48 protein-coding genes and 2 pseudogenes (1 of these 50 running past the window's edge) are annotated in these 57,671 nt (G+C 59.6%); 21 read left to right on the forward strand and 29 right to left on the reverse strand.

Annotated features, from left to right (window positions below; genetic code table 11):
- Window positions 1-91: 91 nt before the first annotated feature.
- Window positions 92-691, reverse strand: a pseudogene (locus tag FHX06_RS32710) (amino acid permease); the annotation flags it as partial.
- Window positions 692-869: 178 nt separating this feature from the next.
- Here FHX06_RS32710 and FHX06_RS32715 point away from each other — a divergent pair.
- The 8 genes from FHX06_RS32715 to FHX06_RS32750 all read left to right on the forward strand — a co-directional run bounded on the left by FHX06_RS32715 (window position 870) and on the right by FHX06_RS32750 (window position 10,900).
- Entirely contained in the window at window positions 870-1,796 is a 927-nt protein-coding gene (locus tag FHX06_RS32715; protein ID WP_183882390.1) for a cation diffusion facilitator family transporter, read from the forward strand.
- A 159-nt stretch (window positions 1,797-1,955) separates the two neighbouring features.
- Window positions 1,956-4,217, forward strand: coding sequence for an arginine/lysine/ornithine decarboxylase (locus FHX06_RS32720; protein ID WP_183882392.1), 2,262 nt, complete (start codon window positions 1,956-1,958; stop codon window positions 4,215-4,217).
- Complete coding sequence (gene speC / locus FHX06_RS32725; RefSeq protein ID WP_183882394.1) at window positions 4,214-6,577, forward strand: ornithine decarboxylase; 2,364 nt, start codon at window positions 4,214-4,216, stop codon at window positions 6,575-6,577. The genes FHX06_RS32720 and speC overlap by 4 nt, the downstream gene beginning before the upstream one ends.
- Before the next feature lie 20 nt (window positions 6,578-6,597).
- On the forward strand, window positions 6,598-7,956 hold the full coding sequence (potE, locus tag FHX06_RS32730) for a putrescine-ornithine antiporter (protein ID WP_112545367.1): 1,359 nt from the start codon (window positions 6,598-6,600) through the stop codon (window positions 7,954-7,956).
- A 17-nt stretch (window positions 7,957-7,973) separates the two neighbouring features.
- Window positions 7,974-8,900 (forward strand): amino acid ABC transporter substrate-binding protein, encoded by a 927-nt coding sequence (locus FHX06_RS32735; RefSeq protein ID WP_183882396.1) that lies wholly within the window; start codon window positions 7,974-7,976, stop codon window positions 8,898-8,900.
- A gap of 132 nt (window positions 8,901-9,032) precedes the next feature.
- Entirely contained in the window at window positions 9,033-10,130 is a 1,098-nt protein-coding gene (cax, locus tag FHX06_RS32740; RefSeq protein WP_112545369.1) for a calcium/proton exchanger, read from the forward strand.
- Between the two features lie 21 nt (window positions 10,131-10,151).
- Complete coding sequence (locus tag FHX06_RS32745) at window positions 10,152-10,496, forward strand: potassium channel family protein (RefSeq protein ID WP_112545370.1); 345 nt, start codon at window positions 10,152-10,154, stop codon at window positions 10,494-10,496.
- Between the two features lie 167 nt (window positions 10,497-10,663).
- Complete coding sequence (locus FHX06_RS32750; protein WP_112545371.1) at window positions 10,664-10,900, forward strand: hypothetical protein; 237 nt, start codon at window positions 10,664-10,666, stop codon at window positions 10,898-10,900.
- On the opposite strand, the gene FHX06_RS32755 is transcribed toward FHX06_RS32750, so the two are convergent.
- The 5 genes from FHX06_RS32755 to FHX06_RS32775 form a co-directional block, all read right to left on the reverse strand.
- Window positions 10,882-12,033: an AI-2E family transporter gene (locus FHX06_RS32755; protein ID WP_183882398.1), complete on the reverse strand. Its 1,152-nt coding sequence runs from the start codon at window positions 12,031-12,033 to the stop codon at window positions 10,882-10,884. The two genes, FHX06_RS32750 and FHX06_RS32755, sit on opposite strands and share 19 nt — an antisense overlap.
- A 39-nt stretch (window positions 12,034-12,072) precedes the next feature.
- Window positions 12,073-12,915 (reverse strand): polyphosphate kinase 2, encoded by an 843-nt coding sequence (gene ppk2 / locus FHX06_RS32760; protein ID WP_112545373.1) that lies wholly within the window; start codon window positions 12,913-12,915, stop codon window positions 12,073-12,075.
- 20 nt (window positions 12,916-12,935) lie between these two features.
- Window positions 12,936-14,636, reverse strand: coding sequence for a SulP family inorganic anion transporter (locus FHX06_RS32765; protein WP_183882401.1), 1,701 nt, complete (start codon window positions 14,634-14,636; stop codon window positions 12,936-12,938).
- A 99-nt stretch (window positions 14,637-14,735) separates the two neighbouring features.
- Complete coding sequence (locus tag FHX06_RS32770; protein WP_112545375.1) at window positions 14,736-15,893, reverse strand: HlyD family secretion protein; 1,158 nt, start codon at window positions 15,891-15,893, stop codon at window positions 14,736-14,738.
- Window positions 15,893-16,234, reverse strand: a complete 342-nt coding sequence (locus tag FHX06_RS32775) for a DUF3302 domain-containing protein (RefSeq protein ID WP_112545493.1) — start codon at window positions 16,232-16,234, stop codon at window positions 15,893-15,895. Before FHX06_RS32775 ends, FHX06_RS32770 begins: the two co-directional genes overlap by 1 nt.
- Before the next feature lie 323 nt (window positions 16,235-16,557).
- On the opposite strand from FHX06_RS32775, the gene FHX06_RS32780 reads away from it, so the two are divergent.
- The 3 genes from FHX06_RS32780 to FHX06_RS32790 are packed head-to-tail and all read left to right on the forward strand — an operon-like array spanning window position 16,558 to window position 19,318.
- Window positions 16,558-16,872 (forward strand): hypothetical protein, encoded by a 315-nt coding sequence (locus FHX06_RS32780; RefSeq protein WP_112545494.1) that lies wholly within the window; start codon window positions 16,558-16,560, stop codon window positions 16,870-16,872.
- A gap of 41 nt (window positions 16,873-16,913) precedes the next feature.
- A complete protein-coding gene (locus tag FHX06_RS32785) occupies window positions 16,914-18,350 on the forward strand; it encodes a DUF3300 domain-containing protein (protein WP_183882465.1) in 1,437 nt (478 codons plus the stop codon).
- Window positions 18,351-18,379: 29 nt separating this feature from the next.
- Entirely contained in the window at window positions 18,380-19,318 is a 939-nt protein-coding gene (locus tag FHX06_RS32790; RefSeq protein WP_112545377.1) for a DUF2950 family protein, read from the forward strand.
- Between the two features lie 4 nt (window positions 19,319-19,322).
- On the opposite strand, the gene FHX06_RS32795 is transcribed toward FHX06_RS32790, so the two are convergent.
- Together FHX06_RS32795 and FHX06_RS32800 are read right to left on the reverse strand one after the other, a co-directional pair.
- The gene (locus FHX06_RS32795; RefSeq protein WP_113210310.1) at window positions 19,323-19,814 is read right to left on the reverse strand and encodes a CYTH domain-containing protein; all 492 of its coding nucleotides are present in this window, start codon (window positions 19,812-19,814) and stop codon (window positions 19,323-19,325) included.
- Between the two features lie 35 nt (window positions 19,815-19,849).
- Window positions 19,850-20,317, reverse strand: a complete 468-nt coding sequence (locus FHX06_RS32800; protein ID WP_112545379.1) for a hypothetical protein — start codon at window positions 20,315-20,317, stop codon at window positions 19,850-19,852.
- Window positions 20,318-20,578: 261 nt separating this feature from the next.
- Here FHX06_RS32800 and FHX06_RS32805 point away from each other — a divergent pair, with 261 nt between their 5' ends.
- On the forward strand, window positions 20,579-22,381 hold the full coding sequence (locus FHX06_RS32805; protein ID WP_183882403.1) for a hypothetical protein: 1,803 nt from the start codon (window positions 20,579-20,581) through the stop codon (window positions 22,379-22,381).
- 94 nt (window positions 22,382-22,475) lie between these two features.
- Here the strand turns inward: FHX06_RS32805 and FHX06_RS32810 are convergent, their stop codons facing one another.
- The 5 genes from FHX06_RS32810 to FHX06_RS32830 all read right to left on the reverse strand — a co-directional run bounded on the left by FHX06_RS32810 (window position 22,476) and on the right by FHX06_RS32830 (window position 27,225).
- Window positions 22,476-22,979, reverse strand: a complete 504-nt coding sequence (locus tag FHX06_RS32810; protein ID WP_183882405.1) for a GNAT family N-acetyltransferase — start codon at window positions 22,977-22,979, stop codon at window positions 22,476-22,478.
- Window positions 22,980-22,993: 14 nt separating this feature from the next.
- Complete coding sequence (locus FHX06_RS32815) at window positions 22,994-23,872, reverse strand: carbohydrate ABC transporter permease (RefSeq protein ID WP_112545382.1); 879 nt, start codon at window positions 23,870-23,872, stop codon at window positions 22,994-22,996.
- 5 nt (window positions 23,873-23,877) lie between these two features.
- Window positions 23,878-24,768, reverse strand: coding sequence for a carbohydrate ABC transporter permease (locus tag FHX06_RS32820; protein WP_112545383.1), 891 nt, complete (start codon window positions 24,766-24,768; stop codon window positions 23,878-23,880).
- Entirely contained in the window at window positions 24,765-25,859 is a 1,095-nt protein-coding gene (locus tag FHX06_RS32825; protein ID WP_183882407.1) for an ABC transporter ATP-binding protein, read from the reverse strand. Before FHX06_RS32825 ends, FHX06_RS32820 begins: the two co-directional genes overlap by 4 nt.
- Window positions 25,860-25,968: 109 nt before the next feature.
- Window positions 25,969-27,225 (reverse strand): ABC transporter substrate-binding protein, encoded by a 1,257-nt coding sequence (locus FHX06_RS32830; RefSeq protein ID WP_183882409.1) that lies wholly within the window; start codon window positions 27,223-27,225, stop codon window positions 25,969-25,971.
- A gap of 168 nt (window positions 27,226-27,393) precedes the next feature.
- Between FHX06_RS32830 and FHX06_RS32835 the strand changes: the two genes are divergently transcribed.
- The 3 genes from FHX06_RS32835 to FHX06_RS32845 all read left to right on the forward strand — a co-directional run bounded on the left by FHX06_RS32835 (window position 27,394) and on the right by FHX06_RS32845 (window position 31,585).
- Window positions 27,394-28,185 (forward strand): GntR family transcriptional regulator, encoded by a 792-nt coding sequence (locus FHX06_RS32835; protein WP_112545386.1) that lies wholly within the window; start codon window positions 27,394-27,396, stop codon window positions 28,183-28,185.
- Window positions 28,186-28,494: 309 nt separating this feature from the next.
- On the forward strand, window positions 28,495-29,424 hold the full coding sequence (locus FHX06_RS32840) for a substrate-binding domain-containing protein (RefSeq protein WP_112545387.1): 930 nt from the start codon (window positions 28,495-28,497) through the stop codon (window positions 29,422-29,424).
- A gap of 16 nt (window positions 29,425-29,440) precedes the next feature.
- Window positions 29,441-31,585, forward strand: a complete 2,145-nt coding sequence (locus FHX06_RS32845) for a methyl-accepting chemotaxis protein (RefSeq protein WP_113210305.1) — start codon at window positions 29,441-29,443, stop codon at window positions 31,583-31,585.
- Here the strand turns inward: FHX06_RS32845 and FHX06_RS32850 are convergent.
- Window positions 31,567-31,803, reverse strand: a complete 237-nt coding sequence (locus FHX06_RS32850) for a hypothetical protein (protein WP_183882411.1) — start codon at window positions 31,801-31,803, stop codon at window positions 31,567-31,569. The genes FHX06_RS32845 and FHX06_RS32850 overlap by 19 nt on opposite strands.
- A gap of 185 nt (window positions 31,804-31,988) precedes the next feature.
- Here FHX06_RS32850 and FHX06_RS32855 point away from each other — a divergent pair, with 185 nt between their 5' ends.
- On the forward strand, window positions 31,989-33,314 hold the full coding sequence (locus FHX06_RS32855; RefSeq protein WP_113210304.1) for an acetyl-CoA hydrolase/transferase family protein: 1,326 nt from the start codon (window positions 31,989-31,991) through the stop codon (window positions 33,312-33,314).
- Window positions 33,315-33,374: 60 nt separating this feature from the next.
- Here FHX06_RS32855 and FHX06_RS32860 read toward each other — a convergent pair whose 3' ends face one another.
- The 13 genes and pseudogenes from FHX06_RS32860 to FHX06_RS32920 all read right to left on the reverse strand — a co-directional run bounded on the left by FHX06_RS32860 (window position 33,375) and on the right by FHX06_RS32920 (window position 47,442).
- Complete coding sequence (locus tag FHX06_RS32860; RefSeq protein ID WP_113210303.1) at window positions 33,375-34,361, reverse strand: beta-ketoacyl-ACP synthase III; 987 nt, start codon at window positions 34,359-34,361, stop codon at window positions 33,375-33,377.
- Complete coding sequence (locus FHX06_RS32865; protein WP_113210302.1) at window positions 34,358-35,629, reverse strand: adenosylmethionine--8-amino-7-oxononanoate transaminase; 1,272 nt, start codon at window positions 35,627-35,629, stop codon at window positions 34,358-34,360. The genes FHX06_RS32860 and FHX06_RS32865 overlap by 4 nt, the downstream gene beginning before the upstream one ends.
- Window positions 35,626-36,264: a dethiobiotin synthase gene (gene bioD, locus FHX06_RS32870; RefSeq protein ID WP_183882413.1), complete on the reverse strand. Its 639-nt coding sequence runs from the start codon at window positions 36,262-36,264 to the stop codon at window positions 35,626-35,628. Before bioD ends, FHX06_RS32865 begins: the two co-directional genes overlap by 4 nt.
- A complete protein-coding gene (locus FHX06_RS32875) occupies window positions 36,261-37,403 on the reverse strand; it encodes an 8-amino-7-oxononanoate synthase (protein WP_183882415.1) in 1,143 nt (380 codons plus the stop codon). The genes bioD and FHX06_RS32875 overlap by 4 nt, the downstream gene beginning before the upstream one ends.
- Complete coding sequence (gene bioB, locus FHX06_RS32880) at window positions 37,400-38,368, reverse strand: biotin synthase BioB (protein WP_113210299.1); 969 nt, start codon at window positions 38,366-38,368, stop codon at window positions 37,400-37,402. Before bioB ends, FHX06_RS32875 begins: the two co-directional genes overlap by 4 nt.
- 459 nt (window positions 38,369-38,827) lie before the next feature.
- Window positions 38,828-39,052: a hypothetical protein gene (locus tag FHX06_RS32885; RefSeq protein WP_112545395.1), complete on the reverse strand. Its 225-nt coding sequence runs from the start codon at window positions 39,050-39,052 to the stop codon at window positions 38,828-38,830.
- Between the two features lie 116 nt (window positions 39,053-39,168).
- A complete protein-coding gene (locus FHX06_RS32890) occupies window positions 39,169-39,618 on the reverse strand; it encodes a DUF982 domain-containing protein (protein WP_113210298.1) in 450 nt (149 codons plus the stop codon).
- Window positions 39,619-39,726: 108 nt separating this feature from the next.
- Entirely contained in the window at window positions 39,727-39,966 is a 240-nt protein-coding gene (locus FHX06_RS36355; protein WP_113210376.1) for a hypothetical protein, read from the reverse strand.
- Window positions 39,967-40,386: 420 nt separating this feature from the next.
- Window positions 40,387-41,007 (reverse strand): annotated as a pseudogene (locus FHX06_RS36360) (ThiF family adenylyltransferase); the annotation flags it as partial.
- Window positions 41,007-42,452, reverse strand: coding sequence for an aKG-HExxH-type peptide beta-hydroxylase (locus FHX06_RS32905; RefSeq protein WP_113210297.1), 1,446 nt, complete (start codon window positions 42,450-42,452; stop codon window positions 41,007-41,009). The pseudogene FHX06_RS36360 and the gene FHX06_RS32905, both read right to left, overlap by 1 nt.
- 239 nt (window positions 42,453-42,691) lie before the next feature.
- Window positions 42,692-44,386, reverse strand: coding sequence for a S8 family serine peptidase (locus tag FHX06_RS32910; RefSeq protein ID WP_113210296.1), 1,695 nt, complete (start codon window positions 44,384-44,386; stop codon window positions 42,692-42,694).
- Between the two features lie 30 nt (window positions 44,387-44,416).
- Complete coding sequence (locus FHX06_RS32915) at window positions 44,417-45,445, reverse strand: phosphatase PAP2 family protein (protein WP_183882417.1); 1,029 nt, start codon at window positions 45,443-45,445, stop codon at window positions 44,417-44,419.
- A 41-nt stretch (window positions 45,446-45,486) separates the two neighbouring features.
- Complete coding sequence (locus FHX06_RS32920; RefSeq protein WP_113208752.1) at window positions 45,487-47,442, reverse strand: SARP family transcriptional regulator; 1,956 nt, start codon at window positions 47,440-47,442, stop codon at window positions 45,487-45,489.
- Window positions 47,443-48,258: 816 nt separating this feature from the next.
- On the opposite strand from FHX06_RS32920, the gene FHX06_RS32925 reads away from it, so the two are divergent.
- Complete coding sequence (locus tag FHX06_RS32925) at window positions 48,259-49,281, forward strand: class I SAM-dependent methyltransferase (RefSeq protein WP_113210294.1); 1,023 nt, start codon at window positions 48,259-48,261, stop codon at window positions 49,279-49,281.
- Between the two features lie 178 nt (window positions 49,282-49,459).
- Here the strand turns inward: FHX06_RS32925 and FHX06_RS32930 are convergent, their stop codons facing one another.
- Both FHX06_RS32930 and FHX06_RS32935 read right to left on the reverse strand, forming a co-directional pair.
- Entirely contained in the window at window positions 49,460-50,473 is a 1,014-nt protein-coding gene (locus tag FHX06_RS32930; protein ID WP_113146455.1) for an aldo/keto reductase, read from the reverse strand.
- A 428-nt stretch (window positions 50,474-50,901) separates the two neighbouring features.
- Window positions 50,902-53,142: a CDC48 family AAA ATPase gene (locus FHX06_RS32935; protein WP_029868930.1), complete on the reverse strand. Its 2,241-nt coding sequence runs from the start codon at window positions 53,140-53,142 to the stop codon at window positions 50,902-50,904.
- A 411-nt stretch (window positions 53,143-53,553) separates the two neighbouring features.
- Between FHX06_RS32935 and FHX06_RS32940 the strand changes: the two genes are divergently transcribed.
- From FHX06_RS32940 to FHX06_RS32955, 4 genes are all read left to right on the forward strand, one after another.
- The gene (locus FHX06_RS32940; RefSeq protein WP_113146456.1) at window positions 53,554-54,711 is read left to right on the forward strand and encodes a Gfo/Idh/MocA family protein; all 1,158 of its coding nucleotides are present in this window, start codon (window positions 53,554-53,556) and stop codon (window positions 54,709-54,711) included.
- A gap of 13 nt (window positions 54,712-54,724) precedes the next feature.
- Window positions 54,725-55,609: a carbohydrate ABC transporter permease gene (locus FHX06_RS32945; protein ID WP_112545401.1), complete on the forward strand. Its 885-nt coding sequence runs from the start codon at window positions 54,725-54,727 to the stop codon at window positions 55,607-55,609.
- Entirely contained in the window at window positions 55,606-56,463 is an 858-nt protein-coding gene (locus FHX06_RS32950; RefSeq protein ID WP_112545402.1) for a carbohydrate ABC transporter permease, read from the forward strand. Before FHX06_RS32945 ends, FHX06_RS32950 begins: the two co-directional genes overlap by 4 nt.
- Window positions 56,464-56,539: 76 nt before the next feature.
- Window positions 56,540-57,671, forward strand: partial view of an ABC transporter substrate-binding protein gene (locus FHX06_RS32955; protein ID WP_112545497.1) — the 5' portion only. It continues 74 nt past the right edge of the window; 1,132 of the gene's 1,206 nt are visible here — the first part of the coding sequence; its start codon is at window positions 56,540-56,542; its stop codon lies beyond the right edge, outside the window.

A 57,671-nucleotide genomic window follows, 5' to 3' on the forward strand; every position in this document is an offset into this window, starting at 1 on the left:
GCAGGAACTTGACCACAACGACCGACACGAACAATACCTAAAGGCGGGTCACTTCTCAGTGCAAATCCCGGGTCAACTCTCAGCGCAAATCAACAGTGAGAGGCGCCAGCGTTGCAAATGACTGCAGCAGCGGCTGGCCGCTCGGGTTGAATTCGGCGAAATGCGATGTGTCGATATAAAGAAGGCCGATAATGGCAACGGCGCCGAAGGGGAGCAGCTTGGCATAGGTCGTGACCTGCGCGAAGAGGCCAGCGGCGTGGACGCCGCGAAGATTGACGAGCACGATCGCCCAGATGACGCCGAGCGTCAGTACCGTCGCGGTGAAGCGGTTACTGAGGGCAGGGAAGAGATCGACCATCACGCCGGTAAAGGCAATCGCGATCACGGGCAGCGATGTCCAGATGGAAATCCAATAACCCCAGGCGATGAGGAAGCCTGCGAAATCGCCGTAACCGAGCCGCGTATAGGCATAGGGACCGCCAACGGCGGGCACGAGCCTCGCCAGGCGCGCGAAAGTAAGGCCGAGGCAGATCGCCCCGGCACCCATGAGGATCCAGACGATGATCGCAAGGTTGCCGTAGGGCGCAACAGCGGCCGGCGAAAGGTAAAATCCGGACCCGACCATGTTTCCAACAACGATGGCTGTGCAGGCGCCAAGTCCAAGGCTCTTGCCATTCGACGAGGTTGTCATCAAATCCCTCCCGTGAGCCGGCTTCCGGAAGCCGATGGCTCTTCGGACTGCCTTCGAGCCGCGATTGTCGTTGCAAAAACGGGCTCCCGCAATCCGGATCAATGCGTAGTCTGACGGTCTGGTTTAGCCTTCAACATCGGGGTAAAGCAGCTAAATCACAGTGCTGGAGGTGACGTTGATGTTGGGCGAGCAGGGGGTTCTCAGGATCTCGATTGCAGCCACCGTTGTGGTCGCAGTGCTCGGAGTTGTCTTCGGCATTCTATCCGGCTCATTCTCCATCGCCTTCGACGGCGTCTATTCGCTGGCCGATGCGGCGATGACCGGGCTTGCACTCTGGGTTTCCACCCTGATCATCAAGTCGACGCAGAGCGATGCCCAGTCGGGCAGGATCCGAAACCGCTTCACCATGGGGTTCTGGCATCTGGAGCCGATCGTATTGATGCTCAATGGCTGCCTGCTGATGACGGTCGGTGTCTATGCATTGATCAGCGCGATCATCAGCATTCTGAACGGCGGCCATGAACTACGTTTTGGCATGGCGATCGCCTATTCCGCGGCAACCGTGCTCGTCTGCGCCATCATGGCTGTCCTCGGCATCCGGTTCAACCGCCGCATCAAATCCGATTTCATCTCGCTCGACATCAAGGCCTGGATCATGTCGGGCGGCATCGCGCTTGCACTGCTTATCGCATTTCTCATCGGCATGGCCGTCCAGGCGACACCTGTTGCCTGGGTCGCCAGCTATATGGACCCTGCGGTCCTGATCCTCGTCTGTCTTGTCATGATCCCACTCCCGATCGGCACGATCTGGAAAGCGCTGAGCGAAATCCTGCTGATCGCCCCTGTCGATCTGCAAGAGCACGTGGATCGCATCGCATCCGACACGGTGCGCCGCCTCGGCTTCGTCTCGCACCGCGCCTATGTCGCCCAGGTCGGCCGCGCCAAGCAGATCGAACTCTACTTCATCGTGCCCGAAGGGCTTCCCGCGAAAACTATTGAGGAGTGGGACGCGCTGCGCGACGAGATCGGCAATGCGATCGGTGATGAAAGCGCCAATCGCTGGCTGACGATAGCCTTCACCGCCGATCACGAATGGGCGGAATAGGCCCGGCACGAGGCTTCCCCCTTCGCCGCGAAATGCTTCCCGTCACGTTGATTGCAATCAACGACGCTGCACTACCCGTCATGTACCATCCTTCAACCTGAGATGCAGGCGGCTGCATGGCGGCCGCAGCGTTTGACCCCTCGGTTTCTGGAGGAACGCATGGAATTCCAGACGGCATTTCCTATCGCTGTTATCGACGAGGATTTTGATGGCAAGAGTGCTGCCGGGCGCGGCATGCGCGATCTGGCCGCCGCCATCGAGAAGGAAGGATTCCGGATCGTCTCCGGCGTTTCCTACGAAGACGCCCGTCGTCTGGTCCATGTCTTCAACACCGAATCCTGCTGGCTGGTCTCCGTCGACGGCACGGAGGACAAGGCGACACGCTGGCAAGTGCTGGGCGAGGTTCTCGCCGCAAAGCGACAGAGAAACGACCGTCTGCCGATCTTCCTCTTCGGCGACGACACGACCGCGGAAGATGTACCTGCCGCAGTGTTGCGGCACGCCAATGCCTTCTTCCGGCTGTTCGAAGATTCAGCGGAATTCATGGCCCGCGCCATCGCGCAGGCCGCCCGCAACTATCTCGACCGGCTGCCGCCGCCGATGTTCAAGGCGCTGATGGATTATACGCTGGAGGGTGCCTATTCCTGGCACACACCGGGCCATGGCGGCGGCGTCGCCTTCCGCAAGAGCCCCGTCGGTCAACTCTTCTATACGTTCTTCGGCGAAAACACGCTGCGATCGGATATTTCGGTATCGGTCGGCAGCGTCGGTTCGCTTCTCGATCATGTCGGGCCGATCGCCGAGGGCGAGCGCAATGCGGCGCGCATCTTCGGCACGGATGAGACCCTTTTCGTCGTCGGCGGCACGTCGACCGCCAACAAGATCGTCTGGCACGGCATGGTCGGGCGCGGCGATCTCGTGCTCTGCGACCGAAACTGCCACAAGTCGATCCTGCACTCGCTCATCATGACGGGCGCGACACCCATCTATCTGACGCCGTCCCGCAATGGGCTCGGCATTATCGGCCCGATCTCGAAGGATCAGTTCACGCCGGAATCGATCGCCGGCAAGATTGCCGCCAGCCCCTTTGCGGGGCAGACCAGCGGCAAGGTCCGGCTGATGGTCATCACCAATTCGACCTATGACGGGCTCTGCTACAATGTCGATGCCATCAAGGCGTCACTGGGAGATGCAGTCGAGGTGCTGCATTTCGACGAGGCCTGGTACGCCTACGCGAATTTCCACGAGTTCTACGACGGCTTCCACGGCATCTCGTCGAACCAGCCCGCGCGGTCGCAGAACGCCATTACCTTCGCCACGCACTCGACGCACAAGCTGCTGGCTGCACTTTCGCAAGCATCGATGATCCATATCCAGCATGCCGAGAACAAGCGCCTCGATGTCACGCGCTTCAACGAAGCCTTCATGATGCACACATCCACCTCGCCGCAATATGGTATCATCGCCTCCTGCGATGTCGCGGCTGCGATGATGGAGCAGCCGGCGGGTCGCGCGCTGGTGCAGGAAACGGTCGACGAGGCGATCAGCTTCCGACGGGCGATGAATGCCGTCAGGAAACAGAGTGACGGAAGCTGGTGGTTCGACGTCTGGGAGCCGACGGTTGCCGAACAGACGCCGAGTGACACCCATGCCGACTGGGTGCTGAAGCCCGATGACGCCTGGCATGGTTTTGCCGGCCTTGCCGAAAACCACGTCATGGTCGACCCGATCAAGGTCACCATCCTGTCGCCGGGCCTGTCGGCGAGCGGAGTGATGGACGAGCACGGGATACCGGCTGCCGTCATCACCAAGTTCCTGTCGTCGCGGCGCATTGAGATCGAAAAGACCGGTCTCTACTCGTTCCTCGTCCTTTTCTCGATGGGCATCACCCGCGGCAAGTGGAGCACGCTCGTCACGGAACTCCTCAATTTCAAGGATCTTTATGATGCCAATGCGCCATTGACCCGGGCGCTGCCGGCGCTCGCCGCAGCTCATCCGGAGGCCTATGCCGGCATGGGCCTGAAAGATCTCTGCGAGCAGATCCACGCAATCTATCGCAAGGACGATGTTCCGAAGGCGCAGCGCGAGATGTACACGGTCCTGCCGGAAATGGCCCTGCGTCCCGCCGATGCCTACGACCGGCTGGTCAAGGGCAAGATCGAGAGCGTAGAGATCGACAATCTCATGAACCGCATCCTCGCGGTGATGATCGTTCCCTATCCACCGGGAATTCCCTTGATCATGCCGGGCGAGCGGATCACCCAGTCGACCAAATCGATCCAGGATTACCTGCTCTACGCCCGTGACTTCGACAGCAAGTTCCCAGGTTTCGAAACCGATATTCACGGCCTTCGCTTCGCGCCCGGTGATGGCGGACGTCGCTACCTTGTCGATTGCATTGCAGGGGAGGGCCAGGAATGATCCCGCGTGATGTGAAGTCTCCGACGGTCGCCATACCCTTCCACAAGATGCTGAAGATCGTGGCGATCATCGACCGCGACAATTCTCAGGCACAGGCGCTGGTGTCGCAGATCACCGCTGACGGATTCGAGGTGGAGTTGCGCGACGACTATTCCGCCGATGTCTCCGAGGATGCTGATGTCGGCGCCTATATCGGCTCGGTCGAGGGCGGCAAGCTGCTGGCGGCGCGCAGCTTCCTTCGTTCCGTCAGGGAGATCGGTTTTCGCACGCCGATCTGGGCGATGGCCGATACGCTGACGATTGCCGACATGGATGTCGTGGAAATGGCCGGTGAGGTGGATGGTTTCGTCTATCTCGGCCAGCAGACACCGACCTTCTATGCCAAGCAGATCGTCTCCAGCGCGGTCAATTACGGCAAGTCGCTGCTGCCGCCCTTCTTCGGCGGCATGATGGCCTATGACGGCGAGGCCAATATCGCCTTCGATTGCCCGGGGCATCAGGGCGGCCAGTTCTATCGGAAATCGCCGGCTGGGCAGCTTTTCTTCAAATATTTCGGCGAGAGCATTTTTCGAAACGACCTCTGCAACGCAGACGTCGATCTCGGCGACCTGCTGATCCATGAAGGCCCTGCCGTCGAAGCCCAGAAACAGGCGGCGCGCATCTTTGGCGCCGACCGCACTTATTTCATTCTCAACGGCACGAGCACCTCCAACAAGGTAGTTGCCAATGCCGTATTACGCAGCGGCGATCTCGTGCTCTTCGACCGCAACAATCACAAGTCCCTGCATCAGGGCGCTCTCGTGCAGGCCGGTGCTATTCCGATCTATCTGCCGACCGCCCGCAATTCCTTCGGCATGATCGGTGCTGTCGATTGGGCGGCCTGGGACGAGGGCTGGCTGCGGCAGAAGATCGAGGAGCACCCGCTGGTCACCGACAAGAGCCGGGCGAAGGGTGAGAGGCCTTTCCGTCTCGCCTGTATCCAGCTCGCGACCTATGACGGCACGATCTACAATGTCCAGCAGGTCATGGAGAAGATCGGCCATCTCTGCGATTACGTGCTCTGGGACGAAGCCTGGATTGGCTACAACGCCTTCCATCCGCTCTTTGATGGCCATAGCCCGATGCGCCTCAAGGACCTCGGGGCCGACATGCCGGGTCTGTTTTCCACCCAGTCGGTCCACAAACAGGGTGCCGGCTTCTCGCAGGCGTCACAGATCCACAAGCGGGACGAACATATCAGCGGCCAGCGCCGCTTCGTCGAACACAAGCGCTTCAATGAATCGCTGCTGATGCATGTTTCGACCTCACCCTTCTATCCGCTTTTCGCCTCGCTCGATGTCAACGCCAAGGTCCATGAGGGCAAGGCCGGCGAGATGCTGTGGGACCGCTGCATCGAACTCGGCATCGAGGTGCGCAAGAAGCTGCGCGGCTTCGTCAATCACTACGAGAGGAAGGCGGCAAGCCCCGAAGAACAATGGTTTTTCGATCCTTTCGTCCCGGACAAGGTCTCGGTTTCAGGCTCGAAGCACACCGGCGACATCGCCGATACCAGATGGGAAGATATTCCGACCGATGTGCTCAAACGCGAGCAGCAATGCTGGCGGTTCGATCCGCAGGCGAAGTGGCATGGTTATTCGGGCTATGCGCCGGGCTATACCATGGTCGATCCGAACAAGCTCGCAATACTCACGCCTGGTATTGACCGGAAGACCGGCGAATATCGCGAATTCGGCATCCCGGCGACTGTCGTTGCCAATTATCTGCGCGAGCAGAGGGTGGTGCCGGAAAAATGCGATCTGAACAGCCTGCTCTTCCTGCTGACGCCTGCCGAAGACGAAAGCAAGCTGAACACGCTCGTTGCCAAGCTCGTCAAGTTCAAGAACCTCTGGGACCGCGACGCGCCGCTGCAGGAGGTGCTGCCGACCGTGTACGCGGCCAATCGCGAGCGCTATGCCGGCTATACCGTTCGCCAGGTTTGCCGGGAGATGCATTCCTTCTACCGCGAGGCCGGCGTCAAGGAACTGCAGCGTCTGTGCTTCCGTTCCGAGAGCTTCCCGGAGCCCGCAATTGCGCCCAAGCAAGCCTATGAAGCGCTGGTCGCCAACAATGTCGATTACGTACCGCTGACGGAAGCCGCCGGCCGGATCTCCGCGACGCTGGCGCTGATCTATCCGCCCGGTATCGGCGTGATCGTGCCCGGCGAGCGCTGGGACGATCGGGCGCGGCCGATGCGCGACTATTTCCTGGCCTTCGAGGAATCCTTCAATCGCTTCCCGGGCTTCAACTACGAGGTCCAGGGCGTGTTCCAGGAGCGGATCGATGGGCGGATCAAATTCCACACATATGTCGTGCGCGAGTAGGGGGTAGGGAGGATTTCGTCATGACCGATAACACGATGCATCTCGCGGCCGAGACCACGGCCAAGAAGAAGATGAACCTTGTGCAGCTCACCTTCATCGTCGCCGTCAACATGATGGGCTCGGGCATCATCATGCTTCCCGCCAACATGGCCCAGGTCGGTGCGATCTCGCTGCTGTCCTGGCTCGTGACCGCCGTCGGCTCGATGGCGATCGCCTATGGCTTTGCCCAGGCCGGGCTGTTCAACCAGCGCCCGGGCGGCATGTCCGCCTATGCGGAAGATGCCTATGGGAAGGATGGCTATTTCATGGTGTTCTTCCTGTATTTCCTGTCGCTTGCCGTCGGCAACGTGGCGATCGGCATTTCGGCTGTTGGTTATCTCGCCGGGTTCTTTCCGGCTCTGACCTCGACCCCCATCATGACCTGCCTGGCGCTGATCGTCCTTCTGTGGCTGACCACGGCCGCCAATTTCGGCGGACCGCGCATCACCGGCCGCATCGGGTCGATCACGGTCTGGGGCGTCATCCTTCCCGTCGGATTGCTGTCGATTATCGGCTGGCTGTGGTTCAGCTCCAGCACGTTCGCGGCCGCCTGGAACCCGAAAGGACTATCGCTTGCGCAAGGGATGGGATCGAGCATCTCGTTGACCCTCTGGGCCTTCCTCGGCATGGAATCGGCCGCACAGAATTCCGATGCAGTCGAAAATCCCAAGCGCGATGTGCCACTCGCCTGCATGTTCGGGACGCTCGGTGCAGCCGTCATCTACATCCTGTCGACGACGGTCATTCAGGGCATCGTGCCGAATGCGGATCTCGCGACCTCCACCGGACCGTTCGCGCTCGCCTACGCCACCATGTTCAACCCGACTGTTGGTTCGATCATCATGGCGCTGGCCGTGCTCGCCTGCCTCGGCTCGCTGCTCGGCTGGCAGTTCACGATTGCCCAGACGGCGAAGACCGCCGCCGACGAGCGGATGTTCCCGTCCATATTCTCGCGGGTCAATGAGATGGGTGCACCGGTGCGGGGGATGATCATTCTCGGCATCGTGCAGACCTGCCTTGCCCTGATGACCATATCGCCGACTCTGAGCGAACAGTTCTCCGCGCTGGTCAATCTCGCTGTCGTCACCAATGTGCTGCCTTACATCATCTCGCTGTCTGCGCTGTTCGTCATGATGAAGGCCGCCCGCGTGCCGCCGGCGAAATACAAGCTGAATGCCACGATCGCGCTTATCGGCATGGCCTATAGCGTCTTCGCCATCTACGCCTCCGGCAAGGATGCAGTGCTCGGCGGCATGATCGTCACAGGCATCGGTTTCATCATCTACGGCCTGATCGCCCCGCGTTTTTCCGGCGGCGCGAACCGGGCTCCGGCCGAATAACAGAGGGAGGACCAATCATGTCAAAGAGAAATGGTCACCGGGGGGTGATCGCCGCCTCCGTCCTCGCTACAATGGCGGCATCGGCGCTCATCGCGCCCGCGCAAGCCCAGACGCTCGATCGCGTCAAGACGAGCACCGCGCTCAAGCTCGGCTACGATCCGGATGCCAGGCCCTTTTCCTTCAATTCGGAGCAGGGCAGGCCGGATGGTTATGCCGTCGCTCTTTGCAACAAGATTGCCGACAGTCTGAGAGCACAGCTGAACCTGTCGAAGCTCGATGTCGAATGGGTTCCGCTGTCCGGCGATGCCAAGACCACGGCGATCGAGAGCGGTGCAGCCGATCTTGTCTGCGGTGCGGAGCCGGTGACCTTGACGCGCCGCAAACTTGTCTCGTTCTCGATCCCGATCTTCCCGAGCGGCACCGGCGCATTGCTTAGCGCCAGTTCTCCGCTGGCGCTGCGGGAGGTGCTGCAATATGGCGAACCGACAAGCCGACCCGTCTGGCGCGGTTCGCCGGCCCGCACGATCCTGGAACACAAGACATTCTCTTCGATCGCCGGCACAACAAGTGAAAGCTGGCTGACCGACAGGATCAAGACCTTCCAGCTCGCGGCGACCGCAACGCCCGTCAACAACTATCAGCAGGGTATCGAACGTGTGCTGGACGGCAGTTCGGCGGTGCTCTTCGGTGATATGCCGGTCCTCATGGATGCTGCCGCCCGCAGCGACAATTCCGGCAATCTCATCGTCCTGCAGCGCCATTTCACCTACGAGCCGCTCGGTCTCGAATTGGCACGCGGCGACGAGGACTTCCGTCTCGCTGTCGATCGTGCCTTGAGCCAGACCTATGCGGCGCAGGATTTCCGAACCTTCTTCACCACGTGGTTCGGGCCACCGGATGAAGCAACGGTGACATTCTTCCAGCAGACGGCGCTGCCGGAATAACACCGCGATCGGTGGGAAATACGGCCGTCGAAAATGAAGGCGGCACGCTCCGGAGCAGGTCCGTCGACCTGCAACCCGTCTGCATGCCGCAGCAAGAAATATGGATGCAGCGAAACGGATGGGAGTGGTGGGGTGAGCCTCCTTTGGAAAGAAATTCGTCACAACCCGATGCTGTGGCTGCTCGTCGCAGTGCCGGTCGTCTTTGTCGCTGCGAGCGTTGCCCCCGAGGCGCACACGCTGCTGTTCATCCTCTCTGTGTTTGCGGTGATACCGCTCGCGGGTCTCCTCAGTCACGCGACTGAATCCGTAGCGGCAAAGACAGGCGATGCTGCCGGCGGGTTGCTCAACGCGACGCTTGGAAACCTGACGGAGTTGGTTATTGCACTCGCGGCCCTTCGTGCCGGGCAATATACGCTCGTAAAATCATCCGTTGCCGGTGCGATCGTCGCGAATACCCTGTTCATGCTGGGGGCCTCCTTTTTGCTCGGTGGCCTCAAACACCATACCCAGGAGTTCAACCGCGCCAATGCCCGCGTTCAGTCGGGCCTGCTCTTCCTTGCCACGATCGGACTGCTGATGCCGTCGGCGGTTGCTTCGATGGATTCGGCGTCGGCGACGGCCGTCATCCAGAAGCTCAGCTTGGGCCTGGCGATCCTGCTTATTGTCGGATACGGGCTGGGCCTGTTGTTCACGCTCAAAACGCATCGCGACGCTTTTGCCGCAGCCGAGCAAGCGCATGAGGCTGAAGAGGCGCCGTGGCCGATCGGCATGGCTCTCGCCACCCTTGCCGGTGTCACGGTGCTGGTTGCGCTCGTCAGCGAGATCTTCGTCGAATCCGTGCAGGAAGCGGCCAAGGTTTTCGGGATGACGCAAGCCTTTGTCGGCTTCATCGTCGTTGCGCTGGTCGGCGGTGCTGCCGAAATGGCTTCGGCCTTTTCCGGTGCGCGCAAGAACCGCCTCGACCTGAGTGTGGGCATTGCACTTGGAAGCGCGTCGCAGATCGCGCTCTTCGTCGCGCCCGTGCTGGTCCTCTTGAGCTATCTGATCGGTCCGACACCGATGGATCTGCAATTTGCGCCCGGCGTCGTGGTCATGGTTTTCTTGGCCACGATCACGGCAATGTTCGTCACCAATAGCGGGCGTTCGGCATGGTTCATCGGCATGCTGGTGCTGATGGTCTACATGATCTTTGCCATGACGCTTTATGTTCTGCCCGATCAGACATCGTGAGGCGGGCCGGCGGAGGCAAATATGCCAATGAAACCTGGTCGTGAATTGACCCATCGACAAATGCGGCGTCTGTTCTTCACCACACTGGTAAGGCAGCTTCGCGTGATCTGGCCAATCGTATCAGGGGTGGTCCTTGTGATGATCGGATGCGGGCTTGCAATCTGGCGCATCGAAGACTGGCGCCTCGATGAGGCTCTCTATTTCACGTTCGTGACGGGCCTGACCATCGGCTACGGCGATTTTACTCCCAAACATGTTTCGGCGCGGATATTGTCGTTGGTCATCGGCTTCGCAGGAATTGTGCTGACCGGCATTGTCGCCGCAGTCACTGTAAAGGCCTTGAACGCTGACGATTGGGAGCCCTGATGCCCTCTTCGTTTATGCCGCACTGTGCAAAGCGCAATTCGATCTCTTGTAATGTGATCCAACGGAACCATTCTTACGAATAAATTTTCGGTAACCAATCGGGAACGGCCGGCGTTCCCCTGAGTTCGTACGATTTGCGGGGGTGCGCAAATATACGGAGCTGCCTGATGAGCCGAGAGCGTGGACGAAGGAAATTGATGCTCCGACTGCCTGATATTCGTCATCGTCTTTCTGGCATCGCCAGCGAGACACTTGGTGAAATGTTTGAAGCCTACGATCTTGCCGTCGATGCACTGGATCGGTTCCGCAATCAGCGCCCGCGTGAAGACAGGCTGATTACGGAATATGAGCAGCTCTGCCTTGAAATAGAGCAGGAGGTTCTCGTCTACTGCACCGACCGCTGAACCTGCCCGTCGAAGCCGGCAGCGAGTTCATGCTCGGATCCGGTTGACGCTGCCGCTGGCCAGGCCCAGGCTCGCAGCAATTCGTAAAAGACGCTGAGGACTACGGGCCCCAGGAACAACCCGAGAAGCCCGTGTGATAGCGTACCGCCGATGACCCCGATTAGGATCACGAGCATCGGGGTCGAGAGACCGCGCGACATCAATATGGGCTTCAGGACATTGTCGACCACCGTGATCGGTATCGCCAGGCAGGTAAAGATAAGTGCGGTGCCATAGGACCAGGAAAACCAGGCCCAAACGATCATGGGCAGAAGCACCAGCCCAGGACCCAATTGCATCACGCAGAGCATGAAGACGGCAAAGGTCAGCGCACCGCGTGCGGGGATGTCGAAAAAGGCAAAGCACAAACCGCAAAGCAGCGTCTGCAGGAAGGCGACGCCAATGACGCCGCGCGAGACATTCCGCACCGTACTTCCGGCAAGCCGGGCAAAGCCGACGCCTTTTTCGCCGCCGATCCGGTTTGCCAGCAGCTGCACTGCCGCAGCAAGTGGCGTGGCCCGCGTCAGAAACAGGCCGGAAAGCAGGATCGAGGCAACGAAACTCAAGACACCGCCGCCGACCGAAGCGAGCTTTGCCACGATGACGCCCATCACTTCGCGGATAGGCGCTTGAAACTTGATGATGGTAGAAGCCAGGTCGCCGGCAATCTGGTTCCATGTATTATAGATGCGCTCGCCGATGACGGGCCATTCCTTGATGGCAGCCGGGGCGGCAGGCAAGGAGAAGTCTTCCGTCCGCAACTTGCCGATCAACGCCTGCACAGTGTCGGCGAAATTGACGGCGACGAGGGCAAGCGGGGCAATGATCAGGACGAGGCAACTGACGACGATGACGATCGAGGCGATCACCGGCCTGTTGCCGATCAGCCGCGAGAGAGCATCGAACATCGGAAACAGCGCCACCGCAAGGATAGCCGACCAGATGACAATCAGCGCGAAGGGAGCGATAAGCTCCAGTGTCCAATAGGCAAAAAGCCCTATAATGCCCAATCGAACGAGATCGCTGACGCGCGCCTCGATCGAAAATTGCCCCGCACCGCTCGGTTGCGGGGCCGTATCATTGACCTGCTCCATGGCTACATCCATCCCCGGCATGTCGAGCCGGACCCATCGTCATGACGTTGTGTCGGGCACCACATGCCGGATTGCGCGATCCTCGACATAGGCCGACGGGCGCTTTTGGCGCTTCCCAAGATCCGGCGCCTCGAATTTCACACGCTCATAAGGGATCGATTGCAGAATGTGCGAGATGCAGTTGACCCGCGCCCGCTTCTTGTCATCCGAAGGCACGATCCACCACGGCGCGTGATTGCTGTCGGTCATCCGCAGCATCTCGTCATAGACGCGCGTATAGTCCCACCAGCGTTGGTAGGATTCGACATCCATGGGGCTGAGTTTCCATTGCCGCAGAGGATCGTCGATCCGGCGTCTGAAACGCCGTTCCTGCTCTTCTTCGCTGACCGTCAGGAAATATTTGAGCAGGATGACGCCGCTTTCGACGATGGCGGCCTCGAAACGCGGTGCGAGCTCAAGGAAGCGCTGTGCCTTCTTGTCGCTGGCGAAGCCCATGACCCGATCGACTCCCGCACGGTTATACCAGCTGCGATCGAAGATCACGATTTCGCCGGCGGCCGGCAGATGGGCGATGTAGCGCTGCATGTAGATCTGCGATTTCTCGCGGTCGGTCGGCGCGGGCAGGGCGATCACCCGGAAGACGCGCGGGCTGACCCTTTCCGTTATGCGCTTGATCATCCCGCCCTTGCCGGCAGCATCACGTCCTTCGAAGACGATGACGATCCGTGCGCCGGATTTTTTGACCCAGGCTTGCAGATGGGCCAATTCCACCTGCAGGCGGCTGATCTCCTTCTCGTAATCCCATGACTTCTTTTTCTTCTTGCCCTTGCCGGTGCGGGGCTCCTCGCCATCGGCGAGTTGCGGCTCGTAATTCTCGTCCATGTCTCTCCCTCCTTCTATCATCACGGGGCAGTACTTGCCGGTGCGGCATTGCCGATCTGGTCGATATCGCCGATCAGCGTTCGCAGCGCCTCTTCTCTGCCATTGAAAATATTCTCGGCGCCGACTGTCTTGATGATCCCGGCCCGCTCGAGAATGGCGCGGCTTTCATCGCTGAGATCGGCGAACGCAAAGATGATGTTTCGCTTCACAAGCAATTCCGCCACGGCCTCGAGTGCGGTGGCGCCGGTGCTGTCGATTTGCGTGATGGCGCTGGCATCGAGCACCAGGCATTTGGTGTCGGCGGGAAGTTCCTTTGCGACCGACATCAGCCGGATGCGCACATAGTCGGCGTTGTAAAACAGGATACTGCCCTGAACCGCGAAGACGGCGGCGCCCGGAACGGGGCGCGCCTCCGGGTAGCGCTGAAGGTCAAAGAAGCCATGCCGGCCTTCGATGCGGCCAAGCAGGCCGTCGCGCGGAAACATGGTCTGGCGCAGCAGATAGACGAAGGTCGCGCCGACGGCGACGATCACGCCGTTGAGGACGCCGAAACTGATGGCTCCCCACATGGCGATCAGCGCAAAGACGAACTCCATGCGGCTAATGCGCCAGATTTTCTTGAGCTCGCGAATATCGATCAGGCTGATGGCCGCTGCCACGAGAATGGCCGCAAGTGCAGGGATCGGAAGAATCCGCAACGCGCCATGCAGGAAAACCAGTGCGGCGACCAGCGTCGCCGCCGAAACGAGCCCGGCGAGCTGCGAAACGCCGCCCGTCGACAGGTTTATGGCGGTGCGGGAATCCGATGCGCTGATCGGAAACGAGCCGAAAAGGCCCGGGGCGATATTGGCAGCACCAAGCCCGATCAGCTCCTGATTGGCATCGACCTCTTCGCCGGTCCGCGATCCGAAGCTGCGCGCCGTCACGATACCGGCGCCGAAGCTGACGAGGAAGATCGTGACCGAGCCGATCATGAGTTTGTCGAGAGGCATCTGATAGAAAGCCGGCAGGGAAAAACTCGGCAACCCGCTTGGCAGGTCGCCGACGACGGCAATACCCCGACCACGAAAATCGAAGAGCGCCGAGAGGATGACTGAGATAACGACGACCAGGACGGGACCGGGGATTTTCAGATTGAAGCCACGGACGGTCCAGAGCAACGCGAACATGGCGGTGCCGAGGATAAGCGAAGGCCAGTGAATCAGGCTGCTCTTGGCAAAGATCTCGACGAGCGGCGAGACCAACCCGTCGGATTCGATTTTTACGCCTGTAAACCGACCGATCTGTCCGATCAGGATGGAGAGGGAGACGCCGGCAAAGAACCCGACCAGGATGGGGCGGGACAGGAAGCTCGCGAGAACGCCGAGCCGCAGCAATTTTGCTGCTAAGCAGCAAATGCCGACCCCCAACGCAAGCGCCGAAGCAACCGCAACCCGATCGACATCGCCTCCCGCCGGTGCGGCAGCAATGATGGTGCCCATCGCCGCTGCCAGCACGGTCATCGTCGCAGCATCGGGCCCGACGATCAGGAGCCGGGAGGGCCCGAATATCGCATAGGCGACCGGCGCGACAATACTTGCATAGATGCCTGTCTCCGGCGGCAATCCTGCGATGGCGGGATAGGCGATAGCGCTCGGCAGGCCGACGGCGGCGATCGACAGCCCGGCCGGGATATCACTCCGGAACCAGGCCTTGTTGAAACCGGCCAGGCCCCGCAACATAGGAAGACTGCCTATCAATTCCGGCTCCTTATCCTGTCGCCGTTACTCCCGCGGTGCCTTGCTTTTGCTTGCACCGCCGGGTCGGCGCCACCCTTTGCTTCAATGTTCGAGGAACACGTAGTTCATCCAGCTGCTCATGCGCAGCAGCACTTTGCGGAGGAGGGCGACGTGATGCCAATAATGTGTGTAGACCGCGACCTCAGCGACAACGCCGCCGGGCAGTTGATACTGATCGGTGTTCTCGAGCAGCTCGATGCGGGCCAAGGTCTGACCGGGCGATGTTCGTTCGGGCGATTGCGGGTCGATCAGCGCACCGCTCGGTTGCAATTGGCCCTGGGCCATCACATCGATGACCTCCGCCACCCGTGCCTTGAATATTTTGCCGGGCACAGCCTTGAAGGAGACCTCGGCATCATCACCGACGCGGACACGTTGCAGCGAGTTCTGGATGAAGGCTGCCGCCAGCATGCGGTCCTCACTGTTGATAAAGACCATGACCGGGCGTAGGGGCAGGGGATTGGCCATCATGCCTGGGCGCAGGAAGACCTGCGTAACATACCCGTCAGACGGCGCTCGTACGGTCGTCTGGTCGAGTTCGTATTCGGCGTTGTTCAACTCGGCCTGCAGCCTCGCGACCGTCGGGTTCGTGCCGTTGATCTCGGATTCATAAGCAAGCTTTGCTTGTGTCGCTTGCGCACGTGCCGTATCGACCGCTGCCTCCGCGGTAAGATAGATGCCGCGCCGGTTCTCGACCTCGAGTTCAGAATAGACGGCGCCTCGGCCACTCGATTTCGAATTCTCGTTCGACGCCTGGAACTTTTCAAAGGCCTGCAAGGATCTGTCCCGCGAGGCTTCGGCCCCCGTGACTGCCGCATTGGCGGCGTCGAGAGCGGCTTTCAGTTGCAGGACGGATTGCTTGGCTTCAGCAAGCGCTGCCGTCTTTTGGTCGACTGCAAACTGATATGGCCGGGGGTCGATGCGGAAAAGGATGTCGCCTTTCTTTAGCGGCGCGTTCGCAGTGACCGGAACGTCGACGACCTGGCCTCCCACGACGGGGATGACCGGAGCCGACGTGAAATAGATGCGCCCATCGCTCGAATAGGGATGATTGTAGCTCATCAGAAGCACAAGGCCCGAGATGATGAATATCCCGCCAAGGACGGCGGTTGCGAGTGACCACTGATTTACCGGGATCCTGAATAGCTTGAAGATCGTCCAGCAGATCGCGGCATAAGTCAGGATGAGGAGTAGTTCCATCAGGCGTTCTCCCTCTCCGGCGTATGCGCTTCGAGGTCGGCGATCCGTGCGTGAAGGCGGGCAATCTCAGCATTCGCTTCGGCTTCCGCCGACAGCTTCCCATCCGTGCGTATGCCCCAGCCGCGATCCTCGCGGTAGAGGGTGGCCCAGATGAACAGGAACGGCCAGATTGCATGGAGGGTGAAGAGGCTGACCCATCCGGCGACATGGATGGCGTCCTGATGCGGATGATTGCGCGCTTTGGCCATGAGGTGAGGAATGTCGTGGATTGCGATCACCGCGTAGAAAAGGGTGACGAAGACAAAGACCAGGACGCCCAAGGCAAAATAGTCGAGAAACACGGTCGCTCCCTTCGGGCTGGCCTTGCCGAGCCGTTTGATCGCTGTCGAGGGCAGAATATTAGGCCTGTTTTCATGCTGAGGCCCGTAGCATCGCGTAAGCTCTATTGAAGCATTGGAAACTCTGCCGTTTGTGGGGACGATCTCCATGTGAAAGCAAAAGGGCGGGATCAGAGCAACAGCGGTCATGCCGGCATTGCCACTCGGGACTGCCGCGGTTTTTCAAAAGCCGGCTAACGTAGGATCGTGTATTTTACGTCTGCTGCCGATCGCCCTGTTATATAGTTTCCTCATCTGCTTAGCGCAGTTTGATGGCGGGGGCGGGGATGGTGTCGGGAGAACAAGGTTCGACATATTTGTCCGCCCTCGAGACGGCTGAGACTTATTTTCCCGACCAGAAGCGGCTGGTGCAGCGACTTTTCTATATCAATGAGCCATTTCACAGCATGTGTGAGGATCTCACCGCTGCGGCGCAGGCTCTGGCGCATGTCGAGAGGCTACCGGAGGCAGTTCGGGAGGCGCGGCGACTGGAATATGCGGGTCTCGTCGATGCCCTGTTGAAAGAGATGGGGGAGGCGATCGCCCAATCGAAAATCGTAATGCTCAGGCGGTCCCCGCAGACCGGCCCGAAATTTCCGTAAGCGTATCTGTCATTCAATTGTCCAAGGGAGGTACGTGCGTGATGAAAGCATTGTCCCACAAACTGCTTGGTGGGTTATCGGCGTTGGCAATCATTGCGCTGCAGCCGACGTTACCGGCACGAGCCCAGACGCAAGCCCCGGCTCCTGCTGCGGCGGCGCCCGCGCAGGCGGCTGCCGAGCAACCGGCGGCCACGCTTCTGTCGGAGGACGAGCTCGAAGTGCTTGTGGCGCGGATCGCTCTCTATCCGGATGAACTGGTCGCAGCAATTTCCGCCGCCTCACTCTTTCCTCTCCAGATCATCGAGGCGCAGCGCTTCCTGGAAGCAAAAAAGAAGAATTCCGATCTCAAGCCCAAGAGTGATTGGGACGGCAGCGTCGTTTCCCTGCTCAATTACCCTGACGTCGTCAAGATGATGAGCGAGGATCTCGACTGGACCCAATCGCTCGCCGATGCGCTCACCAATCAGCAGAAGGACGTCCTGATTGCCATCCAGCAGCTTCGCGATGAGGCGGTTGAAAAGAACATCATCAAGACGGATGACAAGGTGACGGTCGTAACCGAAAACGACAATATCATCATCCGGCCGACGGATCCGGAAAAGATCTATATCCCGCAATATCCGCCGGAAATGCTCTACGAACCGGGTTATACCTCGGCGCCGATCTCCTATTATCCCAATTATTACGACAACTATTATTACCCTGGGGCCGCGTTCTTTGCTGGCGCGGTGACCGGCCTCGCCTGGGCGGCTGTCGTCAACTGGGATGACTGGGGTGTCTGGGGCGGTCGCTGGGGTGGCGATATCGATATCGACTGTAACAACTGCCTGAACGACCGCAACTTCAATGGAAAGCTCAAGTGGAATGATGTCGACTGGAGCAACGTCGACCGCAGCAAATTGAGCATCGGCAAGGACCAGCTTTCGAAGCTGGACCGCTCGGCGATCAAGTCCGGCCTGCAGGCTGACAATCGCAACCAGCTGCGCAACAGGGCAAACGATATTCAGGCTGCCCAGAGGCCCGGTAATCGCGCCAATTCAGTGCGTGCGGACGATATCCGCAAGAGCACGGCACAGGGCCTGAAGGATCGCCCAGCGGCAGGAAACCGCCCAGCGGCAGGAAACCGGCCATCGGCAGGGGATCGCCCATCAGCAGGAAATCGACCAACGGCAGGAAATCGGCCTGCAACTGGCCGGCCGGAGGCACGTCCTCAGAAGGCGGCCAATCGCCCGTCCAAACCCGCGCAGAGATCCGCCAACAGGCCCAATAAACCGCAGATGGCCGCCAGGCCCGACAATAGGGGGCGTCAACCGAGCGCACTTGGGAATGTCCAGTCCGGCCGGCGCGAAGCTGTCGCCTCGAAACGAGGATCGCAGAGCATGGGCGCCCATCGTCAGTCCGCTCGCCCCGCACAGCATCGGCCTCGCCCGCAGGGCGGCGGCGGGCGTGGCGGTGGTGGTGGCGGCAGACGGCGGTGAGACCTTTTTTCAGCTCAGGGAGTTACATCATGAGACGCCAATCGACCGTAATTCCGCTCATGTTCGCGGCGGCGCTTTGCGCAATGCCGGCTGCGCCGGCGCTTTCGCAAGTACAGACAGATCTCGCCGGATATGTGGCGGCAACCCCCTCACCGAAATTCGACACGCCGGAGCTTGCGCTCGACAAACTGAAATCGGTGCTCGGTTCCGGCAATATCGAAGATCTCGCAGCTCTGCTTGGCCTAAAGGCGGACAAGCTGCGTTCCAGCAACGAGGCGGTGATCGCTTACGGATTGATCCGCGAGGGCGCGGAACGGCAGGCGATCCTGCGGGATTTCGACGGCAAAAAGATTGTTGCGATCGGCGATCGGCTCTGGCCGCTGCCGTTTCCGGTGACCGAAGACAAGGACGGCAAATGGTCCTTTGACACCGAACGCGGCCTCGAAGAGATTACCAATCGTCGTATCGGTGAAAACGAACTCGCCACCATCGACACGATGCACGAATATGTCGCGGCCCAATACCAATATGCGTCCGAGGACCGCGATGGCGATGGCATTTATGAATTCGCGAAGAAATTGATCAGCAGTCCCGGCAAGCTTGACGGCCTGTACTGGGATCCGAACGTCTATCCCGAGGAAAGTCCGGCAAGCGCGCTCGTCGAGACCGCCGCTTTCGGTGCCGCCAAGCGCGGGGAGGGCTATTTCGGCTATCGCTACCGCATTCTGACGTCTCAGGGTGACAACGTGCTCGGGGGCAAGCAAAGCTACATCATCAACGGTTATATGACCGGCGGCTTTGCACTGATTGCCTGGCCGGTCAAATACAGGGTCACAGGCGTGCAGACATTCGTGATCAATGGCGCCAACATCATCTACCAGCGTGATCTGGGCCCCAAAACGGAAGAGCGCGCAGCAGCGATCAAGGATTTCAACCCGGACGCCAGCTGGACCGTGGTAAGCGAATAGAAGTTCAGCCGGCGGCGTTCGACGCTGCCGGCGAAAAGCGCAAGGCAGCTGCCATAGCGCGGTTGGAGTATCGCTTCCTGCCCGTGACCTCGCGACCCAGCCATTGCGGCAGGTTCGGTTGCTCATCCTCGCTCGCCATTTCGATCTCGGCGAGCGTCAGTCCCTCATATGCGCCGGCAAAGACATCCACATCCCAGCTCTTGCCATCATGGAGAACACGGTAGCGGGTCTTTTCGATGACGCGGCCTCCCGCATGGAGCAGGAGATCCCGGGCCTCATCGACCGGAATCTCATACTCATATTCCTCTCGGGCAAGGCCCGGCGTGCGAAATTTGATCGTTAGACGTGCAGAGCAGCCATCGATCAGGCGGACACGGACAGGGTTTTGATCGCGCCGGCAAAGGTAGGCCTGCTGCAGCAGATGCGGGGCGCCGGCGAAAGCGCGCCAGCTATCGTTGCGGACCAGGAACTTTCGCTCGATCTCGGTCGCTTTCAATCCGATATTCCTTCGCTCATGCCTGCTGTTATGGGTCAGTCGAGAGGCGGTTCCCAAGTGAGAAAGAAACCCACATCTCCGGGCATGCCGTCGGGAAAATTGATGATCATCGCCTTGAGGCCATAACCCTGCGGCTTGGCGACCTCCTCGAACAGTTCGAGAAGTTCTTTTGCTTTGCCCTGCAGCGTCTTCTGCCAGCCGGGCAGGTTGTTATTAATGGCGCGGCCGCTATCACTGCAGAATGTAGATGGAAAACTGTATATCAGGGCCTCGTACTTGCCGTCCGCCGCCGCTTTCATCACCAGCCGTTTAATGACGGCGCGTTCCGTTTCTCCGATCTGTTTGCGGAAGAAATCCTCTACGAAATCGGCATGTTTCTTTGCTTCACGTGATTTGATCTTTTCGTTGCGCTCCATTTCCAGAAGCTGGAGTTCCAGAGCACGTTTGCGCAGGTCCTCTGCGCTTGTCATAGATTGGGATGTGGACGTCTCAGGTGATGTCATCGCCGCCTCCTCCAGAATGAGGATGATGATAGAGCGCGCGCGGGGACGAGGGCAGTAAAATACACGTCCATTGCGGTAGGATACGGTATCTTACGCCGACCGATGACCGCCTGCAGTAACCTTGACGTCATACGGTCGATTCTTGAAATCCTTCCGTTAAATTAGCCTTTTCTATTAAATCACGTTGCCGCGGTGACGACATGGGATTATCGTCGGTGGCAGCATACTGCAGGTTGTGATCAATCGGATTCGAGGGCGCCGATGACAAATGCAGGCATTGACAGGGCTTGCGGCAGCGCACCTTCTCAGGAGGAGGTGCTGCAGCAACTTGAGCGCATCCTATCCAGCCCGGAGTTTCGACTTCCCGAGCGGGCGGGGCGATTCCTTGAATTTGTCGTAAACGAGACACTTGCGGGCCGTCGCGATTATCTGAAGGCCTTTACCATCGCCCAGGCGGTTTTCGGCAGGGATGCGAACTTCGATGCCCAGCAGGATCCATGTGTCCGCATCGAAGCCGGGCGGCTGAGGCGGGAACTGGAACATTATTATCTGACCGCCGGCAGCTCTGACCGGATCGTCATCACGGTTCCCCGTGGTGGCTACGTACCGGTCTTCGATGTGAGACAGGATATCGAGGATGCGGATGTCTCAAGCTTCGGACAAGAACCTCAGCCTTTATCGGGAGGAGATGACGCCGGGCGGGTCAACGTCATCAGGAACACGACCAGCCGGGCCGCAGCGAGCAGGCATCTGTCGCGCTCCCGATATTGGCTGATTGCGGGGGGTGTTGGGATCGTCCTCGCCTCTGTGGCTGTGATGCTCGAGCATGTCAGCCCGTTCGACACGAACACCAAAGCGGCGAGGGGGGTAGCCAGTCGCCCAACCATCGTTGTCGAGCATTTTGAAAGTGCCTCTGATGACGGACATGCATCCGATATCTCTCGTGGCATCACCGACGACATCATCGAAAAACTCGTCCCCTTCAACGATATTGTCGTGGTCGCTCCGCTGCCACGCAATCGAGAAGGCCAGGCGTCACCGCAGCCGCTCTATGCTCTCCAGGGAAGCGTGCGGTTGGAAGGCAGCACCCTGCGCTCGACTGCCAGGCTCGTGCGACGGGTGGATGGAGTGGTCATCTGGGCCAACAATTACGATGCCGACATGAAAGTGCAGGGCATCCTGAAAACGCAGGCGAGTCTAGCGGAACATATCGCGACGGCGGTGGCACGGCCGTTCGGCGTCATATTTACGGCAGACACTGCCAGCATCGCCGGGGGCTCGGACGCTTTTGCCTGCATTCTCTCCTACTATAGCTATCGTAGCGAGATGACCGTGAAGGCCCATGATGTTGCGAAGTCTTGCCTGCAGCGGGCCATCGAGAAGACGCCCGATGATTCCAATGTTGCCGCCTTCCTCTCGCTGGTCCATCTCGACGAGTTCCGCTTTCCGTACCAGTTGAACACCAATCCGACCGCCGCCACACTCAATCTTGCAAAGGAGCTTGCCGAACGCGCCGTACAACTCGACCAGAAGAATGCGCGCGCCCTTCAGGCGTTGATGCTCGCCGACTTTTTCAGCAATGACATGGTTGCGGCCCTGCGCGCCGGCGAAGCGGCCTATGCCAGCAATCCGAACGACACGGAAGTGGCGGGGGAATATGGCTTGCGTCTGTCGATGTCGGGAGAATGGAGCAGAGGCTGTGAATTGATTTCCGAGGCCATCAACAGGAACGCCGGGCCACGCGGCTATTACGAAGTCGGGATGGCGCTCTGTGCGTTCATGCGGGGTGACACGCAAGCCGCGGAACTTTGGTCGCGCATGTCGGATCTGAACTACAACCCGATGCATCGCCTCGTCTTGCTCTCCATCCTCGGGACCCTTGGGAAAACGGCCGAGGCAAAGGAGCAACTCGATTGGATCCAGCTCCGGTCACCCGCACTGATCCCGAATGTCGGGCGCGAAGTCGCCAAGCGGCTCGCCCGGACCGAAGACCAGGAGCGTTTCCTTGCTGGGTTGAAAGCCGCCGGCATGCCTATTTCGGTTGCCAAGGCGTCTCTCAATTGAAGTGAGCATCGTCTCAGGTGCCGTGACCACAGCACTGGAGACGATGATCTAGCGACACGTCTCCGTGAGCTTTTTACATCTGTCACGATCAGACTTAGTGGCCCGATTCCGAAATGCCTCTCGGCTGGGCAAGCGGCAGCATGCCGCGATAGATGCCGGGGTCCGAGCCTTCGATCGGGATTGCCCCGACGCTTCGACGGTAGAACTCCATCGGGCCAGCGCCCCCGATTACCCCGTAGGCGTAGCCGTGCGCGTACATATCGAGAAGCGTGGTCAGCAGCAGAGCGTGGCCGACACCTTTGCCGCGGGCGGCCGTATCGACGCCGGTCGGCCCGAAAAAGCCCTTGGCGGTTGCGTCGTGGCAGGCAAAGCCGATGAGTTCGTCGTTCTGGATTGCGATGAAGCAAGTGGGCGGCTGGCGCATGGTGGCAACCGTCGCTTCCGCGACCCAGCCGGATCCGAAGCGCGGCTCGATCCAGGCCGTCAGAGCGCTCAACTCCGGCGCAAGGACACGCCGGATGGCGATACCCTGTTCGGCGATGCGTTTATCGAGCGCAGGATCGGCCTTCAGCTCGTAGAGTTTTACCAGCATGTCCATGGTTTAGTCCTTTGTCAGCCCTTGATGGCGCCTGCCGTCAGGCCGGCAACGATACGTCTCTGGAAAATCAATACGACGATGATCAGCGGCAACGTTACGGTAACTGATGCGGCCATGATCTGACCGAACGGATATTCGTACCGGCTATTGCCGGCTATCAGGCCGATCGCAACCGGCACGGTCCGGTTCTCGTCCGTCAGCGTGAAGGTCAACGCGAAGAGGAACTCGTTCCAAGCCAGAATGAAGGCAAGAATGCCGGTGCTGGCAAGCGAAGGTCCCATGAGTGGCAACAGGATCTTCATCAGAATTCTGAAATGTGAGCAGCCGTCGATGATCGCCGCCTCTTCGAGTTCCCGCGGAAACTCGCGGATGAACGTGGTCAGGATCCAGGTCGTGAAGGGCACGGTCGACAGGAGATAGGTGAGGACGAGCGCGCTTGGCCGGTTGAACAGGCCCATCCAGTTGATCAGCTCGAACATGCCGGAGAGAACGACGACCTGCGGGAAGATCGAGATCATCAGCACGATCATCAGTATGGTGCGCCGTTGCGGAAAGTCGATGCGCCCCAGCGCATAAGCGGCGCTGAGCCCGATGACGAGCGACAGGAACGTGGTTGAAACTGCGACATAGGCCGAGTTCAGCAGCGAGCCCATGAAAACGGGATTGTCGAGCAACTGGCGATAGTAGGTGAAGTCGAACGCCGGCATCAGCGCCGATTGATAGAGTGCCGAACCCTGCTTCGTCGAGGAAACGAAGGCCCAGTAATAGGGAAACAGCGTGTAGAACAGGACGAGCAGAAGGGCCAGGATCTGCAGGCTTCGCACGACACGGCGCCGCATCCTGAAATAGGAGGCAGGCCTGCGGACGGTCTTCGGGATGATTGCATCTGCCATGTCGCTCAGGTCCCCGCGGCTCTGTCGAGGCGAAGGACCCCGATGATGATGATGGCGACAAGCGCGACCAGCAGGAAGACCCAGGTCGATGCCGCCGAGCCGATGCCCAGTTCCTGGAAGCTGATCAGCCGGTCGCGCGCATAGATGGAGACGGTCATGACGCTCTCGTTGCTCGCCGCCATCACATAGGCAAGGTCGAACATCCTGAGCGCATCGAGAGCGCGGAAGAGGACCGCTACGCCGATCGCCGGGCGCAGCATCGGCAGGGTGATCGACCAGAAACGCTTCCAAGCCGGAATGCCATCGACCTCCGCTGCCTCGAATATCTCCGACGATATCAGTTGCAGGCCTGCCAGGATGAGCAGAACCATGAACGGGGTCGTCATCCACACGTCGACGAAGATCACGACACCCATCAGCAGTGATCCGCTCGCCGTCCAGGGAATGCCATGATCGATGAGGCCAAGCCCGATGAGGAGCTTGTTGATAACGCCGAACTGGTCGTTGAGCATCCATTCCCAGATCTTCGTCGAGACGACGACCGGGATCGCCCAGGGCACGAGGATGGCGGCGCGCGCCAGCCCGCGGCCGGGAATGGCTTCATTGACGAGGAGCGCGATCGCCAGGCCGAGAACCGTCTCGATCGCGACCGAGATGACCGTGAAGATCAGCGTGTTCTTGACGGCAATCCACCAGCTGCGGTCGTTGATGACCTCAAGAAAGTTATCGATTCCCGTCATTGAATAGACGGAGGGGTCGTCAAGATAGGCATCGGTGAAGGCGAAGAAGAAGGTGCGGCCGAGCGGCCAGAGTGCGACGACCAGCATGACGATGATAACCGGCAGCAGAAACAGCCAGGCCGCACGATGGTCGCGGCGGGCAAGCCGGGCGCTCATTGCCGCCCTCCTTCGATCACGGCGGCCTGACGGTTGAGAATGAGGCGTTTTCCATCGGCAGCGAAGGCAAAGATCGCAGTATCCCGGAAATTGAGACCGACCTCAGTGCCGATCAGTTCCCTCGGCGGCTCGACATTGACGCGGATGACCCAGATGACGTCGCCGTTGATGCGGCAGTAGGCAAAATGCTCATGGCCAAGATCCTCGATACGTTCGAGCACGCAGGTCATTCGTCCGTCTCCAGCGTTCACTAGCTGGATCGCCTCCGACCGTATGCCGATTTCGGCGATAGTTTGGCCCTCGGGGCCTGCATCGATAACGAGGCCGCCCGGGCCGGTCACCTTGGCTGAAGCTGACTGAACGGGCAGGAAGTTCATCCGGGGGCTGCCGATGAAGCCTGCGACAAACCGGTTGTCGGGGCTGTGGTAGAGTTCCTTCGGCGTGCCGACCTGCTCAATACGTCCGTGATTGAGAACGACGATCCGGTCGGCAAGCGTCATCGCTTCCGATTGGTCATGGGTGACATAGATCATCGTCGTCTTCAGATCATCGTGGAGCTTGGCGATCTCCATGCGCATCTCCATACGCAGATCCGAATCGAGATTGGACAGCGGCTCATCGAAGAGGAAGATTTCGGGCTGGCGCACCAAGGCTCGGCCGATCGCAACGCGCTGGCGCTGTCCGCCGGACAACTCGCGGGGCCGGCGTTCGAGCAGATGATCGACCTTCAGCATCCGTGCGACTGACCGCACTTTCTCGCTGATCGCGGCCCTGTTCATGCCGAGGGTCTCAAGCGCGAAACCGATATTGCGCGCAACGTTCATATGCGGATAGAGCGCGTAAGACTGGAAGACGAAGGCTACACCTCTCTGGGAGGCGGGCACATCAGTCACGTCGTCGCCACCGATCCTCACCACGCCATTCGACGCGGAGATCAGGCCGGCGACGATGCGAAGAAGCGTTGACTTGCCGCAACCGGAGGGACCGACGAAAACGACAAACTCGCCGTCGATAATCTGCAGGTCGACATTCTGGATAACAGTATGCGTACCAAAATTCTTCGAAACGGATTCGAGCGAAACCGATGCCATTGTTCACCTGGGGGTATGAGACGGCAGAGGGCTCGCCACCCTATTCGATGGCGAGGCAGTGACGCGTTCCGGCAGCGGATCATTCCCGCCGCCGGAGATCCGGAGAGCGTCAGCGGCTTTCCTTCAGTTTCTCAAGTCGACCGGCCAGCGACGTCAGGCTGGACTTGACCTCGGCACCGCCGGAAAGCATGTCGTGAACCGAGCGGTAGAAAGCCTGCGACACGCGATTGTAGCTTGTGCCGGTGTAGCCGGACGGGCGCACGGCGCTATCGGCAAAAGCCTGCTGGTTATCCTTGAGGAAGGGTATTTTCTCGAGGACTTCCGGATCGCTATAGAGCGCCTGGATCGACGGATTGAGCGCCGCCTTCAGCGCACGCATCTTCTGCATGTCCGGGCCGGTGATGAAGTTCACAAAGTCGGCCGCGACCTGAGGCTTGGCGCTGTATTTGTTGACGCCGTAGTACATCGGGCCAAGGCATCCGCTCGACTTTTCGCCTTCCTTGCCGACCGGGAGGGGCATCACGCCGACCTTGTCGACAACATTGCTCCCCTTTTCATGCGAGGTGCCCCAGACATAAGGCCAATTGCGGTGGAAGACCGCGTTGCCGGATTCGAAGACGGCGCGCGACTGCTCCTCATCATAGTTGAGGACACCCTCGGGGCTGATCGAGCCGATCCAGTCCTTCGCCTTTTCGAGCGCTGCGGCAGCCTGCGGGTTGTCGATGGTCACCTTCCCATCGTCGGAAATGATGGTGCCGCCGCCGTTGGAAGCAACAAGCTCGATTGCGTCGCAGGTCAGGCCCTCATAGCTCTTGGCCTGCCAGGCATAGCCCCACATGTCGGCCGAGCCCGCAGCCCTCTCCTTGTCCTGAATTTCCTTGGCCGTGGCAGCCAGCTCGTCCCAGGTCTTCGGCGCCGCCTTGCCGTATTTTTCGAGCAGGTCTTTGCGGTAGAACATGAGCCCGACGTCCATATAGGCCGGCATGGCAATGAGATTGCCGTCGAGTTTGGCCGCGTTGAGTGTCGAGGCGAAATGCTTGTCCTGGTCTGCCTGCGGGATCATTGTCTTGAGGTCGAGCAGGTTGCTCTTGAACATGCCGAGCCAGATCACATCGAGGAAAAGAACGTCGACGTCCTTGGATTTGGCGGCGAGCAGCTGCTGATAGATCGGGATCGCGTCGTCGAGAAGCGCGGGCATCTTGTTGATCTTGGCCTCATTGCCCGTCTTTTCCTTCCAGGCATTGGCAACGTTCGTGCAGAGCTCGAATTCCGTCGGCGAGCAAAACACGGAAATGGTTTCGGCATGTGCGCTGCTACCCCAGAGGGCAGCAGATATCGCCAATGCGGCAAGGCTTTTCTTCAGCATCGATTGTTCCCTTCGTTGATAACGCTTCGGCATTATGCGGAGCTCTTTGTCTCCTTGCTTCCAATAGGACTGGTTATGACCAGTCATGTCAACATGGACTCTGCCGGCGGTTGCGTCGAAGATACAAAACGGCAAGAGTGCTCCACATAGCACAGGATCGGATTCAAGATGCAGCAAGCGCCGGCATCATTCATCGCGCCACAGGGCGGCATCGACCGCAACGATCCTCGCCCCTTGCACAGGCAGGTCTACGAAGCACTTCTGGCGTCCATCCGCGATGGCAAACTGCCGCTGCGCGGCAAGCTGCCGTCAGAACGGGAACTTGTCGATCTCTACAATGTCAGCCGGATCACGGTGCGCCATGCCGTCCGCGAATTGGTTCAGCAGGGCGTGATACACAGCCAGCCGGGAAAAGGACTCTACGTCGCCGAGCGTGGCGGCGGCTTCGAACTGCAGGTTCTGAAAAGCTTCACCAGCATCGCGATAGCGAACGGGCGAAGTCCCGGTCATCAGCTGATCGAGGCGAGCATCGTGCATGCACCGCTTGAGGTAAGCCGTCCGCTGTTCCTGGCGCCTGGCGCCGAAGTGGTTCTCTTGTCGAGGCTTCGTCTTCTCGACAACATACCTGCCGTCGTCCAGACCGATTGGATACCGGCTTCACGCGTTCCGGGCCTGCTCGATCTCGACTGGGCCGTTGCCAACCGGTCGCTCTATGCCGAGCTTCGCGAGCGCTATGGCATTCATCCGAAGCGCGGGCAGACAACGCTGAGCGCGCGCCTTGCAACGGATCAGGAGGCTGTGATGCTCGAGCTGCCGCCGCCAGCCGCGGTTCTCACCGTGGACCAGATCGCTTTCGACGATCGCAACCGCCCGGTCAACCTGACAGCGCTGGTCCATCATCCTGCGCGCTATCCTCTGACGCTGCTTCAATCGGAATCGGGTGATTTCACGCAGTATTGAGCCACGCTGTCCCCAGTGCGGGCCGACTGGATGCGAAGTTCCCCCGCGAACGCGAACGCGAAAGCGTAGAAGCCGCATCGTTCAGGTTTTGGCGATCTGTGTCGTGACATGACGGCCGGCCAGTTTCTCAGAGGTCGAGCTTCCGGCAAACGTGGCTCGGTCTGTCCTGTTTGCGTATATGGCCTGTTTGCGAACCTGAAGCCAGTCATCTTAACCGTTAAATTCCTTGGCCAACCCTCTGCGAATGAAAGGTAAAATTTACCAAGATTTGTAACGATCCGGCTCTATGCAAATCGCGGAGGGAATTTAGTGAAGACTGCCACGCTCGCATCCATAACCTTGGCGATGTCGATCTCCGCCGCCAGCGCCCAGACAATCGGCATCTCGATGTCTGATCTCGACAAATTCAGAACGCTGCTGCTGAACGGCGTCGTCAGCCACGGGCAGACGATATCCGGACTGAAGCTGGTTACCGAAAATGCCAAGGGCGACAATGAGCTGCAGAAGAAGCAGGTCCAGAAGCTCATTGCCGACAAAGTCGACGCGATCATCCTTGCGGTCTCCGATGGCGACCTCGGTCCGCAGATGACGAAGATGGCGGCGGATGCCGGCATCCCGCTTGTTTACATCAACAATGTTCCCTCCAATCTGCTCGACCTGCCGGAAAATCAGGTGGTGGTCGCTTCCAACGAGAAGGAGTCGGGAACGCTGGAGACGAAGCAGGTTTGCGCCCTCCTCAAGGGCAAGGGCCGCGTCGTCGTGCTGATGGGCGAACCCTTCCATGCGGCGGCTCGCGCCCGCACCCAGGACATATCTGATGTCATCGCCACGCCGGAATGCAAGGGCCTCGAAATCGTCGAGCGGCAGGCGGCCTATTGGTCGCACGATTATGCGGATCAGCAGATGCAGGAATGGCTGGCCGCCGGCGTCAAGTTCGACGCCGTTATCGCCAACAACGACGAGATGGCGCTTGGCGCGATCCACGCGATGAAGAAGGCCGGCATGCCGATGAAGGACGTCGTCGTCGCCGGCGTCGACGCGACGGACGATGCGCTCGCGGCGATGGAGGCCGGCGATCTTGACGTCACCATTCTCCAGAGCGCCATTGGGCAGGGGGCTACTGCGGTCGACGCTGCGGTCAAGCTCGCCAACAAGGAGAAGGTGCCCCGGGAAAACAACGTTCCCTTCGAGCTCGTGACACCTGAAAACATCGCCAAATATCTGCCGAAGAGCCAGTGAGCATAAGAGGCCTATCATGTTGCATTTCTGGAATAAATTCGGCATTCGCGCGCAGATCACCTCGGGCTTCGTGCCGCTGATCCTGCTGATGAGCCTTCTCACCATCAGCGCCATCTCCGGCATGAACGGGCTTGCCGGCATCTTCGCTTCCTATCGCGTCACAGCGGGTCAGAGTCTGGCGATCTCGGACTACAGCGACCAGCTCCACGAGATCCAGATGTCGGCCGAGGCCTTCCGTTCCACGCCGACGCAGGCCGTCGTCGACAGCTTCCGCGCCGGCGTCAAAGCTTTCGAGGCGGATGACCCACGCTTTGCCGGCAACAAGGACCTGCAATCCGGCCTTGCGGCAATCCGCCAGGACATTGCCGCCTACGGCAAGGCGTTCGAACAGATCGTCTCCCTTCAGGCCCGCCGCGATTTGTTGATCTCCAAGGTCACCGAGTTCGGCCCCTGGACCAGCATCGCGCTCAACGATGTGATGCGCAGCGCCTGGCGCCAGAACGACGTGGCTCTGCTGCACATGACGGCGGAGACGCTGGAAGCCTTGAACCGCAGCCTCTACTTCTCCGAACGCTTCGTGCATTCGAACGATTTTGCCGCCTATGACGCGGCGCAAGCAGCGCTCGCCGAAGCAGTGGCGCTCAATGATGCCGCTGCCAAGGCTGCCAAGAACGAGCTGCAGAAGAAGCGCCTGATGGGCGCCGGCCAGCTCATGCAGAATTACACTGCCCGTCTCGGCGATATGAAGGAAGTATTGCAGGCATCCGGCAATATCCGTCAGACGGAGCTCAACGTACTCGCACCGAAGATTTCGAGCGCGTTCAAGGATCTGCAGGTAACCGTGACCGGCGCGCAGAAGAACCTGGACGGTTCGGTCGAAGCAACGGTCGCTGCCGCGACCAGCACGACGCTGGTCATCAGCGGGTTGTTGATCGTCATCGGCCTCCTGCTCTCCTATTTCGTCGGCCGTCTGGTTTCCTCTGCCGTTCGCGGCATGGCGCAGTCCATGGAGCGGCTTGCCCGCGGCGACGAGACCATCGTGATCAAGGGCGTCGAGCATCGTCACGAGCTCGGTGCCATGGCGCGCTCGCTGAAGGTCTTCCAGGAGACCGGTCGCGCCAAGCTGATCGCCGAAGCCAATGCCGAGCGCGCGCGCCTGGCAGCCGAAGAAGAACGGCTGCGCCAGGAAGCGGAGCGCCTCAGCGACGCCCATGTGATGGAGCATGCCTTCCGTCAGATTTCGGTCGGCCTGGATGCGCTCTCGAAGGGCGATCTCTCCGTCCGCGTCGGCGAAGTCGACCACCGCTATGTCGGGATCCGCGATCACTTCAACAACTCGGTCGCAAGCCTGGAAGAAGCAATCGACGCCGTTATTCGCGCGGTCACGACCATCCGGTCGGGCCTTGCGGAAATCTCCACCGCCTCCAACGATCTCGCCCGCCGCACCGAGCAGCAGGCCGCTTCGCTGGAGGAGACGGTTGCGGCGCTCGGCGATGTCACCCGCGGCCTCAACGGAACGGCGGAAGGCGCCAGCCGCGCCCAGTCTGTCGTGGCAACCGCCCGCACCAACGCGGAAAAGGGTGGTCAGATCGTTTCTCGCGCCATCGCGGCAATGACGGAAATCCAGAACTCCTCGTCGAAGATCGGCAACATTATTGGCGTCATCGACGAGATCGCCTTCCAGACCAACCTCCTGGCGCTGAATGCCGGCGTCGAAGCCGCGCGCGCCGGTGAAGCCGGCAAGGGCTTTGCTGTCGTCGCCCAGGAAGTGCGCGAGCTCGCCCAGCGCTCGGCCAACGCGGCAAGGGAGATCAAGGAACTGATCTCCACTTCCTCGACGCAGGTCAAGACCGGCGTCGAACTGGTCGGCGAATCCGGTGTCTCGCTCGAACAGATCGTCGAACAGGTGACTGCGATGAATGCGACGGTTGCGGAGATCGCGGTGGCAGCCCGCGAGCAGGCCACAAGCCTGCGCGAGGTCTCGGCCGCCGGCGATCAGATGGATAAGGTGACACAGCAAAATGCGGCGATGGTGGAACAGACCACGGCCGCAGCTCAGAGCCTGACACAGGAAACGGAGAACCTCGCGGAATTGCTGTACCGGTTCCGGACAAGCAGTGCTCGCGCCTCAGAAAATCGGCATTATGCGATGGCATCCTGACGCGTTCGGTCGTTCCCAATGGGGCAGTTCATGAAGGTGTCATCTTCAGAATTGCCCCACAGGCCGAGCGCGACATCGTCGAGCGCGGCCAATTGCAGCGCAAGATTAAAAGGATCTGAAAAGCTCTCCGAAGCGGTGGCGCTGGTGTCCCGGTCAAGACTGTCATGCGAACGCGCCGCTCCCGAAACTGGTAGGCCTAAAGCAATGAGGAGCCGCACGTCGCCACTATCGTTCGGTTTTGGCTCGTGTCAGTTTCTTGTGGTGCTTCGCACAGCTTGGATCTTGTAAATCGGCATTGCCATTTGATGAAGGCTCTCGCCTTGGTGACGTAGAATGCGCATAGTGGATTGGCGGAGCTGCGCGTTCAAACCGTGCGCGCTGCGTGGACTGGGAGGAGGGCCCAATGACCACGATCCATGAGAAGCAATATCGCACACTGCTGACATCTGCAGAGACGGCGGCCACGATGATCCCGTCCGGGGCGAAGGTTGCGATGCCGCTCGCCGCCGGTCAGCCACCCGCACTCCTGGCAGCACTTGCCGAGCGCGCTCGTGCACGAGCAATCGAGGATGTGCGCCTCTACTATCTGCTTTGCGCCGGCGTTGCCGGCAAAAGCGTATTCGATTTCGAACTGCGCGACCTGATCGTCCCGATGAGTTACTTTCATTCGGGCGTCGAGCGTGCGCTCGACAAGAGGAGATTGGCGGAGGCGTTGCCCGCCGTCGATCTGGTGCCGTGTCATTTCAGTCAGGTGCCACGCTCCATGATCGAGCATGTCGGCGTGGATACGTTGATTGCAACCGTTTCTCGGATGGATGAAGATGGCAATTTCAGCCTTGGCGCCAGCACCGATTATGCCCTGACAATATCGCGAAAACCCGGACTTCGCCTGATCCTCGAAGTCAATAGCAATATGCCCTACGTGCGCGGCGATTGCATGATCCCCGTATCAAGCGCGACGGCACTTGTTGAAAACAACATCAGCCTGCCGATATTGCCCGCCGCCCCTCGCAACGAGGTCGACGACGCCATCGGAGCGATCATTGCTGGCTTGGTCGACGATGGCGATTGCCTGCAGATGGGCATTGGAGCTCTTCCCGATGCCGTATGCTCGGGACTTTCTCGACATCGCCACCTTGGCATCCATACGGAAATGATGACGCCGGGTCTTGCCAGCCTGGTCAAAGCGGGCGTGGTCGACAACAGTCGCAAGCAGACACATGCCGGGCGGTCCATATTCACCTTCGCACTGGGAGATCAGGCGCTTTACGACTTCCTGGACAACAATCCGTCAGTCGAGGCCTATCCGGTCGATTACGTGAACAATCCCTTCGTCATCGCGCGGAATGATCGGGTCGTATCGGTCAACGCGACGCTCCAGATCGATTTGAACGGCGCGTGCAATTCCGAGTTCGTGAACGGACGGCAATTCAGTGCGTCCGGCGGCCAGGTTGATTTCGTGCGCGGTGCTTATGCCTCTCGCGGGGGACGATCGATCATCGCCTGTCATTCGACTGCGGCGAATGGCACGCTTTCGCGTATCGTTCCGACGCTGACCGGACCGGTGACGACATCGCGCAACGATACCCATATCGTCGTTACGGAATATGGATGGGCGAACCTGAAGGGTAAGTCCGTAGCCGAGCGGGCGAGCGCACTGATTGGCCTGGCCCACCCCGATTTTCGTGAAGGGCTCGAGCGGGCAGCCCGTGAGACGGGCCTCTGCTAGCCCTGTCGCTCCTCGAACGATCATCGGCTTCAATACAGGTGTGCATCTTCACCCCGCGGTTCATACCGCAAGGACGACAGCCCCACCCGCCATGCCCGCACCGGCGGCGGCCATGAGAAGGCGCTCTCCGGGTTTGAATGGTTTGCGGTGATTTTCAACTGAAAGGGAGAGCGGAATGGTCGCAGCCGAAGAGTTGCCGAATTCCGCAATCGTGCTCACAAGCTTGCTTTCTTCCAATTCGAGATTGTGGCGAACCGCGTCGCAGAGGCGGGCATTAGCCTGGTGCGGAATGAAGCGATCGATGGTGGAGATCGTTGCGGTGGCCTCGTTGATCGCCTGGCGCGAGGTGCGTGTCATCAATTCGACAGCACGCGAGAAGACCTCGCGCCCATCGCGCATCGTCATCAGCACCTGGTCTGCTGCGGTTTCGGAAGAGAAGGGCCTGTTACTGCCTCCGGACGGTATGGTGATGAGATCATAGCCACTCCCATCCGAAGCCAGGACGGCTGCCTTGAGGCCGCTCTGACGGTTGCGGCATGGGACAAGCACGACCGCGCCGGCGCCATCGGCAAACAGAACGGCGCTGGCGCGTTCCGCCGGGTTGATGCGGCGGCTGAGGATATTGGCGGCCACGACCAGCACTGCTCGACCATGTGCTCGCACGAAGCCGTCTGCCAGTGTCAGCGCGTAGAGAAAGCCGGAGCAGGCTCCGGCAAGATCGATGGCTCCGGAATTTTTTAAACCGAGCTTGTGTGCCAGCAGCGGCGCCGAGGGCGGCAAGAGATGGTCCGGCGTCGAGGTGGCGAGCAGGATCATGGCGATCTCGCCCGGCGCGATCGCGGCGTCCTCAATAGCCATTTTCCCGGCCGCGGCGGCGAGGCCGCTCAATGTATCCCCCTCTGCCGCCCAATGGCGGGATCGGATGCCGGTGCGTCTTTCGATCCAGCCCTCCTCAAGGCCGAGCCGGCTTTCGATTTCCGCATTGTGGACAATGCGGGATGGAACGGCGTGACCGAATCCGGCGAGCCGGGAGGAGAGGGGCGTCACGACACAGTTTCCTCGAGAACGAGCGAGGCGACTTCATCGATCGCGTCATAGGCGACAGCGATATCCTCGGCGCTCGTGCAATAGGGCGGCATCAGATAGATGACGTTTCCGAGCGGGCGCAGAAGCAGCCCGCGTTCGCGAAACAGCCTGCGCAAGCGCGGCCCCGCTTCGGCGAGGTAGCCGCCGGACGGCACAGCAAGATCGAGGGCGGCGATCGTCCCGCATTGCCTGACGTTTATAAATCTCGCGTCGTTCTGGAAGCGCTGCAGATGCTTGGCGTGCTGCGCAGCAAGTTCGGTAATCCGGGTTTCCACCGGTTCATCGTGCCAAACCTGCAGATTGGCGACAGCCGCCGCACAGGCGATTGCGTTAGCGGTATAGGAGCTCGAATGGAAAAAGGTCTTGCGCCGGTCGCGAGACAGATGCGCCTCGAAAATTTCACCGGTGCAAAGGGTGGCTGCCAGCGGCAGGGCGCCTCCAGTCAGACCCTTCGATGTGCAGAGGATATCGGGCGCCACGCCCGCCTGTTCGCAGGCAAAACGCGTTCCGGTGCGACCCCAGCCGGTCATGACCTCATCGGCAATGAACAGGCAGCCGTGCCGGCCGGCGATTTCCTTCAAGGCAGTGAGGACCGCGCTCCCGTAGAATTTCATCCCGCCGGCGCCGAGCACCAACGGTTCGATCAGGATAGCGGCGACTCTTCCCGAACGGCAGATGGTTTCGAACGCATCGAGCGTTTTCTGCTCCCGACCGGGTTCGGGAAAGGGGAGGCGGTCGACGCCGAAGAGCAGCGGCTCGAAGGGGGCGTTGAACACGCCGCGCTCTCCGGCGGACATCGCGCCGATCGTGTCGCCATGGTAGCCATGTTCCATCACGACGATGCGATCACGCGCAATGCCGCGATTGTGGAACGTGCCGAGCGCCATCTTGATCGCCACCTCGACGGCCGTCGACCCGCTGTCCGAATAGAAGACGTGTTTCAATCCGGAGGGTGCGAAGGCGAACAGGCGTTCAGCGAGAACTTCTGCGGGTTCATGGGTAAATTCGGCGAAGATGATCTGGTCGTAGGCTTCTGTCGCCTCGCGGATTCCTGCCATGATGGCGGGATGGCGATGGCCATGAGTGATCACCCACCATGACGAGATCGCGTCGAGTATGCGGTTGCCGTCCTCGTCGAACAGATATGCGCCTTCGGTCGCGACGATGCGCTTCATCGGCGGTTCCAGGGCATGCTGTGTGAAGGGATGCCAGACGGGCGAGGGGGTCACGCGCGTGCCTCCATCAGGGCGGCAATGTCGAAGTGCTCGTGAAAGGCGCGGCGCAGTGTTTCAGCAGTCAGGTTTTCCAGCAGCGGCAATCGCCCCAGCGCCTTCACTTGCCCGATAGTGGCGATGGTCGCCTGGCTGTCGGCATTTTCCGGTCCGATGAAAGCGACACCAAAAATGGGAATGTCACGGCTGCGCAGCGCCTCGATGGACAGGAGCGTATGATTGATGGTGCCGAGCGACGTTCGCGCACAGAGAATGACGGGAATGCGCCAGCGGGCGAAGACATCGGCAAAGACCGTTTCTTTCGTGAGTGGGACCAGCAGGCCACCAGCCCCCTCGATGATCAACGGACCGTCGCATTCCGGCGGCTCAAGTCTGGCAGCGTCTATCTCGACACCATCGAGGCGCGCCGAAAGATGCGGCGAGACCGGGGTGGAAAGCCGATAGGTCTCCGGCAGGATATGGTCGGACGGCAGGCCGCTCAGCCGGACGACGGTGTCGCTGTCGGTCTCGTCCTCCAGTCCGGATTGCACGGGCTTCCAGTATCGGGCGTTGAGTGCACCCGCTAGCGCCGCGGCGAACACGGTTTTGCCGATCCCGGTATCCGTGCCGGTTATCACGAAACGGGCGGTCATTTCCTGTGTTTCTCCATGGCGTCGGCAAGGCAATCCAGCATGCTCGCAATCTGCTCCTGATCCACATTGAGCGTAATCGAGAGGCGCAGGCGCGCCGTGCCTTCCGGCACGGTTGGCGGACGGATCGCGCGGATGTCGAACCCTTGGGCCTGAAGAGTTTCGGCAATTCGTAGCGCACGCGCGTTGTCGCCGATAACGACCGGCTGGATCTGCGAGCCGCTCGGCTCCTTGCCGAATCGGCTCCTCAATCCATGGCCGACAAAAGCGACCAAGCGTTCCAGGGCCTCGCGGCGCTCGGGTTCGTCATCCAGCATGCGCAAGGCCTCACGCACGCCTGCCGCCATGAGAGGCGAGGGTGCGGTGGAATAGATGAAGGCGCGGGCACGATTGACGAGGTAGTCGGCAAGTGCGCAGGGGATCGCAAGCAGGGCTCCGGAAACGCCCAGCGCCTTGCCGCAAGTATGCAGGGCAAGCACGTTGTCTCGGCCTTCCAACCCCGTCGCCAGTCCTCTGCCGCTTCTGCCGAAAACGCCGGTGGCATGGGCCTCGTCGATTACCAGAAAGCCCTCGTGGCGATCGGCAATATCGGCAAGGGCGGCGAGCGGCGCTCTGTCGCCGTCCATGGAATAGAGGCTCTCGACCGCAATCCAGGGACGGCCCCTGCCGCCGCTCCTGCGCCAGTTCCGGATTGCCTCATCGAAGGCGTTCGCATCGTTGTGTTCGGCGCTGACGGACGCTGCCTTGCTCGCTACAATGCCCTCATGGGCGCTCGCATGAATGAGCGCATCGTGCACAATCAGATCCTCGCGCCGGGGCAAGGTCGAGAAAAGTGCGGAATTGGCGACGTAGCCGCTGCCGAAATAAAGCACGCGTTCCGCGCCGAAAAACTCGGCGGCTTCCACTTCCAGCGCCTCGTGTTCGGAATGGTTGCCACGCAGCAGACGCGATCCGCCTGCGCCCGGCGGAACGCCCCTTTCCATCGCCGCCATGATCGCCGCCTTGAGGCGCGGGGCGCCCGCAAGTGCAAGAAAATCGTTCGAGGTGAAGTCCACGCCACGCTGCGGCGCCAGGCTGCGCAGCCGCGCCTTGCGCCGCAGGCCCTCCAGCGTGGCGGTATAGTCCGAAAGTATCGCCGTCACACCGCCGGCTCCAGCGGCATCGGAGAAAGGCCGAGACGGCGGAAGAGCGCCGTGTCGTGATCGTCGCCGGGATTGTCTGCGGTCAGCAGCGTGTCGCCAACAAAGATGGAGTTGGCGCCCGCGAAGAAACAGAGCGCCTGCATCTCGTCGCTCATCTCGGTGCGTCCGGCCGAAAGGCGTAGATGCGAGGCTGGCATCAGGATGCGCGCGAGGGCGATCGTTCGCACGAAATCGATCGGATCGACAGGTTCCGCGTCTGCCAGCTTCGAACCGGGAATGGGGATGAGCTGGTTGATCGGCACGCTTTCCGGCGGCACGGGCAGGTTTGCCAGCGTCAGCAGCATGGAGATCCGGTCATCGACCGTCTCGCCCATGCCCAGGATCCCCCCGGCACACACCTTGATGCCGGCCATGCGCACCGTTTCCAGCGTATCGAGCCGATCTTCAAAGCTTCGGGTGGTGATGATCTCCGAATAGAAGCGCTCGGACGTGTCGATGTTATGGTTGTAGTAGTCGAGGCCAGCTTCCGCGAGTTCGCCTGCCTGACGCTCAGTCAACATGCCGAGCGTCATGCAGCTTTCCATACCGAGCGCTTTCACACCCTCGACCATGGCGACCAGCGTGTCCATGTCGCGGTCCTTCGGGCTGCGCCAGGCCGCCCCCATACAGTAGCGGGTCGCCCCCGCATCCTTGGCTTTACGCGCCTCGGTGAGAACGCGCTCGACTTCCATCAGCTTCGAGGCCTTCAGGCCGGTCGGGTAGTGGGCGGACTGACTGCAATACCCGCAATCCTCAGCGCATCCACCCGTCTTGATCGACAAAAGACGGCTCATCTGCACGGCGTTGGGGTCGAAATGTGCGCGGTGAATGGTTTGGGCACGGAAGAGCAGATCGCTAAACGGCGAATTATAGATTATTTTGGCGTCGTCCAGCGAGATGCCTGATGGGCACGATGCAGAAATCATCAAAAATTCAGAAGTTTGATCGCTTTTTTCCACTTTTTCCGTCCCTCTGATTCAAATTATGGATAGAAAATATTTTTATCGATAATTTTGCAAGAGCAATTCGGAAACAATTGAGCGAAACTATCGGTGCCGAACGTCCGTCGTACGTGCCAGCCTGTGTTTTTTGTGGGGGAACTTGATTGCGCAACTCGGATAAGAGCGGCGGGTTCTGTGAAGGCTTACGTCAACCGTTGTAAGACAGGTGCGGCAGATGTCGACGTAATTCACGAGGGGGTGGCGCATTCAGCGCCCGGGTGTCATGCTCCCGGCGTCCTACCGAGCCACCACTATGATTTGTTTCAAGCGAAGAGCCGCCCGCTATGAAACGCGCTACTCACTGCCTGTCGGCTGGTCAGGGATTTAGGCAGCTTGAATGAGGGCCGCAGGCGCGACCTCTGTCAAAGCAGGCATCGTCATTGCTCAAGATTGATTAAATTCGCCTTTTTCGCGAAGGTGAAGTATCCCGAGCTGGACAACCTTGATCAAGTCCGACATCCGCGCGCCTCGGCTATTCTGGTACTCTTCCAGGCTAGGCGTACTGAGTGTGACATAGGTCAGCGCGGTAACGCGCTTGTCTCTCACAGCCTCGGCCCCAAGAGCCCAGATCCGATCGAACAGTCTTCGATCTGCTTCCTTGTTCGACATGACGGTCCCTTAGCTATTCTATCGCTGACGGTTACCTGGACACGCCAGCCTCTGATTGGGTTGATCGGCCTTACGCAGGTCGAGGTTGGTTCGCCTTCAGCGCAAACGGCGTACCCTCACTTGAAGCACCCCGACGCCTTCTCGACATCCGCGCTTGATGCCTTTCTGGATCGCCCCGACCATTTTCGTTGCCGCCTCCGGCGCGCTGATGGCGATAGGCGAAGCGGATCAATGGCAGCGGGATTGGGATAGGCGCTTGCGCTGCAGGCCTCGCTGCCAGGATAGATCCTGAAGATACCCAGGTGTGGATCGGTCGTGACCGCTGTAATACCCGCTTCATGTGCGGCGCGAATGATCGCCTCATGCACGGCATCGGGTTCGGCGTGTCCGGTCAGCACCTTCAGACAAATTCTCACCGCCGCAAAGAATTCCTCACCATCGTCGATGGGCCAATCCTTCAGCAACAATTGTGCAGCCTCGTGTGCGGTACGGATCACTTTACGATCTTCGCCTTGTGCGGAAACAAGAACAATCGTCGGAAACCTTCTTGATATATCGCATCTCATTGCCCTGAACTCCGTTGGAAAGCCAACGCCATTGCCAAGCCCATGGTTTGGGACCGGATTGACGACACAGGCTCGTCAACCAACTTCGGCGGCGTTTCGGCAAACATGTCACATACGATCCCCTCGATTGGGCGGCGCAGGCGTCCTGACGGCCTGTTTCTTCCCATCGGTGTCGAAAGAGTTGGCCAGATTGATTTCCAGCCGGCGAGCCACCGTCTCGAGGAGCCGCCTGAATTCTTCTGACGTCACGCCATCGGCGCGCATTACGGTAGCGATCAGTGGATCACGAAGAACTTCTGATATTGTCAGCTCCTCGTCCTTTCCGGCAGTCTCGCTGGCGTAGCCTATGACTGAGTGCTGCGCGAGCGATGCTGCTTGCGAACCTGTCGCAGCCGGAAGGGCGGCTTTCGAGCGTTCGGCATAATCCATATCAGTGTCTCTCGTGGTGGAAGAAGGACTTGTGGATGCGGGGCGCCTGGAAAGCGAACGGAGCTCGCACTGCGAGCCTTTGAAGTCCAATATCCAACTGCGTCCACGCGGCGGGGCGTGTTTCGGAAGACATTCCTGAACAATCGCCGAGACGACAAGGCGAGCGACGGATGTGTTACTGGCCGCTGCCCGCATGGCAAAAGAGCGGTGCCCGATTGCGACACGGGCGTCGTAATCGCAGACCGGGCCTGCATCCGCTGGCAGAGCGATCGAGGGGCCTGGTTTGCAACGGGTGTCGGGGCAGTCGACATGCAAATGGGGTGGCAGCCCGGCTGTTGATGCGAGGGCGGCCGTCTGGACTTCGGCCTGACGCGGATCGTCGCCCGCGAGAACGATGAACGGATTCTGCGCGTAGTCCGCGATCAACCGGAGTGCCGCGGTCCCTTGCGCAAATTCCGGCAGCGCGAATACGTTGGCCGAAAAGCGTGCAGCCAGATAGCTCGACAACTTTTCCGTCTTCAGCCAGCCGAGATCATCCCGGCTCGCCCACGGGAGATGGCCCACGTTGATCTCATCGATACGATCGGCATCCATGAGAAGGAAACGATGCGCGCCAAGGGTCGCAAGCTCGATAGCAATCTGCGAGCCCAGGCCGCCGCATCCGACGATGACGAAGTCGATGTCGCAAATCTGCTGGAGGCAGCGAGGCGCCGGGAGGGAGCCAAGACGATCGTCTGTGGCCAGGACATGTTCATCCTGCGCCCTCATGTCGGAAGGGTTCGGCGAGACGGCAAATGCAGGCTTGATGACATTGGGGCCCTGTTGCTCGGCAGCATCAGCACTAATGCCGGGAAACAGAGCCCCTCTGCCGCCCCGCCCAACACTGTGGGCGAAGAGGTTGGGGAAATCGACGCGCGCCGTGGCAACCGCTTGCAGCTGTTTGGACCGATGATGGGCCATCACATCACCTCCATCTCGCTTTTCGCAGTTGCGTCGATCGTCTCGGCGCGAGGACTGCAATTCTTGCCCATCGCATGGTCTGCCGCTTTGGGGACCACATGGAATTTGCCGTCGTACCAGAGGAAGACATTGTCGCCGCTGTCGTCGATCTGTCGCCGGCCCATTCGAGGGTCAATTGGCTCCTTGCCGCGCAAGAGCATCTGTCCGATGTCCCAGGCTTGGCGATCGAGAATTTGCTGGCGTTCTGCAAAGTGGGCTTGGCGGTGCGCTATGGGCTCTTCTGCAAGCAGTCTGTTGACGAGAAACTGGATGCGGCCGCTCCATGAAGGTATGGCGGCGATGTCTGGGAGGTCGAGGAGGACATCGCCGCCGAGACGCTCTATTCCATTTCGAGCGATATCGATGAGCGGGACTTGCCGCGCGGCATAGGCTATTATGGATGCAGCCTTTCGGGCGCGGCGCTCAGGATCCGCTTCGGCGGAAAGACATGCCATGCGGAAGGCGCACTCCCAGGGAATGGTGTAGGCCGTATGCAGGATGCTTTCGAGCGTCTGTAGGTCGTTCTTGTACGGGGAAACATACTCGAATTCGTCAGGCAGGCATGCTGCCGCCGAGGCCGTATACAGCCCTAGCAGGATATGCCCGGCCTCGTGAAGCAATTGGGCCGCGGTCTCGGCATGATCACCGTCTCGCAAACGTTCTCTGGAAATGGCGATGATGACGCTACCGGGCAATTCAGTCGAACTCGATACCGAACAGGCCGGTTCGCGCCGCACGCCAACGTAAAGCGTATGCAGGCTGTCGATCAGACGCTGATGCCCGTACATGTCCAATTTCGCGATCAGCGCGAAGACCCTCTCCATATGGCCGGCGATTTGGTCCAGCTCCTTCTCGCCGGTGACGATGCGGTCGAGACCTGGATCGTCCTGCATGCATTGGTGGAGGAGGGATTGCATCACGCGGCTTCGTGCCGGACTTTCCAAGGGGACAAGGCCGATGCCACAGGAGAGCCGGCGCGCCGGCTGACGTTCGAGTTCAAGATCCGATGCGATCATATCCGTCTGCAGATAGTCGCTGACGACCCGGGCATCGGGGCCGTCGGCCTGCCATTCCACACTTCGTGTGAGCCCACCCATCCAGGCTGCGAGCACGGATGAGCGATAGGGGTCGGAATTGACCGGTCCGGCAATGGCTGCTGGAAGCTCCAGCAAGCGAGTGTATCCGCCATCCGCCAGGCCGGGGAAATAGGCTGACAGCGCCTCTGTACCGGTCGAGCAGCCGGCGAGCTTCGACGCTGCCGCGAGCGCGCGACCATATCGGAAGCGTCGCTTCGAAAGATTGCGCGTTGCGATGCGTCGCAAGGAGACGGTGCTTGCCATCAGGGGATTGGCCTTGAGCACATGGCGCGCCTCATCTGCCACTTGTTGAATGCGGGACGCGGACATTGACAGCCTCCTTGGGTTTATCCTCAGCCAGACCAAGATTTCATCTTGGGCGAAAATGCTCCGTGTCGGGCTGGCTTTGTCCCATCGGAGCGGTGCGCGTCGTTTTCTGTGACGCACTATTGCTCAAGGGCGTCATCCGCCCGCCAGTTCGGCGTTAAAAATCCGTAAAAAGCGCGTAAACAAAGAAAAAGCCCCCGTGATAAAGGGGGCTTGGATTTTTGAAGGTCACCTACCGGGATTCAGATGGCGAGGGCTGACTGTACCGCGGTTCGCGCATTCGGCAGGCCCGACCCGAAGAAAAAGGCCATATCGATGGCGTCTTCACCTTCGGCGTTCATGCAATCTGCCGTTAGTTTTCTTGTTCCGGGAGCGACAACGGCATCCAGGCGGGATGCTGCTTTCAGAATGGACTTCACACGGGGCCCCGAGAGGCGGTCAGCAGCGTTGTGGCGGCTCTTGTAAGCCCGCTGTATCAGCGCGCAGAGCCCGCCCACTTGTGCCGACGCGCCGGAAGTGCCGCCGAAGCTCGTGTAGTATCCACCCCCGATGCCCGGATTGGTTCCGAAGGGCACGATGGCCGACCATGGATCCGAGCCTTGATCATAGCCAAAAATTCCCGACAGGTCCGTCGTCAGCAGCGAGAAGTGTGAATAGTAGTATTCCCGGCTTCGATGCGTGTTGTAGTCATGCTGTGCGGCAAACGGAGAAAGCCGGTCGAGGCGCAACTGATGCCGGTTGAAGACCTCACCGTCGTTGGAGGGGCAGACCACCGTCAAACCTTCGCCATAATTGCTGTAGCCCGAACGGAAACCTTCCACAGTAACGGCCCCCACGGCGATGATGCCGTTATTGTCGGCGGCAAGATTTGCTGGGTAGATCAGCTGACTTTCCGCACTGTTTCCTGCGGCACAGACGATAGGGATCTGGCGACTGATAGCGAGGATGAGCTGTTTGAGGATGTGCCAAGGGCGGTCGGGATTGGAGCCTTTCTGCGATGCCTTTGGCTCCAGTTCGGGCGCACCCAGGTCGGCGAAGGCAATGCGCGTGAAGAGATTGGCGGCATCCTGGTTCTTCCAGAGTTCCAGGTCGGCCTTCAACTCGTTCTTTGGATCGACCACACCGCGTATCGGGTCCGGCAGGCCACGCGGTAGGACGATCACGTCCGCCTTCTGATGATAGGCATAGAGAAAGGCCGCAATGAACTGCCTGACATCGTCTTCGAAGGACGTTCTGATCGAGATGAGCCTCGAGAAAGGGTCAACCCCGAAATAAGGGATGACATTACGGTTGCCGCTCGTGCGCAACTCCTCGCCATCGCCGTAAAAAGCTCCTTCCGGCGGAAGAGCGGGCGTACCTTCTTCCGAAACGACGGCGGGTTCGCCGACGATCAGCCCCGCACAGCAGGTACCATGCGATGCAAAAAGCGATTCCGGATTGTAGAGCCGCCGCAAAACGCCCTCCGATGCGGCATATTCGGCAACGAGATCACTGAGATAATCTCCATCGTCGTTTGAAAGGCCGATATTTCCGAGCGGAGCGATGTTGAGTCCGGAAAAGAAGGCATGCTTTTCTTCTCGGTCAAATGAGCTGGTCGTATCGAGAATTTCGAGAATGCGTGCGCCGTAGCGATGCGTCGTCAAGTCGATTGACGCCTCCCGGTCGAGCCGTGTCGCAAGATTGGGATGATCTGCAGATACACCCACATCGATCAAAGCAACGCGAGCGGGTCGCAACGGGCCGGCAGAGGCGATATCATCCCAGACAGTGCCGGTGATGATGGGATCGGGCAGCGCGCGTGCCGCGCTCTCATCGGGCATGGGTGGAACAAGCGGAGGCGATCCATATTCGGCGTCGACCACGCCAAGCGCGGTCAAGTGCCAGAGATAATAGTAGTTTATCGGCGTGAGCTCGGGCATTTGCGATTGATCCGTCATGGTTTTACCCCTGTTGAGCAGCTGGCGAATTCAGACCCATTCGTGGTGCACGGCCTGGAACAAAGGACCGAAGGCATCGTGGAGGTAGGGAGCGAAGCGGCGGGCGAGATCGCGACCGGCCTGCGTGTCACTCGGATAATGGAGACCAGCCCATTCGCGGTTCTCTGCGACGTTCTGGGCAATGCGGGCAAGCTCGTCGGTGGCCGGATGTTCCGGTAGGATCGTCGAGAACGCGAAAGCGATCGAAAAGCACTGGAAGGCGTGGTTGCTGGGATAGGATTCATGCACCGGCACGGCCAGCAATGGCCGCAGCATGGGCTCGAACTGATTTGGCCGCTGTCGGTTGAATTTGCTCTTGTAAATCAGCCCGACATATTCGCAGGCCGTCAGGATCGCCTGGAAAAGTCCTTCCGTCTGCTCGTAACCGCCAAGATCCTCGATGTACAATGCTCGCGTGAATTCCGAGACCGAGATTGTCGACTCGAGCTGGATGTCGGGCAGTCGCCGCACACGTTCGCGGTCGCGTCGCTGCATCGAGAGCAGCACCGTCGTTTCGAGACGGGTATAATCCGGGCCGGGCGGCGGCAATATATCCAGCATTTCCCACGTAAAACGTCGCGCTGCGGTATAGGCGTTGCGTGACGGTTGCTGGTGCAGCCGCCGCAATTCGAAGGCGGGGATAAGCTGCGACACGCCGAGGCTGGCGCCATCCATAGTCGACTTGTTCTTGTTCTTATTTTTATTTTTATTCTTGTTTTTGTTCAGCGACGTCTTGTTGAGCACGGACTTGTTCGCCACGCTCTTGTTGAGGACCGAGGCGGCGGCCATCGTCGCCATCATGGGACCTGCATCGGGCGATTCCTCCTGTCCCGTGTTGAGCGTAAGTGCAGTTTCGGAGGTTGCTGTCGGGGCAATCGGCGGTACACCAGCGACAGGAGCCGTCCCTTCGTCCTCCCTCGGTTCACATGGAAGAACCGCATCCGGCTCAATCTTGAATTTGTAGTGATTGAGGAATAAGACAATTTTTGATTGTGGATCTGGGGTTATTTCCGCTTCCATTGCAGCCTCCTTGTGCAAAGTTCAGAAAAATTATCCGGGGTTCAGCGCAGCTTGGCGCCGGCCTTCACCAAACCGTCGATCAAGATCTGGCCGCCGCCTGTATTAAGGAGCGGATAGCCGCTAGCTCGGAAGGCGTTGATGGAGAAGCCGTCCTCGACTGCCGCAAGTCGCTGCAGATAGTGGCGTGCGCCGCCGAGATCATCGAGGTGCGCATGACTTGAGGCGAGGTAGCGTAGCAGGCTGTTGAACTTCGGCCGTGCCCGCAAGGCCTCTTCGCCGGCAGCTATGGCTGCTGCGTGATCACCGGCAAGTGCTGCTGCTATGCATTTCGTCGTGTCAAAGTAGTATTTGTGTGGGCTGTAGACGCCGAGTTCTTGCACCCAACGCGCCATAGCCATGGCCTTGTCCGGCTGGCCTGCATAGCAGTGGAGCATCGCGTAGAGATCCCAACTGAGCGGCAGGGCCGGGTTCAGACGGATCGATTTTTCGAACAGGTTGGCTGCATAATCATACTCGCCGAAAAGGAACGAGTGGACATGGCCGACAAGCGCGAGTGATACGGAATTGTGCGGATCGATTTCCAACGCCTTGCGCGCGTAGGACTGGGCTTCCTCGATCAGATGCGCATCAAGCGCGTTGAACCGTTGGCCGACCTGGAACGTTCGGATGAAGGACAACCACGCAAAAGTCGATGACCGTGGTTCATGCTGGATCTGTTCTTCGAGGCGTTGCTCGGCGTTAGCGAGGTCGTCACGCGACAGGCGAAAGATCGCATTGACGGCGTCGATCAGGAGGCCATCCTGCGACAGTCGATTGTCGTTTGACTGGGTCTCCTGGAAATAGGCCAGTTGATCGACGGCCTGGCTGATCAGTGCAGCGGCGATGCCGAACTCGCCCCGCTCGAATTGCGTGCGGCTCATTGCCTGACTGCCGAGCCAATGAATACGGTTGTTGATCAGGTGCTTCATCACCAGTTCGACGAGCACCATGCTACCGTCAAATGTTAGCCGAAGCTGAAGGGACATCGGAAGGCTGATCTGCCCCTCGCTCTCCTCAACATCCGGCAAAGTAAAAGAGAGGTCGGTGACGCCAATGGCGAGCCCATCGGTGACGGCTTTTGCAATGAGATTCTGGAACCGCGTGGCAGCAATTTGTCCGCCATCTCCGGCACCTATCACGATGGGGGACTGAAGAGCCATGACCCATCGCCAGCCGCCGTCGCCTCGTCGGCGATATGTCTCGCTGCCGCCAGTCTCCGCGGCTTTGCCCTGTCTTGGCGCATCCCGGGATGCTGTAAGGGGCAGCAGCGTGGAATGTCTGGCGATATCACGGTTCGGTTCTTGACGGGGTTCGAATACATCATGGACCTGGCCTTCATCGAGGCGGCGATACCAGTTCTGCCGTTCAAGCGTTAGCCAGTCCTCGAATTCCGGATCGCGGATGTCGATGCCTTCGAGCAATTCGTCGGTGATTTGATCAGCCGATCGCTCCGTCCGAACCAACACGTCGGTGTCCAGGACAAGCCGGTCCATATCCAGCCAAACGGTATTCTTGTCGGCTACCAGGAGATTACGAGCCGGTCCCAGAGTCTTGTGGATGTCCAGAAGGGCCTGACGCAGACTCGCTGCGGCCTGGTCGTCAGAACGATCACTCCACAGTTTGTCCCTGAGCCAGATCCTCGAGCGCGAACCACGGGCAGACAACGCAAGCATTGCCAAAAGGGCCTGGGCTTTTTTGGATTTCGGAGTAACCGACCGTCCTGCGGCGTCCACCAGGGCAAATGGCCCGAGCAGGAACATCCGAAACGGATTTTGCTCCTTGTTCATGCGATCCACCGGCCCCGCCCCCGTTGGCTCCGGTACGCTCGTGTGGCAGCCCGAAGATCTAGCATCCGGAGTCCACTCTGTCACAACTGAAGCGTCTGGCAAGCAACCGACAAGAGAAATCGGCATTTCGAAAGGTATACGGGTGACCTGGCGATGATTGAACTGAAGCATAACTGGCTGAAATCCCTCCGCGTAACTTCGCAGACCGGCGGTAGCACCCTGGCGTCAAAGCAGCGTCAAAGGAATGTTGTACGCCTTCGGTCACCTTTCAGGCGCTCCCGAAGTTTCCGATACGCTTCTTTGTCGTTTGTCCGCTTTTCGGATCAGACATGCAGATGATGCTGCAGCGGCATTCTGAATGGTGACGTGTCATCAGTCCGGTAGCCTCTTCGCGTTACTGTTTGATTGGAGAGGCTTTTTAGCTATTGCGCGAAAGTGTCTGTAACAATGCCTTTCAAAAATCGGCCTCGTTCGCTGTAACAGAGCGGTCTGCCTACGTACTTGCGGCGCGGCATCTAGATCTCGGGAGGGGCGGGGAGAGGGCGCCGAAACAAAACACGGTTGGGTCGCATGGCCTCTTTCATCCGACGAAGGGTTCTCCACGGCCACAAGCTGCGTCGTTACCGGCTCAAGAACTCCGTGTTACACGCGGGCGCGCAACGCGGGCCTCGGAGATGGCCTGCCGCCTTTGCAATGTTTGTCGCCACCGCTGCATAGGGATTGTCGTCGTTAACGAGAGGAAAGCTGACGGCACCGATCGAGGCTGCCGAACTCCATAGCGCGGCCGGAGAGACCCTATTTCATGTCTCTAACCAGGTCTTTGAGGCGTGGCAGCCGACCCGACGCTCGGGGAGTTGTGCCGTGCAAGATGGAGCGCGCAGTCACCCGATAGGGTTAGCGCAATATGTATTGTAGAAGGCGCGAATATACGCATAATTTCTGCGGCTGGCATCACGAGACAAGATCACTCGAGGCTCGGGGGATTCCATGGAAACAAATGTTGCGGACGCCCATGCTGGCGCAGTATCGCCCGAGCTCGTGGTCGAGGCACTGTTTGCCTGCCGAAAGACGGCAGCGATCAGGGCGGCCATCGAGCTCGATCTCTTTACGCATATCGGCGAGGGCAAGACGGCGGCGCTGCTGGCATCGGCAATAGCCGCCTCGGAGCGCGGGGTGCGCATCCTCTGCGACTATCTTGTGGTTCATGGCTTCCTGACAAAGGAGAGCGGACAGTATCGAATGACGCCCTCGACCAGGATGTTCCTCGATCGCAATTCGCCTGCCTATATGGGCTCTGCGGTCGAGTTCATCGCCGCGCCGGAAGTACTGGATAATTTTCTGCGCGATCCGGCCGCGATCGTGCGAAACGGCGGCTCGGCCGGGCTTGCGAACATGTCGGCAGATAACCCTGTCTGGGTGAAGTTTGCCCGCGGCATGGGCTCATTTACCGGGCTTAGCGCCAAAGTGCTGGCTGGCGAAATCTCCGGCTGGCCGAGGTCTCCCAAAAAGGTGTTGGACATCGCCGCAGGTCCAGGCGTTTTCGGCATCGAAATTGCGAAGGCCATTCCGTCGGCGGAGATCGTCGCCGTCGACTGGGCTGCCGTATTGGAACTGTCGCGGCAGAATGCGCAACAGGCTGGCGTGGCTGACCGATACCGGACGATCGCCGGCAGTGCCTTCGATGTGGAGTGGGGCACGGACTATGATCTCGTTATGCTTCCAAACTTTCTGCACCACTTCGATTTGCCGACCTGCGCCCAACTGCTGCGAAGGATCATTGCGAGCCTTGCAGAACAAGGCCGAATCGTCGCGGTCGATTTCGTGCCGAACGAAGACGGCGTGTCGCCGCCTTTTCCCGCGGCCTTCTCCTGGGAGATGCTCGCCGGCACGCCGGCGGGCCAGGCCTATACGCAAAGTGAGCTGACTGAGATGGCAAGACTGGCCGGCCTTACCGGCGTCAAGGTCAGGCCGTTACCGCCGACTCCCGCAAGCCTCATTCTCTTTGAATAGCCACGGTCGTCTGCTTGGCCGGCCAACACTGTCGGGTCGCGCACGACACTTTAACGGGTGAGTTCATGCTGAACCCACCCGGCTCCACGTCAAAATCGCATAATCAACATTATGGAACCAAACGGCCTAAGCCGTGCCTTCGGATGCACAGGCCAGCACCAGTCTTTATCGCCTACCCTTACTCCAGAAAGGGAAACGGTGCTTCGGGGTGAACGAGACCGGCGTGACGGATCTCACGCCAGAAGTCGTGCGGGATGACTTCTTCGAGCGCGGCGCGGTCCTCGGCGATGCGGTCGGGCTTGCTTGCGCCGGGAATGACGGCGGCGACTGCGGGGTTTGCGAGCGCGAATTGAAGGCCGGCTGCCTTCATGCTTACGCCGTGGCGATCGGCGATAGCCTTGATGCGCGCGACTTTGTCGAGGATCGCAGGTGTTGCGGGGGCGTATTCGAAATTCGGCCCACCTACGAGTGCGCCCGAGCTATAGGGACCGCCGACAACAATGCCTAGACCGCGTTCGGAGACTTGGGGCATGACGCGCTGAAGTGCGCGCTCGTGGTCGAGCAGCGTGTAGCGGCCGGCAAGGAGGAAGCCATCCGGGCGCGGACCGTCCAGCGCCAGTAGCAATTCAATGGGCTCGACACGGTTAACGCCGAGGCCCCAGGCCTTTATCACACCTTCGTCGCGCAGCCGATCGAGTGCCTTGAAGGCTCCTTTACGCGCGCTTTCGAAAACGCCGAGCCATTCGTCGCCGTAAAAATCCTGGGCGACGTCATGAACGAAGGCGAGTTCGATGCGGTCAGTGTTCAGCCGCTTCAGGCTGTCCTCGATCGAGCGCAGGGTGGCGTCTTCCGAGTAGTCGTTGATGATCTTGTTGGGGCGGCCGTATTTGAAGACCTCGCCTTTCTCGCCAAGATCCCGGGCGCTGACATCCTCAATCTCGTCGAGAATGATGCGACCGACCTTGGTGCTGATCACATATTGGTCGCGAGGCTTGTTCGCCAGCGCTTCGCCCATGCGGATCTCCGCAAGGCCGGCGCCGTAAAAGGGGGCATTGTCGTAGTAGCGTATACCGTCGCTCCAGGCGGCTTCCACGGTGGCGATTGCTTCCTGTTCGGGAATATCGCGGAACATATTGCCGAGAGGGGCTGCGCCGAAGCCAAGCCGGCTCGGCAGAATATCCTTGAGAGTCATTGGCTTATCCTTTGGTTGTCTGCAAAAGCGCCATGCACGAAAACGTTGCTCTTTGTCGGCTGTGTGGGAACTCGAACGACACCGGGACGGATGCATCGACCAGCAGCGTCGAGGGAATTTGATCTCCATTCCCTTGCACTCTACCGAGCTCTGGACGATCGGCAATGCTATCCTGATTGGTGATGTCGCTTGCCCCGCCCGCCCCTGCTCTTCATGCTCTGGCTGTCGGGAGTTAGTCCCCGGTCCCCGTTAATGGTTGCAAGGGTTCCTGCTCTTGATGAGAACCGGATGGCGAGCAATGCAGGCACTGCTAAATGCCAGGGTTGAAGGGCGCCTCCCCGTATCGCTGGAATAGCAGGTGCGGCCGCAAATAATCGCGCCGCCATTGCCAAAGCTGAGCGCGATTATGACGGTCTTTTTGCTTTGCGTTACTTCGCAAGGCGCAAAGGCGTGAAACCGATCTGCATCTTCTGCGGGTTCTCCTGCCTCAGGGTCCGCAGCATGTCCTCGTATTCCCGTTCGACTTCGGGCGTTACGGACGGACGGACCTCTTGGAGAGCCATGGCAAAGTCTTCCTTTGAGACCGTCGACGCGTCGATCGATTGCCTGAGTGCGATAAGCCCGGCTCGGCGGGTCAGGTCTTCCAGGTCCGCGCCGGTAAACCGCTCCGTTTTCTCAGCGAGGTCATCCAAACTGACATCATCGGCCAGTGGCATTTTCCGCGTATGGATACCCAGGATCTTACGACGCCCAGTCAAGTCCGGCACCGGAACATAAACAAGCTCATCAAAACGCCCCGGCCGCAGGAGTGCGGGGTCGAGCAGGTTAGGCCGGTTCGTCGCCCCCATCACGACCACGCCTTGCATATCCTCCAAACCGTCCATTTCAGCCAACAGCGTGTTGACAACTCTTTCGGTGACGGCCGGCTCGCCAAGTCCGCCGCCTCTGGCCGGTGCCAGGGAATCAATCTCGTCAATGAAGATGACCGTCGGCGCGACTTGACGGGCGCGCTCAAAAAGCCGCGAGACCTGCTGTTCGGATTCACCATACCATTTGGACAGCAGGTCAGAGGACTTTGTGGCGACAAAATTTGCCTCGGCCTCACGAGCGACTGCCTTTGCGAGCAGCGTTTTGCCGGTTCCAGGGGGCCCGAAAAGCAGGAAGCCTTTAGCTGGCCGAATTCCCATCCGCTTGAATGACTGTGGCGACCGCAGGGGTAATTCCACCCCTTCTTTAAGTTTCAGCTGCGCATCATCGAGCCCCCCGACATCGTCCCAGCGCACATTTGGCGCCTGAATCATGATTTCGCGCAGTGCAGACGGCTGGATCCGCTTCATCGCTGAATTGAAGTCATCTTGGGACACTGTGAGTTTTTCCAGAACTTCTGCGGGGATACCCTCCTTGAGATTGATGTCCGGCAGGACGCGACGAAGTGCATCCATGGCGGCCTCACGCACGAGTGCTCCCAAGTCGGCGCCAACAAAGCCGTAGGTCGTTCGCGCTATTTCGTCCAAATCGGCGCCTTCAGCCAGAGGCATGCCGCGCGTATGGATCGCTAGAACCTCCCGCCGGCCATTCTGATCAGGCACGCCAATCACGATTTCGCGGTCGAAACGCCCCGGGCGTCGAAGGGCCTCGTCGATTGCATCACGCCGGTTGGTGGCACCGATAACGACGATGTTCTGTCTCGGCTCAAGGCCATCCATGAGAGTGAGCAGCTGAGCGACGATCCGGCGCTCGACCTCCCCCGTTACCTGCTCCCTCTTTGGCGCAATCGAATCGATCTCGTCAATGAATATAATGGAAGGTGCGTTTTGCGAGGCTTCCTGGAAAACCTGCCGCAGACGCTCTTCAGATTCACCGTATTTACTGCCCATAATCTCTGGGCCAGCGATATGGTAGAAGTTCGCTTCCGTCTCGTTTGCCACTGCGCGGGCCAGAAGTGTTTTGCCAGTCCCTGGAGGCCCGTAGAGAAGAACCCCCTTCGGTGGATCGATGCCGAGGCGCTGAAAGAGTTCGGGATGACGAAGTGGAAGCTCGACCATCTCGCGAACCTGCTCGACAGAGGATCCAAGACCACCGATATCGTCGTAGGTCACGTCGGCTCGTCGAGCTTCTCTGGGTTCCTCGAACTGTGGACGAAGCTCGATAGCCGTGTCTTCGGTAACCTGCACGATGCCGCGCGGCTGTGTGGATACGACGACCAGCCTGATTTCTTGAAGGCCATAGGCCTGAAGCAACTGAGGATCGCGGCTGCGCTGTTGCACCGACGTCGAAATCACATCACCTGCCACCATGGGGCGATACATGAAAGTCCGCAGGAGCGCGTCGCCCGAGCCTTGAAGCACCATGTTTTTCTGAGCCGGCGCAAGGACGATCCGGGTTGCTGGACGCGCGTCCGCTTTGCGAATTTCGATATGATCGCCGCTCGTGGCGCCCGCATTCACGCGCTGGAGACCATCTAGCCGGATGATGTTCAGTCCCTCGTCTTCCGGATAGGGCCGGACTGCGAGTGCGGCGGTATGGCGCTTACCAATCAGTTCGACCAGATCGCCCTCCGAAAGCCCGAGCTTGCTCATCGCTGCGGTTGGCAGCCGCGCTATGCTTGCTCCAGCATCCTGCGGACGCATGTTGGCGACCTGGAGCGTTAGATCATCGGAACCGGACATGAGGCCTCCCCAAAAGAGCGTGAAACAATCAAGACAAACCTAGCGTCCTGATGAGAAAGGCAAGCGAGTTTGGTTTGGGGTCTGATGACGAAAAGCCCGACGGGAAACAGATGGCGCGGCCCTGCCGGCGATAGAGACATCGACGCCTGCGCATGCCACCCAGAAGCACTGTCAACGCGGCCAATATCCTGTTTCCTGTAAGGCATCTCGCCGGACCGCTCGGCACGGAGAGGCCGCCATCGCATCGATCGGTCGCACCCCGGCTTGCGCTTCAACCGCAAGCCGCGCTCATATCGGGCTTGATGAAAATTAATTTCATCAATTCGTCTTCAGCCCCGTTTTCGGTTGACGGCCCCTGATTTTTGTCCCAACCTGAAGAAAATAAATTACGAAATTGGGAACGACTTTAGCATGAAAGTGGGAATCATTGGGCTGGGATTCCGGCTCGGCTATCTTGGCTATGTCTTCAAGGCTATCGACAGCAGCTTCGAGATTGTCGGTTATGTCGATCCGGACCCTGCGGGGCTGCCGGGACTGACGGAAAACGGCGTCTCTGCCGGCACGGCCTATGGTTCGCCGCAGGAGCTCCTCGCTTCCGAAAAGCTCGATCTCCTGATGATCGGCTCTCCCAACCACATGCATCTCGATCATATTCGCCTCGGCCTTGAGGCAGGCCTCAAGGTCTTCTGCGAAAAGCCGATCGTCACCACGATCGCCGAGAGCATCGAACTTGCCCACCTGATGGCAAAGTTCGGCCATGAAAGGCTGATGGTCGGTCTCGTGCTGCGCTACTCGCCTCTTTATAAGGATCTGCGCGCCGTCCAGGCCGAAGGCAAGCTCGGCAAAATCGTCTCCATCGAAGCCTCCGAACATATCGAGCCCTATCACGGCGCCTTCTTCATGCGCGACTGGCGCCGCTACGAGCGCTATTCCGGCAGCTTCATGCTGGAGAAATGCTGCCACGACCTAGACCTTTATAATGGTGTGGTCGGCGCCCGCCCCGAACGTGTTGCAAGCTTCGGCGGCCGCAAGAGCTTTATCCCCGCCAACGACCCGGCGCGCGAAGGAATCAACGATCTGGAACTCTTCCATCGCAAGCCGAGCGGCTGGATGGGCTCGGACAAGGTATTCGACAGCGATGCCGACATTATCGATTACCAGGTGGCGATCGTCGAATACGCCAATGGCGTCGGCATGAATTTTCACACCAACCTGAATGTTCCCGACCAGTTCCGCCGCTTCGCCATCATGGGCTCGCGCGGCATGGCAGAAGGCGATTTTGTCCGCGGCTATCTTGACGTTCATGAGCAGTTGACCGGCAACAAGATCGTCGAAAACAAATATGCCGCGACCGAGCTGTCGCAGCATTATGGCGCAGACGAGCAGATGGCAGCCGATATTCTGCAAAGCGTGCGCACCGGGTCGGAACTCCCGGTCTCCACGCTGAACGCATTGGAGGCAGGCATTCTGGCGCTCGCCATGGATGAAGCCCGCATGAAGAAGGCCGTAATCGACCTTCGTCCCATCTGGGACCGGTTCGACGAGGCGCTACACTCCAGAGCGGCCTGAGGAGACCGGCAAGATGAGTGCCCAGAAAAGTGCCGTCATCTTCGCCTGGATCCTTCTCCTTCCAGCTGTCCTTTACGTGCTCGCGATCGTCGCCTATCCGCTGGTCGACACGTTCATCCTGTCGTTTACGGATGCATCGCTGCGTAAGGTGACGAACTGGGTCGGCTGGGCCAATTACGAGAAGATCTTCAACAACACGTTCGCGGAAGTCATTCTGCGAACCTTCATCTGGACCTTCTTTTCGGTCGCCCTGAAGATGATCATCGGCACGTTCGGTGCCGCAATGTTGAATGCTGCCGTACCCGGCCGGTCGCTGTTTCGACTGCTGACCATGCCGCCGTGGATCGTGCCGATGGCTATCGGCATCTTCATGTGGGGCTGGATGTATAATGGCCAGTTCGGAATGATTTCCGGGCTGCTGCAGCGCTTCGGCCTCGTCGATGGCCCGGTCGCCTTCCTCGCCTATGGCAGCACTGCCTTCTGGGCGACGATCGTCACCGACGTCTGGATCGGCGTGCCGCTGGTGACGATCTACTTCCTCGCTGCAATCCAGTCGATCCCGAAGGATCTCTACGAAGCAGCATGGACCGACGGCGCCGGCCGCTGGTACCGTTTCCGCCGCATCACACTGCCGCTCATGGTTCCCGCCATTATCACAATGTCGATGCTGTCGCTGATTGCGACCTTCAATTCCTTCGACATTATCTGGATCCTGACGCAGGGTGGTCCGAGCGGCGAAACGACGACGATGATCATCGATACCTATCAGACGGCTATCGGCTCGAAGAAATATGGCGAAGGGGCAGCGCGTGCGGTGCTGATCTGCATCTTCCTGTCGCTCTTCTGCTTCGCCTATTTCCGTGTCACCCGCCGCCTGAACCCGGAGAAGCGCGCATGAGCAGCCGTCCCATGATCGATCGCTACAGCTGGTGGGAAATCATCCTCATCTATTGCGGCATAGCGATCTTCCTGTTCTTCGTGCTGTCGCCCTTCGTCGAAGGCTTCCTGGTGTCGCTGAAGCCGCTCAGCCAGCTCTTCTCCTCGCCCTACCGATTCTGGCCGGAAAACGGTTCGTTCGAAGCTTACCGGACGATGTGGATCAGCGTGCCGGGCTTCGGTCGCTACATCTTCAACTCGTTCTTCATCTCGATCATCGTCACCGTCATCGTGCTCTGCCTCGTCATTCCGGCATCCTATGCCTTTGCGAAATTCGAGTTCAGGGGCATGGGCATCCTGCTCGGTGCCTTCCTGACGGTGAACATGTTCTCCGGTGCCGTCCTGCTCATCCCGCTCTTCCGCCTGATGCGCAGCATCGGTGTTCTGAACACCTATCTTGCGATGATCGTGCCGGGCGTCGCCTTCCTGATCCCGTCGGCGATCTGGCTGCTGCGCACCTACATGATCCGCATCCCTCAAGAACTCAACGAAGCGGCCTACATGGATGGCGCCAGCCATTTCTATACGCTGCGCCGCGTCATTCTGCCCATTGCGATGCCGGGGATTATCGTCGTCGCGATCACCACCTTCATCGGTGCCTATGCGCAGCAGTTCATCTTCGCGCTGACCTTCAACTCGAAGACTGAATACATGCCCCTGCCGGTGGGACTCTTTGCTTACTTCGGCAAGCAGGAGGTCATCTGGAACGAACTGATGGCGGCCTCCTTCGTCGGCATCGCGCCGGCGATGATCGTCATCTTCTTCCTTCAGCGCTATCTCGTCGGCGGCCTGACCGCCGGTGCGGTGAAACAATAAGACCAACAATAAAGAGTGAACAGCTAACAACGAGAATGGGAGTAACGACGTGAGCATTACCATCAAGACAGGCCTTATGGCGCTCGCCCTGCTTGGTTCGACGGCGTTGACTGCGGTCACGGCCCAGGCAGCCGACAAGGAAATCAGCTGGATCTATTGCGGCGACACGATCGACCCGATCCACACCAAATACATCAAGGAATGGGAATCCAAGAACGCCGGCTGGAAGGTTACGCCGGAAGTCGTCGGCTGGGCGCAGTGCCAGGACAAGGCAACGACGCTGGCTGCCGCCGGCACGCCGGTCGCCATGGCCTATGTCGGCTCGCGCACGCTGAAGGAGTTCGCACAGAACGACCTCATCGTCCCCGTTCCGATGACCGATGACGAGAAGAAGGGCTATTACCCGCATATCGTCGACACGGTCACTTTCGACGGCAATCAGTGGGGCGTTCCGATCGCCTTCTCCACCAAGGCGCTTTACTGGAACAAGGACCTCTTCAAGCAGGCCGGCCTCGATCCCGAGACGCCGCCGAAAACCTGGGCTGAAGAAATCCAGATGGCAAAGACCATCAAGGAAAAGACCGGCATTCCTGGCTTTGGTCTTTCCGCCAAGACCTTCGACAACACGATGCACCAGTTCATGCATTGGGTTTATACCAATAACGGTGCCGTCACCGATGCCGAAGGCAAGATCACGCTCGACAGCCCCCAGATCCTTGCGGCGCTGAAGGCATACAAGGATATTTCAGCCTCTGCCGAAGAAGGCCCAACAGCCTATGAGCAGAACGAAGTCCGCGCCATCTTCCTCGATGGCAAGGTCGCGATGATCCAGGCCGGCTCGGGTGCCGCCTATCGCCTGAAAGACACGAAGATCAACTGGGGCGTCACCACGCTGCCGCTCGGTCCGGATGCCAAGGGCGCAGGCACGCTTCTCATCACCGACAGCCTTGCGATCTTCAAGGGCTCTGGTGTCGAGGACAAGGCGACAGAATTCGCCAAGTACATCACCTCACCTGACATCCAGGGCGAATACGAGCTGCAGGGCGGCGCAGGCCTCACCCCGCTGCGTCCGTCTGCAAAGGTCGACGAATTCGTTGCCAAGGATCCCTTCTGGAAGCCCTTCATCGAGGGCATCAGCTATGGTGGTCCCGAGCCGCTGTTCACCGACTATAAGGGCTTCCAGAACTCGATGATCGAGATGGTCCAGT

This window comes from Rhizobium sp. BK512, assembly GCF_014194915.1.
Lineage (GTDB): Bacteria > Pseudomonadota > Alphaproteobacteria > Rhizobiales > Rhizobiaceae > Rhizobium.

Coding starts and splice junctions, on each gene's coding strand:
- FHX06_RS32715 (WP_183882390.1), top strand. CDS start 870: ATGTTGGGCGAGCAGGGGGTTCTCAGGATCTCGATTGCAGCCACCGTT.
- FHX06_RS32720 (WP_183882392.1), top strand. CDS start 1,956: ATGGAATTCCAGACGGCATTTCCTATCGCTGTTATCGACGAGGATTTT.
- speC (WP_183882394.1), top strand. CDS start 4,214: ATGATCCCGCGTGATGTGAAGTCTCCGACGGTCGCCATACCCTTCCAC.
- potE (WP_112545367.1), top strand. CDS start 6,598: ATGACCGATAACACGATGCATCTCGCGGCCGAGACCACGGCCAAGAAG.
- FHX06_RS32735 (WP_183882396.1), top strand. CDS start 7,974: ATGTCAAAGAGAAATGGTCACCGGGGGGTGATCGCCGCCTCCGTCCTC.
- FHX06_RS32745 (WP_112545370.1), top strand. CDS start 10,152: ATGCCAATGAAACCTGGTCGTGAATTGACCCATCGACAAATGCGGCGT.
- FHX06_RS32750 (WP_112545371.1), top strand. CDS start 10,664: ATGAGCCGAGAGCGTGGACGAAGGAAATTGATGCTCCGACTGCCTGAT.
- FHX06_RS32755 (WP_183882398.1), bottom strand. CDS start 12,033: ATGGAGCAGGTCAATGATACGGCCCCGCAACCGAGCGGTGCGGGGCAA.
- ppk2 (WP_112545373.1), bottom strand. CDS start 12,915: ATGGACGAGAATTACGAGCCGCAACTCGCCGATGGCGAGGAGCCCCGC.
- FHX06_RS32765 (WP_183882401.1), bottom strand. CDS start 14,636: ATGTTGCGGGGCCTGGCCGGTTTCAACAAGGCCTGGTTCCGGAGTGAT.
- FHX06_RS32770 (WP_112545375.1), bottom strand. CDS start 15,893: ATGGAACTACTCCTCATCCTGACTTATGCCGCGATCTGCTGGACGATC.
- FHX06_RS32780 (WP_112545494.1), top strand. CDS start 16,558: ATGGTGTCGGGAGAACAAGGTTCGACATATTTGTCCGCCCTCGAGACG.
- FHX06_RS32785 (WP_183882465.1), top strand. CDS start 16,914: ATGAAAGCATTGTCCCACAAACTGCTTGGTGGGTTATCGGCGTTGGCA.
- FHX06_RS32790 (WP_112545377.1), top strand. CDS start 18,380: ATGAGACGCCAATCGACCGTAATTCCGCTCATGTTCGCGGCGGCGCTT.
- FHX06_RS32800 (WP_112545379.1), bottom strand. CDS start 20,317: ATGACATCACCTGAGACGTCCACATCCCAATCTATGACAAGCGCAGAG.
- FHX06_RS32805 (WP_183882403.1), top strand. CDS start 20,579: ATGACAAATGCAGGCATTGACAGGGCTTGCGGCAGCGCACCTTCTCAG.
- FHX06_RS32810 (WP_183882405.1), bottom strand. CDS start 22,979: ATGGACATGCTGGTAAAACTCTACGAGCTGAAGGCCGATCCTGCGCTC.
- FHX06_RS32815 (WP_112545382.1), bottom strand. CDS start 23,872: ATGGCAGATGCAATCATCCCGAAGACCGTCCGCAGGCCTGCCTCCTAT.
- FHX06_RS32820 (WP_112545383.1), bottom strand. CDS start 24,768: ATGAGCGCCCGGCTTGCCCGCCGCGACCATCGTGCGGCCTGGCTGTTT.
- FHX06_RS32825 (WP_183882407.1), bottom strand. CDS start 25,859: ATGGCATCGGTTTCGCTCGAATCCGTTTCGAAGAATTTTGGTACGCAT.
- FHX06_RS32830 (WP_183882409.1), bottom strand. CDS start 27,225: ATGCTGAAGAAAAGCCTTGCCGCATTGGCGATATCTGCTGCCCTCTGG.
- FHX06_RS32835 (WP_112545386.1), top strand. CDS start 27,394: ATGCAGCAAGCGCCGGCATCATTCATCGCGCCACAGGGCGGCATCGAC.
- FHX06_RS32845 (WP_113210305.1), top strand. CDS start 29,441: ATGTTGCATTTCTGGAATAAATTCGGCATTCGCGCGCAGATCACCTCG.
- FHX06_RS32855 (WP_113210304.1), top strand. CDS start 31,989: ATGACCACGATCCATGAGAAGCAATATCGCACACTGCTGACATCTGCA.
- bioD (WP_183882413.1), bottom strand. CDS start 36,264: ATGACCGCCCGTTTCGTGATAACCGGCACGGATACCGGGATCGGCAAA.
- bioB (WP_113210299.1), bottom strand. CDS start 38,368: ATGATTTCTGCATCGTGCCCATCAGGCATCTCGCTGGACGACGCCAAA.
- FHX06_RS32885 (WP_112545395.1), bottom strand. CDS start 39,052: ATGTCGAACAAGGAAGCAGATCGAAGACTGTTCGATCGGATCTGGGCT.
- FHX06_RS32890 (WP_113210298.1), bottom strand. CDS start 39,618: ATGAGATGCGATATATCAAGAAGGTTTCCGACGATTGTTCTTGTTTCC.
- FHX06_RS32905 (WP_113210297.1), bottom strand. CDS start 42,452: ATGTCCGCGTCCCGCATTCAACAAGTGGCAGATGAGGCGCGCCATGTG.
- FHX06_RS32910 (WP_113210296.1), bottom strand. CDS start 44,386: ATGACGGATCAATCGCAAATGCCCGAGCTCACGCCGATAAACTACTAT.
- FHX06_RS32915 (WP_183882417.1), bottom strand. CDS start 45,445: ATGGAAGCGGAAATAACCCCAGATCCACAATCAAAAATTGTCTTATTC.
- FHX06_RS32920 (WP_113208752.1), bottom strand. CDS start 47,442: ATGCTTCAGTTCAATCATCGCCAGGTCACCCGTATACCTTTCGAAATG.
- FHX06_RS32925 (WP_113210294.1), top strand. CDS start 48,259: ATGGAAACAAATGTTGCGGACGCCCATGCTGGCGCAGTATCGCCCGAG.
- FHX06_RS32930 (WP_113146455.1), bottom strand. CDS start 50,473: ATGACTCTCAAGGATATTCTGCCGAGCCGGCTTGGCTTCGGCGCAGCC.
- FHX06_RS32935 (WP_029868930.1), bottom strand. CDS start 53,142: ATGTCCGGTTCCGATGATCTAACGCTCCAGGTCGCCAACATGCGTCCG.
- FHX06_RS32940 (WP_113146456.1), top strand. CDS start 53,554: ATGAAAGTGGGAATCATTGGGCTGGGATTCCGGCTCGGCTATCTTGGC.
- FHX06_RS32945 (WP_112545401.1), top strand. CDS start 54,725: ATGAGTGCCCAGAAAAGTGCCGTCATCTTCGCCTGGATCCTTCTCCTT.
- FHX06_RS32950 (WP_112545402.1), top strand. CDS start 55,606: ATGAGCAGCCGTCCCATGATCGATCGCTACAGCTGGTGGGAAATCATC.